The 54,389-nt window shown below is 64.6% G+C and carries 62 protein-coding genes and 1 pseudogene (1 of these 63 running past the window's edge); 23 read left to right on the top strand and 40 right to left on the bottom strand.

Translation table 11 applies throughout. From position 1 onward, the window contains the following. The 5 genes from DSP71_RS19640 to DSP71_RS19620 form a co-directional block, all read left to right on the top strand. Positions 1 to 80 carry the 3' portion of an amidohydrolase gene (locus DSP71_RS19640; protein ID WP_258546563.1) on the top strand. Its footprint begins 1,045 nt before the window's first position, so the window shows 80 of its 1,125 coding nt (coding positions 1,046-1,125); the start codon falls outside the window, past its left edge; it ends in the stop codon at positions 78 to 80. Then, positions 77 to 1,345: a M20 family metallopeptidase gene (locus DSP71_RS19635; RefSeq protein ID WP_082914306.1), complete on the top strand. Its 1,269-nt coding sequence runs from the start codon at positions 77 to 79 to the stop codon at positions 1,343 to 1,345. Before DSP71_RS19640 ends, DSP71_RS19635 begins: the two co-directional genes overlap by 4 nt. 199 nt (positions 1,346 to 1,544) lie before the next feature. Beyond that, positions 1,545 to 2,987 (top strand): APC family permease, encoded by a 1,443-nt coding sequence (locus DSP71_RS19630; protein WP_067117786.1) that lies wholly within the window; start codon positions 1,545 to 1,547, stop codon positions 2,985 to 2,987. Between the two features lie 2 nt (positions 2,988 to 2,989). After that, positions 2,990 to 4,339, top strand: coding sequence for a glutamine synthetase family protein (locus DSP71_RS19625; RefSeq protein WP_231880283.1), 1,350 nt, complete (start codon positions 2,990 to 2,992; stop codon positions 4,337 to 4,339). Further along, on the top strand, positions 4,329 to 5,705 hold the full coding sequence (locus DSP71_RS19620) for an aspartate aminotransferase family protein (protein WP_067117789.1): 1,377 nt from the start codon (positions 4,329 to 4,331) through the stop codon (positions 5,703 to 5,705). The genes DSP71_RS19625 and DSP71_RS19620 overlap by 11 nt, the downstream gene beginning before the upstream one ends. 27 nt (positions 5,706 to 5,732) lie before the next feature. Here the strand turns inward: DSP71_RS19620 and DSP71_RS19615 are convergent, their stop codons facing one another. Then, positions 5,733 to 6,626, bottom strand: a complete 894-nt coding sequence (locus DSP71_RS19615; RefSeq protein ID WP_082914307.1) for a MurR/RpiR family transcriptional regulator — start codon at positions 6,624 to 6,626, stop codon at positions 5,733 to 5,735. Positions 6,627 to 6,652: 26 nt separating this feature from the next. Continuing rightward, positions 6,653 to 7,591, bottom strand: coding sequence for a LysR family transcriptional regulator (locus DSP71_RS19610; protein ID WP_082914308.1), 939 nt, complete (start codon positions 7,589 to 7,591; stop codon positions 6,653 to 6,655). 81 nt (positions 7,592 to 7,672) lie between these two features. On the opposite strand from DSP71_RS19610, the gene DSP71_RS19605 reads away from it, so the two are divergent. Further along, positions 7,673 to 9,199 carry an aminotransferase class I/II-fold pyridoxal phosphate-dependent enzyme gene (locus DSP71_RS19605; protein WP_082914309.1) on the top strand — a complete coding sequence of 509 codons (1,527 nt, stop codon included), beginning with the start codon at positions 7,673 to 7,675 and terminating at the stop codon, positions 9,197 to 9,199. 352 nt (positions 9,200 to 9,551) lie between these two features. Here DSP71_RS19605 and DSP71_RS19600 read toward each other — a convergent pair whose 3' ends face one another. From DSP71_RS19600 to DSP71_RS19570, 6 genes and pseudogenes are all read right to left on the bottom strand, one after another. Continuing rightward, positions 9,552 to 10,913 (bottom strand): M20 family metallopeptidase, encoded by a 1,362-nt coding sequence (locus tag DSP71_RS19600; RefSeq protein WP_067117792.1) that lies wholly within the window; start codon positions 10,911 to 10,913, stop codon positions 9,552 to 9,554. After that, the gene (locus DSP71_RS19595; protein ID WP_067117796.1) at positions 10,906 to 11,955 is read right to left on the bottom strand and encodes a branched-chain amino acid ABC transporter permease; all 1,050 of its coding nucleotides are present in this window, start codon (positions 11,953 to 11,955) and stop codon (positions 10,906 to 10,908) included. Before DSP71_RS19595 ends, DSP71_RS19600 begins: the two co-directional genes overlap by 8 nt. Continuing rightward, positions 11,952 to 12,395 (bottom strand): branched-chain amino acid ABC transporter permease, encoded by a 444-nt coding sequence (locus DSP71_RS19590; protein WP_258546562.1) that lies wholly within the window; start codon positions 12,393 to 12,395, stop codon positions 11,952 to 11,954. The genes DSP71_RS19595 and DSP71_RS19590 overlap by 4 nt, the downstream gene beginning before the upstream one ends. A 769-nt stretch (positions 12,396 to 13,164) precedes the next feature. Beyond that, positions 13,165 to 14,402, bottom strand: a protein-coding gene (locus DSP71_RS19585) for an IS3 family transposase (RefSeq protein ID WP_113681858.1) whose coding sequence is annotated in 2 segments (ribosomal slippage) — positions 13,165 to 14,117 and positions 14,117 to 14,402 — 1,239 coding nt in all. Because the reading frame shifts where the segments join, the coding sequence is not laid out codon by codon here. Between the two features lie 46 nt (positions 14,403 to 14,448). After that, a pseudogene (locus DSP71_RS19580) lies at positions 14,449 to 15,353 on the bottom strand (IS3 family transposase); the annotation flags it as partial. Between the two features lie 198 nt (positions 15,354 to 15,551). Continuing rightward, the gene (locus tag DSP71_RS19570; protein WP_082914313.1) at positions 15,552 to 15,731 is read right to left on the bottom strand and encodes a hypothetical protein; all 180 of its coding nucleotides are present in this window, start codon (positions 15,729 to 15,731) and stop codon (positions 15,552 to 15,554) included. A 120-nt stretch (positions 15,732 to 15,851) separates the two neighbouring features. Between DSP71_RS19570 and DSP71_RS19565 the strand changes: the two genes are divergently transcribed. Beyond that, positions 15,852 to 16,187 (top strand): ATP-dependent DNA ligase, encoded by a 336-nt coding sequence (locus tag DSP71_RS19565; protein ID WP_067117892.1) that lies wholly within the window; start codon positions 15,852 to 15,854, stop codon positions 16,185 to 16,187. 70 nt (positions 16,188 to 16,257) lie between these two features. Continuing rightward, positions 16,258 to 16,518: a hypothetical protein gene (locus tag DSP71_RS19560; protein WP_147251410.1), complete on the top strand. Its 261-nt coding sequence runs from the start codon at positions 16,258 to 16,260 to the stop codon at positions 16,516 to 16,518. Here DSP71_RS19560 and DSP71_RS19555 read toward each other — a convergent pair. Next, positions 16,515 to 16,844: a hypothetical protein gene (locus DSP71_RS19555; RefSeq protein ID WP_067117827.1), complete on the bottom strand. Its 330-nt coding sequence runs from the start codon at positions 16,842 to 16,844 to the stop codon at positions 16,515 to 16,517. The two genes, DSP71_RS19560 and DSP71_RS19555, sit on opposite strands and share 4 nt — an antisense overlap. A gap of 644 nt (positions 16,845 to 17,488) precedes the next feature. Next, positions 17,489 to 18,430, bottom strand: a complete 942-nt coding sequence (locus tag DSP71_RS19545) for a GlxA family transcriptional regulator (RefSeq protein WP_067117830.1) — start codon at positions 18,428 to 18,430, stop codon at positions 17,489 to 17,491. A gap of 107 nt (positions 18,431 to 18,537) precedes the next feature. On the opposite strand from DSP71_RS19545, the gene DSP71_RS19540 reads away from it, so the two are divergent. Both DSP71_RS19540 and DSP71_RS19535 read left to right on the top strand, forming a co-directional pair. Further along, positions 18,538 to 18,849, top strand: coding sequence for a putative quinol monooxygenase (locus tag DSP71_RS19540; RefSeq protein WP_033107114.1), 312 nt, complete (start codon positions 18,538 to 18,540; stop codon positions 18,847 to 18,849). Positions 18,850 to 18,956: 107 nt separating this feature from the next. Continuing rightward, positions 18,957 to 20,213: an ISL3 family transposase gene (locus DSP71_RS19535; protein ID WP_067117833.1), complete on the top strand. Its 1,257-nt coding sequence runs from the start codon at positions 18,957 to 18,959 to the stop codon at positions 20,211 to 20,213. A gap of 59 nt (positions 20,214 to 20,272) precedes the next feature. On the opposite strand, the gene DSP71_RS24355 is transcribed toward DSP71_RS19535, so the two are convergent. Both DSP71_RS24355 and DSP71_RS19525 read right to left on the bottom strand, forming a co-directional pair. Further along, on the bottom strand, positions 20,273 to 20,458 hold the full coding sequence (locus tag DSP71_RS24355; protein ID WP_231880286.1) for a hypothetical protein: 186 nt from the start codon (positions 20,456 to 20,458) through the stop codon (positions 20,273 to 20,275). A 363-nt stretch (positions 20,459 to 20,821) separates the two neighbouring features. Further along, complete coding sequence (locus tag DSP71_RS19525; RefSeq protein WP_067117836.1) at positions 20,822 to 23,482, bottom strand: excinuclease ABC subunit UvrA; 2,661 nt, start codon at positions 23,480 to 23,482, stop codon at positions 20,822 to 20,824. A 215-nt stretch (positions 23,483 to 23,697) separates the two neighbouring features. Between DSP71_RS19525 and DSP71_RS19520 the strand changes: the two genes are divergently transcribed. The 4 genes from DSP71_RS19520 to DSP71_RS19505 all read left to right on the top strand — a co-directional run bounded on the left by DSP71_RS19520 (position 23,698) and on the right by DSP71_RS19505 (position 26,501). Then, a complete protein-coding gene (locus DSP71_RS19520) occupies positions 23,698 to 24,393 on the top strand; it encodes a hypothetical protein (protein ID WP_067117839.1) in 696 nt (231 codons plus the stop codon). Next, on the top strand, positions 24,371 to 24,784 hold the full coding sequence (locus DSP71_RS19515; RefSeq protein ID WP_061015471.1) for a phage holin family protein: 414 nt from the start codon (positions 24,371 to 24,373) through the stop codon (positions 24,782 to 24,784). The genes DSP71_RS19520 and DSP71_RS19515 overlap by 23 nt, the downstream gene beginning before the upstream one ends. After that, complete coding sequence (locus tag DSP71_RS19510; protein ID WP_067117842.1) at positions 24,781 to 25,344, top strand: DUF3618 domain-containing protein; 564 nt, start codon at positions 24,781 to 24,783, stop codon at positions 25,342 to 25,344. The genes DSP71_RS19515 and DSP71_RS19510 overlap by 4 nt, the downstream gene beginning before the upstream one ends. 62 nt (positions 25,345 to 25,406) lie before the next feature. Then, positions 25,407 to 26,501, top strand: a complete 1,095-nt coding sequence (locus tag DSP71_RS19505; protein ID WP_067117845.1) for a YihY/virulence factor BrkB family protein — start codon at positions 25,407 to 25,409, stop codon at positions 26,499 to 26,501. Positions 26,502 to 26,534: 33 nt separating this feature from the next. Here the strand turns inward: DSP71_RS19505 and DSP71_RS19500 are convergent, their stop codons facing one another. The 3 genes from DSP71_RS19500 to DSP71_RS19490 form a co-directional block, all read right to left on the bottom strand. Beyond that, the gene (locus tag DSP71_RS19500; RefSeq protein WP_045264176.1) at positions 26,535 to 27,251 is read right to left on the bottom strand and encodes a TetR/AcrR family transcriptional regulator C-terminal domain-containing protein; all 717 of its coding nucleotides are present in this window, start codon (positions 27,249 to 27,251) and stop codon (positions 26,535 to 26,537) included. 213 nt (positions 27,252 to 27,464) lie between these two features. Beyond that, positions 27,465 to 27,668 carry a hypothetical protein gene (locus tag DSP71_RS19495; RefSeq protein ID WP_046746435.1) on the bottom strand — a complete coding sequence of 68 codons (204 nt, stop codon included), beginning with the start codon at positions 27,666 to 27,668 and terminating at the stop codon, positions 27,465 to 27,467. A 383-nt stretch (positions 27,669 to 28,051) separates the two neighbouring features. After that, on the bottom strand, positions 28,052 to 28,597 hold the full coding sequence (locus DSP71_RS19490; protein ID WP_113681856.1) for a pyridoxamine 5'-phosphate oxidase family protein: 546 nt from the start codon (positions 28,595 to 28,597) through the stop codon (positions 28,052 to 28,054). 338 nt (positions 28,598 to 28,935) lie between these two features. Here DSP71_RS19490 and DSP71_RS19480 point away from each other — a divergent pair, with 338 nt between their 5' ends. Continuing rightward, positions 28,936 to 29,331: a GyrI-like domain-containing protein gene (locus DSP71_RS19480; protein ID WP_309472635.1), complete on the top strand. Its 396-nt coding sequence runs from the start codon at positions 28,936 to 28,938 to the stop codon at positions 29,329 to 29,331. 191 nt (positions 29,332 to 29,522) lie between these two features. On the opposite strand, the gene DSP71_RS19475 is transcribed toward DSP71_RS19480, so the two are convergent. Continuing rightward, on the bottom strand, positions 29,523 to 30,077 hold the full coding sequence (locus DSP71_RS19475) for a TetR family transcriptional regulator (protein ID WP_067117851.1): 555 nt from the start codon (positions 30,075 to 30,077) through the stop codon (positions 29,523 to 29,525). An 83-nt stretch (positions 30,078 to 30,160) separates the two neighbouring features. Between DSP71_RS19475 and DSP71_RS19470 the strand changes: the two genes are divergently transcribed. The 6 genes from DSP71_RS19470 (at position 30,161) to DSP71_RS19445 (ending at position 34,545) form a co-directional block, all read left to right on the top strand. Beyond that, positions 30,161 to 30,919 carry an SDR family NAD(P)-dependent oxidoreductase gene (locus DSP71_RS19470; protein ID WP_067117854.1) on the top strand — a complete coding sequence of 253 codons (759 nt, stop codon included), beginning with the start codon at positions 30,161 to 30,163 and terminating at the stop codon, positions 30,917 to 30,919. Beyond that, complete coding sequence (locus DSP71_RS19465) at positions 30,916 to 31,560, top strand: SDR family oxidoreductase (RefSeq protein WP_067117857.1); 645 nt, start codon at positions 30,916 to 30,918, stop codon at positions 31,558 to 31,560. Before DSP71_RS19470 ends, DSP71_RS19465 begins: the two co-directional genes overlap by 4 nt. A gap of 151 nt (positions 31,561 to 31,711) precedes the next feature. Further along, positions 31,712 to 32,290, top strand: a complete 579-nt coding sequence (locus tag DSP71_RS19460) for a recombinase family protein (RefSeq protein ID WP_067117860.1) — start codon at positions 31,712 to 31,714, stop codon at positions 32,288 to 32,290. 314 nt (positions 32,291 to 32,604) lie between these two features. Next, a complete protein-coding gene (locus tag DSP71_RS19455) occupies positions 32,605 to 33,006 on the top strand; it encodes a hypothetical protein (RefSeq protein ID WP_067117863.1) in 402 nt (133 codons plus the stop codon). 449 nt (positions 33,007 to 33,455) lie between these two features. Then, positions 33,456 to 34,106 (top strand): hypothetical protein, encoded by a 651-nt coding sequence (locus DSP71_RS19450; protein ID WP_147251409.1) that lies wholly within the window; start codon positions 33,456 to 33,458, stop codon positions 34,104 to 34,106. Positions 34,107 to 34,293: 187 nt separating this feature from the next. Then, positions 34,294 to 34,545, top strand: a complete 252-nt coding sequence (locus DSP71_RS19445) for a DUF2188 domain-containing protein (RefSeq protein WP_082914296.1) — start codon at positions 34,294 to 34,296, stop codon at positions 34,543 to 34,545. A gap of 32 nt (positions 34,546 to 34,577) precedes the next feature. Here DSP71_RS19445 and DSP71_RS19440 read toward each other — a convergent pair whose 3' ends face one another. The 5 genes from DSP71_RS19440 to DSP71_RS21740 form a co-directional block, all read right to left on the bottom strand. After that, positions 34,578 to 35,498 (bottom strand): TIR domain-containing protein, encoded by a 921-nt coding sequence (locus DSP71_RS19440; protein WP_181800790.1) that lies wholly within the window; start codon positions 35,496 to 35,498, stop codon positions 34,578 to 34,580. A gap of 247 nt (positions 35,499 to 35,745) precedes the next feature. After that, positions 35,746 to 36,222 (bottom strand): hypothetical protein, encoded by a 477-nt coding sequence (locus DSP71_RS19435; protein ID WP_067117662.1) that lies wholly within the window; start codon positions 36,220 to 36,222, stop codon positions 35,746 to 35,748. A gap of 209 nt (positions 36,223 to 36,431) precedes the next feature. Then, entirely contained in the window at positions 36,432 to 37,013 is a 582-nt protein-coding gene (locus DSP71_RS19430; RefSeq protein WP_181800789.1) for an RES family NAD+ phosphorylase, read from the bottom strand. 55 nt (positions 37,014 to 37,068) lie between these two features. Then, the gene (locus DSP71_RS19425) at positions 37,069 to 37,629 is read right to left on the bottom strand and encodes an antitoxin Xre/MbcA/ParS toxin-binding domain-containing protein (protein ID WP_067117669.1); all 561 of its coding nucleotides are present in this window, start codon (positions 37,627 to 37,629) and stop codon (positions 37,069 to 37,071) included. A 224-nt stretch (positions 37,630 to 37,853) separates the two neighbouring features. After that, positions 37,854 to 38,468 carry a hypothetical protein gene (locus tag DSP71_RS21740; RefSeq protein ID WP_147251408.1) on the bottom strand — a complete coding sequence of 205 codons (615 nt, stop codon included), beginning with the start codon at positions 38,466 to 38,468 and terminating at the stop codon, positions 37,854 to 37,856. Between the two features lie 1,176 nt (positions 38,469 to 39,644). Here DSP71_RS21740 and DSP71_RS19420 point away from each other — a divergent pair. Continuing rightward, complete coding sequence (locus DSP71_RS19420) at positions 39,645 to 39,980, top strand: hypothetical protein (protein ID WP_067117672.1); 336 nt, start codon at positions 39,645 to 39,647, stop codon at positions 39,978 to 39,980. 95 nt (positions 39,981 to 40,075) lie between these two features. Here the strand turns inward: DSP71_RS19420 and DSP71_RS19415 are convergent, their stop codons facing one another. From DSP71_RS19415 to DSP71_RS19405, 3 genes are read right to left on the bottom strand one after another with little or no spacing between them, the layout of a single operon-like run. After that, a complete protein-coding gene (locus DSP71_RS19415; protein ID WP_067117675.1) occupies positions 40,076 to 40,963 on the bottom strand; it encodes a hypothetical protein in 888 nt (295 codons plus the stop codon). An 11-nt stretch (positions 40,964 to 40,974) separates the two neighbouring features. Continuing rightward, complete coding sequence (locus tag DSP71_RS19410; protein ID WP_181800788.1) at positions 40,975 to 42,519, bottom strand: relaxase/mobilization nuclease domain-containing protein; 1,545 nt, start codon at positions 42,517 to 42,519, stop codon at positions 40,975 to 40,977. 26 nt (positions 42,520 to 42,545) lie between these two features. Further along, positions 42,546 to 42,944 carry a MobC family plasmid mobilization relaxosome protein gene (locus DSP71_RS19405; RefSeq protein ID WP_082914299.1) on the bottom strand — a complete coding sequence of 133 codons (399 nt, stop codon included), beginning with the start codon at positions 42,942 to 42,944 and terminating at the stop codon, positions 42,546 to 42,548. A gap of 138 nt (positions 42,945 to 43,082) precedes the next feature. On the opposite strand from DSP71_RS19405, the gene DSP71_RS19400 reads away from it, so the two are divergent. After that, positions 43,083 to 43,367 carry a hypothetical protein gene (locus tag DSP71_RS19400; RefSeq protein WP_067117683.1) on the top strand — a complete coding sequence of 95 codons (285 nt, stop codon included), beginning with the start codon at positions 43,083 to 43,085 and terminating at the stop codon, positions 43,365 to 43,367. Positions 43,368 to 43,536: 169 nt separating this feature from the next. Here the strand turns inward: DSP71_RS19400 and DSP71_RS19395 are convergent, their stop codons facing one another. The 16 genes from DSP71_RS19395 to DSP71_RS19325 all read right to left on the bottom strand — a co-directional run. Next, positions 43,537 to 44,481 carry a zeta toxin family protein gene (locus tag DSP71_RS19395; RefSeq protein ID WP_067117686.1) on the bottom strand — a complete coding sequence of 315 codons (945 nt, stop codon included), beginning with the start codon at positions 44,479 to 44,481 and terminating at the stop codon, positions 43,537 to 43,539. A 62-nt stretch (positions 44,482 to 44,543) separates the two neighbouring features. Further along, positions 44,544 to 45,017, bottom strand: coding sequence for a hypothetical protein (locus DSP71_RS19390; protein WP_067117869.1), 474 nt, complete (start codon positions 45,015 to 45,017; stop codon positions 44,544 to 44,546). 47 nt (positions 45,018 to 45,064) lie between these two features. Beyond that, positions 45,065 to 45,283, bottom strand: coding sequence for a hypothetical protein (locus DSP71_RS19385; protein WP_067117690.1), 219 nt, complete (start codon positions 45,281 to 45,283; stop codon positions 45,065 to 45,067). Positions 45,284 to 45,518: 235 nt separating this feature from the next. Beyond that, positions 45,519 to 45,992, bottom strand: a complete 474-nt coding sequence (locus DSP71_RS19380) for a hypothetical protein (RefSeq protein WP_067117693.1) — start codon at positions 45,990 to 45,992, stop codon at positions 45,519 to 45,521. Between the two features lie 14 nt (positions 45,993 to 46,006). After that, positions 46,007 to 46,594 carry a thermonuclease family protein gene (locus tag DSP71_RS19375; RefSeq protein WP_113681854.1) on the bottom strand — a complete coding sequence of 196 codons (588 nt, stop codon included), beginning with the start codon at positions 46,592 to 46,594 and terminating at the stop codon, positions 46,007 to 46,009. A 72-nt stretch (positions 46,595 to 46,666) separates the two neighbouring features. Next, a complete protein-coding gene (locus DSP71_RS19370) occupies positions 46,667 to 47,269 on the bottom strand; it encodes a hypothetical protein (RefSeq protein WP_113681853.1) in 603 nt (200 codons plus the stop codon). Positions 47,270 to 47,310: 41 nt separating this feature from the next. After that, positions 47,311 to 48,102 (bottom strand): ParA family protein, encoded by a 792-nt coding sequence (locus DSP71_RS19365; protein ID WP_181800787.1) that lies wholly within the window; start codon positions 48,100 to 48,102, stop codon positions 47,311 to 47,313. Next, positions 48,099 to 48,434 (bottom strand): hypothetical protein, encoded by a 336-nt coding sequence (locus tag DSP71_RS22565; RefSeq protein ID WP_171011028.1) that lies wholly within the window; start codon positions 48,432 to 48,434, stop codon positions 48,099 to 48,101. Before DSP71_RS22565 ends, DSP71_RS19365 begins: the two co-directional genes overlap by 4 nt. Before the next feature lie 26 nt (positions 48,435 to 48,460). Further along, entirely contained in the window at positions 48,461 to 48,907 is a 447-nt protein-coding gene (locus tag DSP71_RS19360) for a single-stranded DNA-binding protein (RefSeq protein WP_067117708.1), read from the bottom strand. Positions 48,908 to 49,009: 102 nt separating this feature from the next. Beyond that, positions 49,010 to 49,246 carry a hypothetical protein gene (locus DSP71_RS19355; RefSeq protein ID WP_067117711.1) on the bottom strand — a complete coding sequence of 79 codons (237 nt, stop codon included), beginning with the start codon at positions 49,244 to 49,246 and terminating at the stop codon, positions 49,010 to 49,012. Positions 49,247 to 49,249: 3 nt separating this feature from the next. Next, positions 49,250 to 49,495: a glutaredoxin-like protein NrdH gene (gene nrdH, locus DSP71_RS19350; protein WP_067117713.1), complete on the bottom strand. Its 246-nt coding sequence runs from the start codon at positions 49,493 to 49,495 to the stop codon at positions 49,250 to 49,252. Positions 49,496 to 49,931: 436 nt separating this feature from the next. Next, entirely contained in the window at positions 49,932 to 50,870 is a 939-nt protein-coding gene (locus tag DSP71_RS19345) for a DUF3560 domain-containing protein (protein ID WP_113681851.1), read from the bottom strand. Between the two features lie 88 nt (positions 50,871 to 50,958). After that, on the bottom strand, positions 50,959 to 51,177 hold the full coding sequence (locus tag DSP71_RS19340) for a hypothetical protein (RefSeq protein WP_113681850.1): 219 nt from the start codon (positions 51,175 to 51,177) through the stop codon (positions 50,959 to 50,961). 54 nt (positions 51,178 to 51,231) lie between these two features. After that, positions 51,232 to 52,599 (bottom strand): ParB N-terminal domain-containing protein, encoded by a 1,368-nt coding sequence (locus DSP71_RS19335; protein ID WP_181800786.1) that lies wholly within the window; start codon positions 52,597 to 52,599, stop codon positions 51,232 to 51,234. 76 nt (positions 52,600 to 52,675) lie between these two features. Then, the gene (locus tag DSP71_RS19330; RefSeq protein ID WP_113681848.1) at positions 52,676 to 52,894 is read right to left on the bottom strand and encodes a hypothetical protein; all 219 of its coding nucleotides are present in this window, start codon (positions 52,892 to 52,894) and stop codon (positions 52,676 to 52,678) included. 357 nt (positions 52,895 to 53,251) lie between these two features. Beyond that, positions 53,252 to 54,389: helix-turn-helix domain-containing protein (locus DSP71_RS19325; protein ID WP_147251407.1), on the bottom strand; the 1,138-nt coding region annotated here is incomplete at its 5' end.

The raw sequence follows: 54,389 nt of genomic DNA, 5'->3' as shown, positions 1-54,389 counted from the left end.
GGCCTGTCGAAGAGCAACGCCGGGTCGCTGAACTCATCAGTTCTGGCAATGCACGCCGCGTCTACGGGATCGGCGCATGAGGCCCGATCTGGCGCTCCTCGCCGCGCACTGGCGAGCGGCGTTCGTCGCGGAGCAAGAGGCCGCAGTTGGACTGCGGAAGGATCTGCACGCAGACCCGCGTGCATCCGCCGACGAGGATGATGCTTCGCGGCGTATCGAGGCCGCTCTCCATGGGGTCATCGCTTTCCGGCGGAGTGCGGACACCGGACGTATCGGCCGTATCGGCCCGGAGCGCGGCGCAGCGATTGCCCTCCGCGCTGAACTCGACGCCCTTCCGCTGCGAGAGCAGACCGGCGCGCCCTATGCAGCGACCGGCGAGCTCATGCATGCCTGCGGACATGACGTGCATCAAGCCGCCCTCGTGGCACTGCTTCGCGCCTCCGTCGGTATCGACCTTCCATTCGGGCTGGTCGCTCTTCTGCAGCCGCGGGAGGAGACCTACCCGTCAGGTGCGCTCGACATGGTGCGAGAGAACGTTCTTCTCGATGAGGACATCGCACACGTCATCGGCGCGCACGTGCATCCGGCGGTGCCCGTCGGCGAGATCGCGGTGGGTGGAGGATTCATCAACGCCGCGGCCGACGAAATCGACATCCGGTTGGTGGGACGCGGCGGCCATGGCGCCTACCCGCATGACGGAGCAGACCCCGTTGCAGCTGCCGCACACATTGCGATTGCTTTGCCGGAGCTGGTACGGCGTACCGTCTCGCCTCTGAATGCAGCCGTCATCAGCATCGGCACATTGCACGTGGGCGATGGCGCTGCGAACGTCCTCCCGGAGAATGCCCACATCCGCGCCACTCTGCGCAGCACTGATCCGGCGGATCGGGTTGCTCTCCAGCGTGCAGTCAAGAGCACCGCGGAGAGCATCGCGAGCGGATTCGGGGTGGTCGCGGTCACCACTGTCACCGAAGGCGAGCCGGTGCTGATCAACGACGCCGAGCTTGCCGCTCGCATCGGCGACGCCGTCGTCACCCTCGGAGTCTCGCGCGCGGAACCACTCCGCTCACTCGGTGCCGATGACTTCTCCTACTTCTCCGACGCCGTGCCCTCCGCGATGCTCTTCGTTGGCGTCGAGACCGCAGGAGAGACACCACCGCCGTCCCTTCATCACCCGCGGTTCCTGCCGACGGATCGTGCCGTGCAGGACGTGGGCATGGCGCTCATGGCCGGCTACCTCGCAGCCGCTGAAAACCTCCTCGACGCGCGTCCTTCGGCGATCACAGCTCCTCAGGTCCGCGAGACGCTGACGGATCACCCCTCCATCGAGAGGGAGCATGCATGAACTCGGTGACGCGGACACTCGCACGCGGCACTCGCTAACGCATCCTGTTCCGCCGATTCGACGTCTGCTTCAAGCTGGCCGCAGGTGAAGAGAAATCTTATACGTACTATCTGTTACATCTAGCGCTATTTGTTGTACTCTGTACTATCCAGTTCGTATCCTGGGGCGTCAGAGTCGACGCCATACGAAGGGTTCTGAAATGACTGCAGCATCCACTCGCGTCGGGGACAGCACCCCGGTCGCCCCGCGCAAGACACTCCGCCTGTGGGAAGTCGTGGCAATCTCGGTGGGCTTCATGGGGCCCGTCATGGCGATGTCGTTGAACGGCATCGGAGTCGCCGGACTCGTCGGCTCCGGCGTGCCGTTCACCTTTATCGTCTCGTTCGCTGGGACGATGCTTGTGGCATACGCGTTCATCCGGCTCACCCGATACATCACTCACGCCGGGTCGGTATACGCCCTCGCAGGCTCCACGCTCGGCCCTCGGGCAGGCTTCTTCGGAGGTTTCGCGCTCCTGGGCACCTACATCTTCTTCGCCGTCTGCATCGCTGGCGCGTGCGGGGTTTTCTTCCAAGCGATGATGACCGAGTTCGGGGTAACACTCCCGTCGTGGACCTGGGTTCTCGTGCCCGTCGTCGTCGCCGTGTTCACCCTCATCCTCAACGTGCGTGAGTCCACCGTTACGGCTCGTACGCTCCTGGGCATCGGGTTCGTCGGAATCGCCGCGATGGTCGTGCTCTCGGTGGTCATCATCGTTCGCGTGGCTTCGGGAGACGCGCCCGTATCGACCGGCGTGGACTTCTCCGTGCTGCTTCCCGGCGACGCCCCGATCAGCGCCGTCATGACCGCCGCAGTGTTCGGATTCTTGTCGTGGGCAGGATTCGAGTCGGGCACCTCGCTGGGAGAGGAGACGCAGAACCCTAAGCGGGTCGTTCCGCGCGCTCTCCTGCTCGCGGTCGTCGTCGCCGGCGTCATCTACGTCCTCGTGATGTTCGCGCAGACCATCGGTTTCGGAACCGATGAGGAAGGTGTCGCGGCGTTCGCTGGAGCATCCTCCACTCTCACAACCCTCGCGTCCACTTACGTCGGACAGTGGTGCGCGGTGCTCATCGCGATCTTCGCATTCCTCGTCGCGTTCGCTTCCCTGCTGAGCTCGACCGCGGCAGCCGCCCGTCTCCTCTTTGCTCTCGCACGCGACGGGTTCGGACCGAAGTCGTTCGCCGCTACGAGCGACAAGACCGGAGTCCCCGTCCGGAGCACGATCTTCGTGATCATCCTCACCGTCGTCTTCGCGGTCGGGTTCGGCCTGTTCGGCGCCACATCGGTGGAGGTGTACTACTGGTTCGCGACCATCGCGACCCTCTGCATGGTGGTCGCATACGGAATGACCTCGGTAGGCGTCATCAAGCACACGTTCTCGCGTGGATCGAAGATCCCGAAGTGGGAAGCCATCATCCCGGTCCTCGGCCTCGCCTTCCTCGCCTACGTGTACTTCATCCAGATCGCCGGCCAGGCCGCCCCGTACACATACTTCCCGTGGATTGCGGGCGCGTGGTGCCTGATCGGCTTGATCATCGTGCTCGTCCGCCCATCCCTTGCCGACAGAATCGGATCTCGTCTGAGCGTGGAAGAGCTGGACTGATAATGACCGTCAACAACCCGAACCCGACGACAGGAAAAGACACCATGGGCACCGAGGCAGAAAACGACGAACTGATCTTCATCGCCACCACCGACATCGCGGCGCGCACCAAGGGACGCTCGATGCGGTTGGCGGACTTCGACGAGAACGCCTCGCTCGGTTGGGTGCCCGCAAACCTGGGCATCGGCTCGCTCGGTCACATCGTCGATGACATCCCCTACGGCTCCACCGGTGATCTGCGCCTCAAGCCGGACCTCAGCTCGCTCGCCCGCGTGGATGGAATCCCCGGGCGGCCCCCGCTGAACGTCGTTTTCGCGGATCTGGTAAACACGGACGGGTCACCTTGGGAGAGCTGCCCGCGCACCTTCCTCCGTGACGCTGTCGAGCAGCTGCGGACTGAGTTCGGCATCACAACTCGTTCCTCTTTCGAGCACGAGTTCGTGGACGTCAGCGCCAAGGGAGACCACCACCCGTTCTCGCTGCAGGCATTCCGGCGCGCAGAGCCGCTCGGATCCGAGCTGATGCGCGTACTGCACACCGCCGGACTCGAACCGGAGACCTGGCTTCCCGAGTACGGTCGTCACCAGTACGAGATCACCGTCGCCCCCACCGATCCGGTCGCCGCGGCAGACCGAGCCATCCTCGTCCGCGACATCGTCTACGACGTCTTCGAGGCCCACGGACGCGAAGCCTCCTTCGCCCCTGTCGTCGTACCGGGCGAGACCGGCAACGGTGTGCACGTGCACTTCGGACTCGATGACCTCGACGGCAACACCCTCGTGTATGACCCCACCCGCCCTGGCCGCCTTTCCAAACTTGCCGGCAGCTTCGCCGCCGGCATCGTCAAGTACGGGCCCGCCATGGCCGCCCTGTTCGCCCCGTTGGCGACCAGCTACCTCCGTCTCGCGCCGCACAACTGGTCAACGGCACGGTCGTTCCTGGGGCTTCAGAACCGCGAGGCGCTGTTGCGCATCTGTCCCACCAACGAAATCGACGGCCGCGACCCCAGCAAGCAGCTGCACTTCGAATTCCGTGGCGGTGATATCGGAGCCAACCCCTGGATCCTTCTGGGCATGATTCTGCGGGCAGGAATGCAGGGACTCCGTGACCGACTCGAGACGCCGGAGATCGTCGTTGGAGAGCTCGACCTGGAGGATCGACACGCCCACCTGACCAGGCTTCCCCGGGATCTCGAGAAGGCACTCGATGCGCTGAAGGCGGACGAGGTGGTGTCCGGGTGGTTCTCGCCGGCGTTCCTGGCAACCTTCGAGGCCATTAAGAAGGACGAGTTCGCCTCTGTTCAGGGCCGCTCGCTCACCGAGCAATGCGAGGTGTACGCTCGTGTCTACTGAGCATGCGAACTCCACGACGACGCCAGCGCACGGAGACGGTGTACCTGACCTCCTCGCACGAGACCGCGCCGTCATCGCGGGGGTAGAGAAGCTGCGCTTCTTCCCGCTTGCCGCCGTCTCAGGCTCCGGTCACACACTCGTCGAACCCGACGGCCGCGAACTCATCGACCTCAGCGCAAGCTGGACGGCATCAGGTTTTGGGCATGGCAACATGCGCATCGCTGCTGTCATTGCCGATGCCGCAGCTTCAAGCCCCGGATCCTCGATCCTGTCCGCCACGCATCCGGACGCAGTCTCACTCGCGGAGGAACTACTCGATCTCGTGCCCAGCTCGCTGCCGCCTGAGGAGAGACGCGTCTACCTCGGACATGCGGGCACAGACGCGAACGAAGTGGCGCTACACGGCGCTCGCCACGCGACCGGGCGACCGAACGTGATCGCGTTCGAGAACGGCTACCACGGCGGAATGGGTGACTCACGGGGTGTATCCGGCGTTCACATCGCCTCTGGTGTGCCTGCCGACCCGCACCTGACTCTTCTGCCCTACCCGGATGCGTACAGGCCCCACACCGGCGACGCGTCCACCATCGTCGAAGACATCCTCGCCGCAGCCAGCGAGGAGCTGTCCCGCGGGAAGACTGCGGCAGTGATCGTAGAACCTATCCAGTCCGATGGTGGGGTCATCGTGCCCCCAGCCGGTTTCCTGTCAGGTCTGCGAGAACTGTGCGATGCGCACGGCGCGTATCTCATTGTCGACGAGGTGAAGGTCGGCCTAGGACGCACTGGGCTCCCGCATGCGTTTGCCTATGACGGCGTCGTTCCCGACATCGTCACCCTCGGCAAGGCGCTGGGAGGAGGACTCCCGCTGTCCGCCGCTGTCGGTCCAGCCTCTGTATTGGACGAACCGGTGGCTTCTGCATTGATGACCACTACCGGTAACCCGATCTCGTGCGCTGCCGGCCGTGCCGTTTTGTCGATTGTTCGAGAGGGTTCCGTTACTGCCAATGCGCGGGATCGTGGGTTCCAACTACTGACATTGTTCGAGGAGTACGTCCGCACGTACCGGCCGGGTGCCTGCCACGTGGGCAACGTGCGCGGTCGCGGGCTGTCGGTCGGCGTCGAGATCGTTCACGACCGCCAGTCCGCGGCTGCAGACGACAACCTCACCGCGAAGATCGTCTACCGAGCTTGGCAGCTCGGCGTAGTGGCCTACCCGGTGCGGGGCAACGTCATCGAACTGACCCCGCCGCTGACAATCCCGGCTGACGCACTCTCGGAAGCGGTGCGACTCCTGACCCAGGCAATAGACGACGCCGCGGAGGGCGTCGTGTCCGACGAGCAGATCGCTGACTACCAGGGCTGGTGATATGGCCCACGGTCAGCGACCTCAAGGTCACGCGGACGCGGGGGTGACGGGCTCGGAGATCCAGGTTTCCCGAACAGCTTCAAGGGACTCAAGGCGCTTACGACCCGACTCGCCACGTTCTTCCGTCACCCCCGCGATCACTGTCTCCAGGACCGCCAGCGCGGGGACGAGAGAGTCGAACGGGGATGGTGCGTCCACATTCGCTGGCAACACGGCCTTCGCTACGTCTGCAACCGGCGACATCCAGCGGTCCGTGAACAGCACCAGTTCAGCACCCTGCGACGCGACACTGCGCGCGAATCGCACGACCCCCTGGTCGTACCTGCGGTAGTCGAACACAACCAAGACGTCGCTTCGACGGGTGTCGGCCACGACGGCAAGGCGCTTGAGCTCGTCAGGGCCAATCGACTGCACATCGGGACGCAACAGCATCAGATGGGCCGCGAGATAGTCCGCCAGCATCAGACTGAACCGTCCGCCGATCAGTCGCACGCGTCGGCGCGGGTCCGACAACAGGGACACCGCTCGCTCGTACTCGCTGAGCGGAAGGTCACCCATCGTTGCACTGATGCCGGAGGTGAACACCTCGGTCGCGTGGGCCAGTTCGTCGTCGTCGGAGCGAAGATCCGCTCGCCCGTACTGCTCCAGTGGGGATCCCAGACGTTCCTGTACTTCGTGAACGAGTTTTTTCTGGAAGTCGGGATACCCGGTGAAGCCGAGACGTCCGACGAACCGAATCACGGTGGGGGAGCTTACCGACGCGCGACGCGCGAGTTCGGCGACTGTCTCCAGTCCCGCGATGGGATAGTTCGCGAGCAGCGCTCGTCCAACTTTCCGCTCGCCTGCGCTGAGCGAGTCCAGAGCCCGTCTAACTTGCTCACTGACCAGCAGGCCGCCAGCCTGCAAACCATCAACGGCCATCGTCACTCCCTTGGTTGGAACCCACGTTACACATTGGCATGATCACTACCTTCTGTTGATGCGGTTCCGACTTTCTGCGCCCGAACTGTCGCGGAGATCAGTGCGATGGTCTGCTCCTCGAGCGTCGGCGCCGTCAGCAGGAGAACGTCGCGAGTCAGCGCCGCGCCAAGGAGAGGCACCGTGACCACTCCCTCCTGCGCGTGAAGGTCTTCTGGCAGAGCAAGCTCGGGCACCATGGCTAGGCCTAGTCCTGCGGCAACATATGCGCGAACGACTCGGTAGTCGTCCGTTCGCGGCCCGATTCGAGGATCGAAGCCCGCGGCGTGCGCAGCCGCGGTGAAAGCGAGATCCCCCGGGTCCGTTTCTCTGACGCCGAAGACCCACGGCTCTCCACTGAACTCCAGGAGATGACGTGAGCCCGCATTCGCGAGAGGGTGTCCGCTAGGGGCAATCAGGGTGAATCGCTCTGCAAACAGGGAGGAGCGGCGGACGCCCGGTCCCGCAGGCGCGGGGTCTCCCGGCCGCTCAAACACGATGGCAGCATCCAATGCGAGCTGGTCCATCATCAGGGTCAACTCGTGGAGTTCGCCTTCGACGACTCGGGCGGAATAGCCGGAGGAATCGAGAGCGCGCACCAGCGCTGGCAGCACTCGAGCTGCGGCGGTGGGGAAGATGCCGAGCCTGACCCGTCGCCGGCCGTCAGCTAGCGTTTTCGCCACATCGCCTTCTGCGCGAGATGCGCGGTCGAGGATAGCAATCGCATGCGGAAGCCAGAGTCTGCCTGCTGAGGTGAGCTGCGTGCCAGCACGGGAGCTGTCGATGACCGGCAACCCCGTCGTCAGCCCAAGCGCACGCAGGTGATGAGTCACAGTTGGTTGACTCCACCCCAGGGCGGCCGCCGCCCCCAGCACGGAGCCATGTTCTGCAACTGCCCGAAGGGCGGCGAACTGACGTAGATCGAGCATTCGACTCTCTCAATACCTCGTATTGGAACTCACACGATAGTCACTATTCCATATGGACGACATCCCGATCACGATTGAAGAGTGAACACGGACACTCTCGACCCCCACACCATCCAGGCTGCGTCGCCATCTGACACTCCGACGCCGTACGCCGATGCGCTGCTTCACTATGCAGCTCGAGACACGGTTCGCTTAAATGTCCCGGGGCACTCCGCCGACCCTCACGCGGCTCCGGAGCTTGCCGCCTACTTCGGTGAACACCTCCTCCGGTTGGATGTGCCGCCGCTTCTCGCCGGCCTCGACAAGGGCCAGGACAACCCGTTGGCGCGCGCCCATGAGTTGGCAGCTGGGGCATACGGGGCTCGCCGGACATGGTTCCTCACGAACGGCGCCTCGCAGGCCAATCGGATCGCGGCTCTCGCGCTTGCTGGATTCCGCGATACCAGGCAGCCGGTCATCGCGCAGCGCAGCGCCCACTCGTCGTTCTCCGACGGGATCGTACTTGGTGGCCTGCTGCCGCGGTTCGTGCAGCCTTCCATTGACGGCTGGTTCGGTATCAACCATGGTGTGTCGCCCGCGGCCCTGCGCGAAGCGCTGCACGGACTCCCCGATGAGGAACGGCCGAAGGGCATCTACGTCATCTCGCCGAGCTACTTCGGTGCCGTCGCAGATGTTGCCGCGCTGGCAGACATCGCACATGAGGCGGGAGCGCCGCTCATCGTGGACGCGGCGTGGGGCGGGCACTTCGGATTCCACCCAGACCTCCCCAACAACCCTCTTCATCTCGGGGCGGACCTCGTCGTCTCAAGCACCCACAAGCTCGGCGGCAGCCTCACCCAGTCCGCCATGTTGCACCTCGGACACAGCCGCTTCGCTGACGAGCTCGAACCTCTCATCGACCGCGCATTCGGACTGACGCAGTCCACGAGCGAAAGCTCGCTGCTGCTCGCCTCGCTGGACATCGCCCGTGACGCCATGCAGCGCGGGCATGATCGGATCGGTGCTGCCATCGCCGCGGCCGAAGAGCTACGAGACAAGATCCGTAACGGTGGTCGCTTCGCCATCGTCAGCGACACGTTTGAGCGCTTCCCTGACATCGAAGCGTCCGACCCACTCCGAGTCTCGATTGACGTCGCCCGTGGAGGGGTTCACGGCAACACAGCCCGAGAACTGCTCATGGACCGCGACGGCATCTACTTCGAGATTGCCACTGAGAACTGCATCGTTGCCGTCATCGCTCCGGGCGTGGTTCCTGATGTTGACCGCGTTGTGCGCGCACTTCACGCCCTCCCCAACGACCCCAACGTTCGCACCGAGCACACACTCGATGCCCTCGGTGCGCTTCCGGCGCCCGGTCAACTGACGATGCTTCCACGCGACGCGTTCCTCAGCCCTGCCGAGTTGATCCCCGCGGAAGACGCGGTCGGCCGGGTGTCAGCAATTGCACTGGCCGCCTACCCCCCGGGGATCCCAAACGTTCTTCCCGGCGAAGTGATCACCCACGAGCTAGTGGAGTTCCTCCAGCGGGTTGCGGCGACGCCAGGAGGCTACGTGCGCGGGGCGTCCGATCCCAGCATGACGCTCTTCTCCGTCGTCGATGCTCGCTAACAGCTGTTCGCCTCGGGATGCAGTCGTCCTCCACGGCTCGATGCTACCCGCGGCTCGATAGCGGGCCCCGTCACGCTCGGAGCGAGAACGAGCTCTCTACTAAGTCGGACAAGCTTTGCGAAGGAGGCCTCGGCTGGAGCGGCGCATCACGACATGTGCTCGCAACTCCAGGAGTCCCTAGGGCAGCACGCCCAGGACCCCTCCAGTCCCTCTCAGAGCGAGAACTAGCGCCACGCGAACAACCCATCACGATCTATCCGCAGCCGCACCGCCGAGTGCAGGCGTGGGTGCACTCGGGTGGGCGCAGTCCGACGTGAGTCATGCCGAAGGGGATGGGCGGAGAATGGGTTTCTCAGCTCGTGCCGACCTCCGCCAGACCGCAGAACGCCAAGGCGGTCAGCGCGTACGTCTTGGCGGCGACCACGAGCTGTTCGATCGGCACGTACTCATCTTCGGCGTGCGCGGTGTTGCCGACGCCGGGGCCGTACATGACGCCCTGGAGGCCTCTCGCGTCCATCCAGGTGATGTCGCACAGTCCAAAGAAGCCGCTGAGTTCCGGTAGGCGCGATTCATCGATAGCGCCGAGCGCAGCGCTGTGCGCCGAGGTCAATGCCGGAAGCAGCGGATGATCCGGGCTCAAGGTGTACGGCGCCCACAAGAGCTTCCACTCGAAGATCGGCGTGTGCTCACGCAGCCAGGGGTCCAATGCGCATGCGCTTCGAACGGCATGTTCGATCTCGGCGATGACGTCCTCGTTGGTCCGCGCGGGGTTGTGAGTCACGGAGTACTCGACGGTCAAGGTGTCGGCGAGCGCAAACGGCACCTTGAAGCCGGTGGGATGCGCGTCGAGCACCGCCGGGAGGATGCTGAAGTGGCCCGGAACGTAGTGGGGGTGCCGGTCGTGCTGCGCCCACTGATCTTCGAGGTTCCGGAGGGCTTGGTAGACGACCCAGAACTTGTCAACAGTGTTCACCCCCAAGGTCTCGCCATCGAGGGTGGGGTGCAGCGCACGTCCGCGCAGGCTCGAATGCGCCGCCTTTCCTTCGAACGAGAGCGAGAACCAGAGCCCACCCGCGCTGACGGTTGCGAGCTTGGGTGTCGTTCCGTCATAGCTGGTGGGCTCCACAATCACTGCGGCATCGGCTGTGTACCCGGCGTCCAGGGCAGCGCTCGTGCCGTATTGGTGATCGCCCGTTTCTTCTCCGACCACGGCTTGGAGGACGACATCTCCTTTGAGCTTGACGCCGGCCCTCTTCAGAGCCAATGCCGCGAATGCGGCCGCCACGACCCCGCCCTTGTCGTCGGTGGCACCTCTGCCATGCACGTCGGTGTCCGTGACGAGACCTGAGAACGGATCGCGGCTCCACTTGCTCGCGTTCGCCGGAACGACGTCCACGTGTCCGTTGAACAGGATCGACGGTCCTCCACCGGCGCCGACGATGCGGCCGCAGGCGTTGTCTCGGTCCGCTTCGACCGTCACGATCTCGACATCCGCTCCGGACGAGCGGTAAAGATCGGCGAGCAGAGCACTCACCTCGCTCTCGCGACCGATATGGTCGGTGTAGTTCTGGCCGGGGTACCGAGGGTTGACGCTGGGAATCTGTACGGCCTCGGCAAGGGTCTGCACCAACGCCGGCGTCAGTTCGTCGACGGCGGCAAGAACCGTCGACACCGCCTGGCTACGGGCGCTGTGGTGGCTGTTGGCCTCAGACATTTTTTTCTCCTTCGGTGGCGTTGGCCGTTACAGGGGTGTTCGCAATGGCTGTGTCCCTCGATCGCTGATATCTAACCGGCGCTCCAGGAACGAGTCGGCGCAGTCCGACGGCACCGCGCTCCATCAGTCCAGCGATTCCGCGAGGAAGGAATATCAGCACCAGGATCGTGCCCCCACCAATGATGATCTGACGCCACGATCCGAGGTCGGACAGTTGACGGTCGATGAGCGTCACGACGATCGCTCCGACGACCGGACCCCATATATGTCCGGTGCCACCGAGGAAGATCATGCTCAACCCGAGGGTCACGAATCCGAAACTGAAGAGCGAAGTGTCGGCCACCCGGAAATACGAAACGTACAGAGCGCCCGAAACGCCAGCGATACCGCCGCTGAGCACGAAGGCGAGCATCTGCTGACGGACGCGGCTGATCCCTCGGCTCACCGCGAACTGCTCGTTATCGCGGAGCGCGACGAGGCTCCGACCGAAGCTGCTCCGCAACACCGAGTCGAGGGCGATGAGAAGGAGGGCCACCGCGAATCCTACGAGCCAGAGGTAACCGAGACCTCCGAACTCGTGAAGGGAGAAGGAACCGATCCCGAGCGAGCGCAGACCTGGAAGTCCGCTCGATCCACCAGTGAGGCCGGGGACAGCAAGGATGAGGTAGTAACACAGCTGCACGAACACGAAGGTGATTAGGGCGATATAGATCCCTCGCATCCGCACTACAGGCAGATAGGCGAGTGCGCCGGCGGCCGATCCGACGGCGCCGCCGAGCAACAGCCCCGCCCAGGCGTCCCATCCCCACGAGACGACTGAGATCGCCGCCGCGTACCCGCCCAAACCGAAGAAGCCGACGTGCGCGAAGTTGAAGATGCCGCTGATCCCCAGGGTGAGGTTCCAACTCGCCGCGAGAAGCGCATACAGCAGTGCCGTGATGGCGACGAGCCTGCTCGACGCCGAGGTCACCAGGTATGGCAGGGCGGCCGCCGCCGTCAGGAGCCCGAGGTATGAGCCGTAGCGAATGATCAGCCGATTCATGCGGTTCGTCCTTTGATCAGACCCTCTGGCTTCACCAGCATGACTACTACCAGCACAATGAATACGACCACAGGGCTCCACTGTAAGCCGAAGAAGTACGTCGTACTCGCCTCCAGCACGCCGATCGTGAACGCGCCAATGATGGTCCCGAGAAGTGAAGTGGATCCTCCAAAGACGAGCACGACGAAGGCCGTGAGGAGAGGCGCAAATCCCTTTGCGGGCGTAATCGTCGTCGTCGTTCCGTAAATGAGCGCGGCGGCCGCAGCGAGAACAGCGGCAATGATGAAAACCGCGGCGTAGACACGCTTCGGTTGGATCCCAACGAGGAGCGCCATCTGACGGTTCTGCTCCACCGCGCGGATGCTCGCGCCCCACTCCGTTCGCTTGAGGATCACCATAAGGCCGAGTATCAGCACCATTGCGAGCCCGAATCCGATCACGCTGGTGGCAGCGAGTGGGATGCTGCCGAGACGGAAGACGACGTCCGATACGGGCGCGATCTGCCGTTTCCTCCAATGCCGCGGCGAGGTATCTCGCCGAAACACCGACGCCCTTGTCCGCGACGTGCGCGGGCGTGCCAGCTGCAACCACGGTCACGCCGGCGTCGCCCGCGCCGGGGCCAAGATCGATTACGTGGAGTTGCCATTCCCGGCCAGAGGGCGTACTCAGAGTACGGTCAATGTCAAGTCCGCGGCCGGTTGACGCAGAAGCACCCATCATGGGCAGATTCAGACCCGCCCGCCTGAGTCCGCTACTCGCCGGATGGCAGGAGCGCAACCCCCTAGAGGGCTACGTGAGCCGCTCGTAGGTTGATGGTCCGCGGGGCGCCCGAGTTCTAGGAGGCATCAAACCTTTCGGTCCCCGCGAAGAGCGCGTTCGTTGCGGAATAAGCTCCCCAGGCTGAAACGCAACGGACGCGCTACTACCGCCCCGACACGGTCGCAATATCAGAGGCGGTCGGATTTCGTCAATCGATTTGAGTGATGTCTTACATTTGTGGTCTAGCCACGTACTCTGTATGAGGCGCTCCGACCGATTCCACTCGGTCGTGCGTTGTGCTGGGATGAGTGACAGTGGCGCTGTGAGCGCCCGGATGCTCCTGGGGAGTTAGGCGTCGTCCTTTGACCACAAAGTTCCGGCCCCTCGTTCTGGGGACGAGGGGCCGGAACTCGTGCCAGACAGGCCACTGAATCGGCCTGACTTTCGTTCCTATCGGGAGCCTTGTCCGACAGGTGCCGGATTGGCTGATTCCTGGTCAGCGTAATACGCCTGTTCGACCTCGGCGGGTGTTCGCATGTCGAGCTCGCCGTGGAGGCGGGAGTTGTTCCACCACCACACCCATTCGAGGGTCGCGAGCTCGACCTGCTCGACGGTGCGCCAGGGCCCGCGCTGGCGGATCAGTTCGGTCTTGTAGAGGTTGTTCACGGCCTCGGCCATCGCGTTATCAAAGCTGTCGCCGACGGTCCCGGTTGAGGGGACAGCGCCGAGTTCGACGATCCTCTCGGTGTAGACCATCGCGGTGTAGTTCGACCCGTGGTCCGCGTGATGGATGAGTCCGTCGAGGCGCCCACCGGCGTTCCAGGCGGCCATGTCCAGGGCCTGCATCGGCAGGATCTCGGAGCGCAGCGTCGCCGCAACGTTCCAGCCGACGATGCGGCGGGAGTAGACATCGGTGACGAATGCGACGTAGGCGAACCCGGACCAGGTGGCGACGTAGGTGACGTCGCAGACCCAGAGCCGTCGCGGCGCTGGTGCGGTGAAGCGACGGTTCACGAGATCACTCGGCAGCACTGTGGTCGTGTCGGAGCGGGTCGTGAACACGCGCTTCGACTTGCGGACACGGCGAACCCCGGCGAGGCGCATGAGGCGTTCGGTCTGGTCGCGACCGATGTCCCAGCCTTGCCGTCGCATGAGGGCGTGCATCTTCCGGCGCCCGTAGACGCCGTAGTTCTCCGCATGCAGCCGGGCGATCTCGGGCACGAGCAGATCATCCTGCAGCTGCCGCGCGGACGGCGCGCGGCCCACCGCGGCGCGATAGCCGCGTGAGGTGAAGAATCCTCTCACCGCCGGTCGCAGGACCTGGCAGATGAGCTCGACCCCGAAACGATCCCGGTGTTCGTTGACGAACCGGATCATCTCGTCGAGGGGTGGTCGAGCTCCTTCGCGAAAAAGATGCTTGCAGCCCTGAGGATCTCGTTCGCCTTCCGCAACTCCGAGACCTCCTTCTGCAGCCGCTTGATCTCCGCCGCCGCATCCGTCGTCAACCCGGGCTTCACGCCCGCGTCGACCTCGAAGCGGCGCTGCCAGAGGCGCAGTGTCTCCGGGCTCATCCCGAGCAGCCCGGCGACGTGACGGACCGCGCTCATCATGTTCGGGTGCGACGGTCGCGTCTCCGCGAGCATCCGCAACGCCCGCTCACGCATCTCCGGCGAATACTTCCTGTTCATCGTGTTCCATCCTTGCTTGAAGAACGGAACGAAAGTCAGGCCGATTCATGTAGGACAGGCCGGTGCGGGTGCCGGCCCAGTCGGCCATCGCCTCGCTGATGAACTCCGGCCCGTTGTCCGACCTGAGCACCGCCGGGGCGCCCCGGGCGGCGACGAGGTCCTCGAGGTGGGCGGTGAGTCGGTCGGCGGTAATCGAGCGCTCCACGAGGCCGCCGATGCACTCCCGGGTGTGTTCGTCGACGATCGAGCAGATCTTGATCGGTCGGCCGTGCTCGTCGGCGTCGAACTGAAAGTCCACTGCCCACACCACGTTCGGCGCGTCCGCCGTCGGCGCGTCGACGGTCGAGGACCCGACGCGCTTGCGTCGACGCCGCTGCGGGACCCGGAGCCCTTCGTCACGCCACGGGCGTTGGATCTTCTTGTGGTTCACCACCCACCCCTCGGCGCGGGCGTCGTGATACGCCCGCCGGTACCCGTAGCGGGGATGGTCCTTCGCCCAGGCGCGCAGCCACTCCCTGAACGCCCGATCCGGGTCCGCGACCGTGTCGCCCTTGAGCGGTCGCCGATACGCGGAGCGGCTCAGCCCGACCAGACGGCACGCCATCCGTTCGCTCACCCGCAGCTTGCGCTTGAGGTGATCGACGGCGGCGCGGCGCCTGTCCGGGCTTAGAAGTTTCCCTCAGCCAGCTCCTTGAGCGCGGCCTTCTCCAGCTCCGCTTCCGCGAGCAGACGCTTCAGGGTCGCGTTCTGCTTCTCCAGCTCCTTCAGGCGCTTTGCGTCGTCGGCCTTGAGGCCGCCGTACTGGTTCCGCCACCGGTAGTACGTCTGCTCGGACACCACGAGCTCCCGGCACACCGCCGCGACGTCCTGACCGTCGGCGAGCATCCTGTCGGCCTGCCCGAGCTTACGGACGACCTGCTCCGGGGTGTGACGCTTCCTGCTGTTCGTCATGATCTGACCAGTCTCCCTGCCCGCGACCGCGGACAACAGGACGACTCTCATAACGACTGGACCTACGAAACGGGGTCAGCCCAGTTCGTTTCAGCGCGGTCGACCATACGATCATCTCTTCTCAGATCAGCCGAGCACTGCACTAGCGCTCGGTTTCTAGCGAAAACTACGCGCGGGTAGGCCTAGCGCCTACGGCGTTCAGTTTTCTTTCTCGGCGGATTCATCTTCCTCGGCATTGAAGTGAGAGGGGGAACCGGTGAAACCTGCTGCTACTCCGTCGGGATCGGCCGGAATGGTGTTGTCTTTGCCGAGCCCGCCAGGCTTGACGATGCCGTCCCGATAGTTATCGGACGTCGAGGTGTTGCTCTCTTCAGTCATCAGATCACCATTTCTGCCGCGTGCGTTGGGAGAAAGAAAGCGTACCGGGTCGTCCGATTTGGGCAGACGACGAGGGGCGTGTGCGGGATACTGGTGATGCACCCGGCAGGAAGGTCGATCATGGGTAAGTTCACGTACGAGGGCGGTCAGAAGGTCGAGATCGAGGACCGTGCTCTGACTCATGTGCAGCTCGTCATCACGGCAAAGTTGCGTCGCGGGGAGCCGTTCCCGTTCACCTGGCGGGAAGATGTCAGCATCGGTGGCGGCCGGACGACGGTGTGGATCCACCCGGGCAGCAACCTCGTGTTCAAGTACGGGAGCCGCACACCCCCGGTCAATCGCGCGTGGATAGATGCGTTGGCGTTCACGGCGAACTCGCCGTCCGGCCTCTACATGGTCCCGGAGCCAGCGGAGGGCACCAGGCTGGAACAGGACCTGGAGCCTGCCTCAAAGTAGCCCGCTGGCGCAACCCCTTTCGGTGACGGAGCGGGGTCCTCGTAAGGTGCTCTCTATGCATGAGCGGACGGTGGACCAGACTCACGTCTGCATCGACGGCTCTCGTTTCGTGCTTTCCCCGTCGCAGGACGTGGACGCGTTATGCGAGCAGCTGGAAGCTGCCGTGGCGGGGGCGGGATTGGTCGTGCGGTTCACGACGATGGAGGGCCGTCAGGTGAGAGCGTTGATCACGCCGCGTAGCCGGGTGCTGATCACCGATGAGAGCGTGATGTACGAGTCGGACGACGCGGTGCTGTCGCTGGGCGCGTCCGGGAACTGGGATCTGCTCTAGGCGTTGCTGGCCTCGAGCTCGGTCGTTTCCAGGACCTCGTCGACGAGCATGATCCCGCCGCTGGAGTTCGCGGTGTGCATCAGCTGCTCTGCCCACTTCACGTTGATCTGGGGTGCCTCGGGTTCATCGAACACGAACCGCAGCGGGATCGAGGGGTGAACCCAGATCGTGGAGCGCCCGCCGGGCTCTCCTTCGGGGTGCTTCCAGGACAGAGTGAACGACTCGTTGCGGCGCAGCTTGGTTGCGATGACGATCTTCAGGTGTGCGAGAGCACGGTCCTCGATATGGATCGCATCATCGGATGCCCCGTAGTGAAGAGTCGCCATAAGCTCACCCTAGCGGCAACCGAGACCGGTGCCGTACGCAATCGCGCCGTCGAAAACCAGCGTGTGTCAGGCGGTTCCTGACCAGGGGCACCGTGTTCCGCGCGTCGGGACGGAGGTGGGTGATCGGGCGGCTGCTGAAGACTCTGGGGGAGGGAGAGCAACCGCCCGACCGCGTCGAAGATACCGGTCCCCAGGAAGGTACCCCCACCCATCGATGTCGCAGACGCGAAGCAACAGTCCCACCTTTTCCGGCTCTTCCCAGATGAAGGTGTAGGTCGGCCGGGCGCGTCGGTCCGCAGATAGACGTCGAGGTCTCCCGACGATGGAGGTTCCTACGCCATCCATCCGAAAGACCTCGACGTGCCCGACGCTACCCCGCCGGCCGGCTTCGGCCGCCCTGACCTAACCGCCTTCGCGGCTCATCCCAATCGGCTCTGATCGGGTCTGCTGACCCTCTCGACGAGAACGCAGCGACATCACAGCCACCCAACCCCGACCGTCCGGGAAGCCGGGGCACGTCACATGGGCTGTGCTGCGGGCGTGTCGAGTGGGTAGTCCAGGGGCGACGCAGGAGCGTCGACGCGACGTGCTGAGAGGTGGTTCCAACCGAGCGCTAGGACACAAGCTACAGGCATGGCGATAGGTCAGGAACGGCGTCGCTCCCTGCGCAGGAGGGAGCGCAGAGTCTCGGCGTTTGCGTAGCCGACCCGTAGCGCGATCTCGGCGGAGGTGAGGTCCGTGGTTGCTGAGAGGTGTCGAGCTCGTTCGGTGCGAAGCCGTTGGACGAAGCCGAGCGGAGTGAGGTTGAGCGCCGCACGGACTCGTCGTTCGAGGGTGCGCCGGCTGGTGCCGAGCGACTGCGCGACGAAGGCGACGTTGAACGGTTCGTCCAGGCGGGCGCGCACGAAGCGTTCGAACTCGACGACGATCGGGTCCTCGTGCCGGAGATGTTCGTAGGCGACGAAAGCCGCCTGCGACGGGCGCTCGTCGATGATGAGGAGCTTGGCGACATGTTGGGCCAGGTCGGGGCTGATCGATCGCACGAGTGAGAGCGCGAGGTCGATGTGGGCGAAGGCGGCGCCGGCGGTGACGAGGTTCCCGTCGACCACGACCATGGTGTCGAGATCGAGGGCGACGGTCGGATAGCGCTTCCGGAACTCCGGCCCCAGGAACCAGCTGGTCGTCGCCCGCCGATGATGCATCCGTCCTGTCTCGGCGACGGCGAACACGCCGGTGCACGCCGCGGCGATCCGGGTGGTCGCGTCGTCGAGGCGCCCGAGTGAGGCGATGACCGAACGAGCATCTCGACTCTGGAGGGCGTCGTGGGTCGCGGCGGCCGTGAGGGTTCCAAGCGCAGGGACGACGACCACGTCGAACTCTCCGGACTCCGGCAGCGGGTGGTCCACCGACAGGGTCATCGATGCCGTCGTGGTCACTCGCCGTTTCGGTCCGAGGATGGCGAGTTCGATCGGGTCGATCCGCGGGTCGACATCGCCGCGGGCTCCGTCGGCCACCCGCACGATGTCGATGATCGACGCGATAGCCGAACCGAAGCAGCCGTCGATCACGATCAGTCCGATACGCATGACGTAAACAATAGCAATACTGCCGTATACGCCACTCCCCACCGGCCCTCGCTCGTCATACGCTGAACTCGTCCCACGAAGAACCCCGACGTCAAGGAGAGTCCCTCATGTCCACACCCGCATCACTTCCGTATGCCTTCGTCGCCAAGATCGTCGCGGCCGATGGACAGCACGACGCGGTCGCCGATCTGCTCGCCGGCGCTGTCGCACTCGCCAACGAAGAAGTAGGAACGATTGTCTGGTTCGCGGTCAGGACCCACGCCGACACCTTCTGGATCTTCGATGCATTCCCCGACGAAGCCGCTCGCGACGCCCACGCCAACGGCGCCATCGTCGCAGCCCTGATGGCCAACCAGCACCTCCTCGGCGCAGCACCCGAGATCCTGGCGGCCGACGTCCTCGCGTCCAAGCTCCCGTAGTCCGCCAACGCACGAGACGATCGCGCCCCGCCGAGTCGGTCCGCAGATAGACGTCGAGGTCTCCCGACGATGGAGGTTCCTACGCCATCCATCGGAAAGACCTCGACGTGCCCGACGCTACTCCGCCGCCCGGCTTCGGCCGCCCTGACCTGACCGCCTTCGCTCGACTCGACGGCCTCGGTCTGAGCGTGATCGGGCAACGACTTGAACCGGATCGTGCGGTCCTCGCGTGCCGCGTGGTGGAACCAGATCAGTGGTGCCGACGGTGCGGCAGCGAAGGCGCCGCTCGTGACACCGTGATCCGGCGGTTGGCCCACGAGCCGCTGGGCTGGCGACCGACCGTGCTGGAAGTTGTAGTGCGCCGCTACCGCTGTGCAGACTGCGGACACGTGTGGCGCCAAGACACCAGCGCCGCGGCGGAGCCACGCGCGAAGCTCTCGCGCACCGGGCTGCGGTGGGCGCTGGAAGGGATCGTGGTCGCACACCTCACCGTCGCCCGTGTCGCCGAGGGACTCGGGGTCGCGTGGGACACCGCCAACAACGCGGTCCTGGCCGAAGGCAAGCGGCTGCTGATCAACGACCCCACGCGGTTCGAGGGCGTGAAGGTGATTGGCGTCGATGAGCACGTCTGGCGCCACACCAGGCGTGGCGCCAAGTACGTCACCGTGATCATCGACCTCACCCCGGTCCGCGATGGCGCCGGCCCAGCAAGGCTGCTGGACATGGTCGAGGGCCGGTCGAAGGCGGCGTTCAAGACCTGGCTCGCCGACCACGACGACGCCTTCCGTGACGCGGTCGAGGTGATGGATCCCTTCCACGTCGTGCGCCTGGCCGGTGACGCCCTCGACAGGTGCCGGCGCCGGGTCCAACTCGCGATCCACGGGCACCGTGGGTTCAGGGACGATCCGCTCTACAAGTCGCGGCGCACGCTGCACACCGGCTCGGACCTGCTCACCGACAAGCAGAGCGACAGGCTACGCGCGCTGTTCGTTGATGACGCTCACGTCGAGGTCGAGGCGACCTGGGGTGTCTACCAGCGGATGATCGCCGCCTATCGCCACGAGGACCGGCAACGTGGCCGCGAGCTCATGGAGAAGCTGATCACCGACCTCAGCGCCCGCGTCCCCAAGGTGCTCACCGAGCTCGCCACCCTGGGCCGGACCCTGAAGAAGCGAGCCACCGACGTGCTCGCCTACTTCGAACGACCCGGCACCAGCAACGGGCCGACCGAGGCACTCAACGGACGGCTCGAACACCTGCGCGGCTCCGCACTCGGGTTCCGCAACCTGACCAACTACATCGCCCGAAGCCTGCTCGAGACCGGCGGCTTCAGACCCCAACTCCTACACCCCCGATTGGGATGAGCCCCTTTTCCCAGGTCGCGCAAGACTACCTTCGAGTAGGAGCCGCGCAGGGAGCCAGTTCAGGGGAGCTGGTCGAGGACGAGTTCCCCACGCGCGGCGACGTGCTCCATCATCCGCTCGATCCGTGCGGGGTCGCTAGGCCGCAGCACGGCATCGTCGAAAGCGAAGATGAGGGGGATGCTCGGATGCAGCCAGATCGTCAGACGGCTGGCCGGAACCTCATCGCGGGGGAGCCACGTCATCATGAAGCTCTCCTGGCGGCGCAGCTTCGTCCCGATCACGATCTTCAGATGCGTGAGAGTCTGGTCGTCGACCTGAATCGGGCGGCCGGGAGCTGTTGTATTCGAGTGTTCCCATGACGTGAACCTACTCGGTCCCCGCGCACATACGAACCACCTGAAGCTGCTCGAGCATCGCGCGGGGCGCCAATTACGCACCGACTGATGCGGAAGCGGTTCGACGCTTGCAAGCGCAATCCCGCGGCTGAATACCGGATGCCCCGCCTTGGATCAACCCCTCTTCCGGAGATCCGGGACCGCACTATCTTCGGCGTACCGGGGGTGTCCCCAGCATCGGTCCGATACTCACATCGCACCGCGGCCCGCTCGTCACGATGGGGTCACGTTAGCGGCCGCCTGCAGTGCGGCGGCGAGATAGCTCGCGGAAGCACCGACGCCCTTATCCGCGACCTGGACGGGCGTGCCAGCTGCAACTACCGTCCCGCCGGCGTCGCCCGCGCCGGGGCCAAGATCAATCACGTGATCGGCCACCGCGATAACGCGCATGTCCAGCTCCGCGGCGACGACCGTGTTGCCCGCATCGACCAGCGTCTGCAGATGCGTGACCAGACGATCCGTATCGGCGCAGTGGAGCCCGGACGTCGGCTCGTCCAAGACGTACAGCGTGTCTCCGCGCTGCGCACGCTGCAACTCGGTCGCGAGCTTGACACGCTGCGCTTCACCCCCGGAGAGTTCGGTTGCCGGTTGACCCAGCCGGAGGTAATCGAGTCCGACATCCGACAAAGCTGCCAGCGATCGCGTGATCTCCTCATCGCCCGCGAAGAACAGGTTCGCCTCCTCGACGCTCATGGACAACACGTCAGCGACCGTGTGCCCCCTCCACGTGATCTCGAGCGTTGATGCCTTGTATCGGGTGCCGTGGCAGTCGGGGCATTCGGTGTACACGGAAGGCAGGAAGAGGAGCTCGACCATCACCGATCCCTCGCCCTCGCAGGTCGGGCAGCGCCCGCCGGCGACATTGAAGGAGAATCGGCCAGGCTTGTACCCGCGGGAACGAGCTTCCGGGGTGTCTGCAAATCGACGACGTACGTGATCGAACAGCCCGGTATAGGTGGCGACGTTGGACCGCGGGGTCCGGCCGATGGGCCGCTGGTCGATGACGACCAGCCGCTGTACACCGGTGACGGGCCCGGCGACGCGCCCATCGAGACGTTCCGGCGCATCCGAGAGGAGTGACTCGTCGCTGACCGGCTCGTCATCGGCCCGGACAGCCCGGCCAAGGCGATCGCCAAGCAGCAATGGAAGCGCCTGGCTGACCAGACTTGACTTGCCGGCCCCGGACACGCCCGTAACGGCGGTGAAGACACCCAAGGGGATATCGACCGTGAGGTCGTGCAGGTTGTTCCGCGTCACGTTCTCCAGGCGCAGCCAACTGCGTGCCTCACGGGGTGTGCGAAGAGGGAGACCGCGGCCACCGAAGAGGTATCCGCGTGTCACGGACTCCTCAATATCGGCGAGCCCGTCGGGTGGGCCGCTGTAGAGCACGCGGCCGCCGTGTTCACCGGCGCCGGGGCCGATGTCGACCAGCCAGTCCGCGTGCCGCATCACAGCCACGGAGTGTTCGACGATGAACAGGCTGTTCCCTCGCCCCTTGAGTCCGTCCAGGATCTCGAGGAGCGCCGCCACGTCCTGCGGATGCAGTCCCGCCGATGGTTCGTCGAGGACGTAGACGACCCCGAAAAGATCAGAGCTGAGTTGCGTCGCGAGCCGGAGTCTCTGTAGCTCGCCGCCCGACAGCGTTGGCGTCGTCCGGCTCAATGACAGGTAACCCAGTCCCAGATCGACCAGTGGACGAAGCCGCTGCAACACCCCTGAGGCGAGCTGGACCGCAGCAGCACGCTTCTCTGGCGCTCCGCTTGCGGTGGGTCGCACATCGGGCACGGGGGCAAGCGGAGCCTTGCCCGCAGCGACCTGCCCTTCCTCCGCGGCATGCAGAGAGGCAGCATCGGAAGAGGCGGCCTCGTGGTCCTCCAACCGTGCGACGACTCCGGACAGGATCGTGGCAAGTTCCCGGAGCGGCAGTTGGGAGAATTCGGCGATGTCGAATCCTTCGAACGTGACAGACAGCGCCTCGGGCTTCAACCGCTTGCCATCGCAGACCGGGCAGATCGCAGCGGTGAGGAACTGCGCGACGCGCCGTTTCATCGAGGCGCTCTTGGTGTTCGCGAACGTGTCCAGAATGTACCGGCGAGCTCCGACGAATGTGCCCGAGTAGCTCGGCTCCACGCCTGCTTCGATCGCAGCTTTGGACTCAGAGAGGGTGAGCCGGGAGTGGACCGGAACGAAGGGGGTTTCATCGGTGTACAGGATCCAGTCCCTGTCTTTTTTCGGCAGGTCCCGCCACGGCACATCGACGTCGTAGCCGAGAGCAACCAGCACGTCACGCAGCTGGTGGCCGTGCCACGCGGTCGGCCAGGAGGCGATGGCGCGTTCGCGGATGGTGAGCGAGGGGTCCGGGACCATCTGCTGCTCGTTCACCGCGTATACGCGGCCGATGCCGTGGCATTCTGAGCAGGCTCCTTGGACCGTGTTCGCGGAGAAGTCCTCCGCATATAACATCGGCTGCCCATCCGGGTAGTCCCCGGTTCTCGAGTACAGCATCCGCACCAAGCTCGACAACGTGGTGATGCTGCCCACGGTCGATCGGGCATTCCCTCCACCGCGCTGCTGCTGCAGGGCGACCGCAGGCGGCATCCCCGTGATCGAGTCGACATCGGGCACTCCCGCCTGATCGATCAGGCGGCGGGCGTATGGTGCGACCGATTCCAAATAGCGTCGCTGTGACTCGGCGTACAGCGTCCCGAACGCCAGCGAGGACTTTCCCGAGCCGGACACACCGGTGAAGACGACCGTTGCATCGCGCGGCACCGTGAGGTCGACATCCTGCAGATTGTGTTCTCGGGCGCCGAGAACGCGAACGTCGGGCTGCACGGAGAGCTTCGGCGTCACGAACGCAGCGGATTCAACCATGGTCGAATGTTAGCAACGTACGGAAAGGTCGGACGGCCTGCGGCCTGCGGCCTGCGGAAAGGGTTACACACCAATAACGGCGCGGTGTGCGGCAGTGGTGTGCTCGGCCTGAATACACCGTAAGTCTGTTCGGAGCAAGGGCCCTGACCGAGGCGGGGGAGACGGTCTAGAACGGGTTCCACCGACTGTTCGGTCGGTCCGCGAGAGGAGCACTAATGTCGGACAACTATGAGACGACCAGCCCGAGCGGCTCGGGCGTGAACGCCCCCGGTTCTTCGGGCAAGGTGGATGCTGTCAAGCAGGAAGCCACCGATCTGAAGGACACGGCGGCAACTCAGGCGAAGGATGTTCTTGGCACCACCAAGGATGAGGCTGCGACCGTCGTGGGGGAGGCGAAGACGCAGGCGAAGGATCTGTATGCGCAGACGCAGCGGGAGCTGTCGGAGCAGGCGAACACCCAGCAGCAGCGTCTTGCCGGTGGTCTTCGCTCTGTCAGCGACGAGCTCGGCTCCATGGCCACTAACTCGGAAGGCAGTGGCGTCGCCAGCGATCTGGTCCAGCAGGTGTCGGGGCGTTTGTCTGCTGCCGCAACCTGGCTCGGCGACCGGGACCCTGGTTCTGTGCTCACGGAGGTCAAGCGCTACGCACGTCGCAAGCCCGGCACGTTCATCCTCGCCGCCGCGATCGGCGGCATCGTTGTGGGGCGCCTCACCCGCGCCCTCGCCGCGAATGCTTCCGACGATAAAGACGCCGCTCCCGTGCCGGCACCTCCGCAGGTGCACCCTGACCCGTCCGTGCCCGTCCCCGTGGTGAACGACACGGGCGCTGGCACGCCCGTGTACTCGCAGGCGGCCGCCAGCCGTCCGGACATTCTGGGGGAGGACGGCTATGACCGACCCGACACCGTCTGAAGCGAAAGCCGCATCCACCTCGATCGGAGATCTCCTCGGGGAAGTGTCCCGTGACATTTCGACGCTGATGCGCCAGGAGGTCGCCCTCGCCAAAGCAGAGTTGAAGGACTCGGCCACGAAGTCCGCCAAGGGTGCGGGCCTGATGGGTGCCGCCGGCTACGGCGCACTGATGGCGGTGTTCTTCCTGTCCGTCGCGCTGTGGTGGGCTCTGGGAACGCTGATGGGTGGCGGCTGGTCCGGCGTTGTCGTCGCGGTCCTGTGGGCACTCATTGCCCTGATCCTGTTCCTGGTCGGGCGCAGCCAGATCAAGCAAGTGAAGGGCGTCCCGCAGACCGTGGACACCCTGAAAGAGATCCCCGAAACGCTGAAGAGAAATGAGGAAAACCGATGAGCGATTCACCCGACGAGATCCGCGCCGACATTGAGCGGACCCGCCAAGACCTCGGCATGGACGTGGACGCCCTGGCCGATAAGGTCTCCCCGTCGAAGATCGTGGACCGACAGGTCGACAAGGTTCGCGGTGCGTTCACGTCCGTCCGTGAGCGTGTGATGGGCGCCGCGGATGACGCCGGCTCGTCGCTGTCGGATGCGGGCTCTCACGCCGGAGATCTGAAGGACCGCGCGGTCGCCAAAGCGGAAGGGAACCCGCTGGCGGTCGGACTGATCGCGTTCGGTGCCGGCCTGCTCGCGGCGTCTCTGATCCCCGCGTCATCGAAGGAGAAGGACCTCGCTGCAACCGTGAAGGAGCAGGCGCAGCCGCTGGTTGACGAGGTCACCGATGCTGCGAAAGAAGTCGGCGATCATCTGAAGGAGCCTCTGCAGGCGTCGGTCGAATCCGTGAAGTCGTCGGCGCAGGACTCCGTCGCCACCGTTAAGGACGAAGTCCAGGGCGCGGCCAGCGACGTGAGAGACCAGGCTCAGCACGCTCGCGAGACCATCTCCGACAGCTGAACCCGCACGAATCGGGCGGGCCCGTCAGACGACGGGCCCGCCCCGTCACGAAGGAACCTGCGATGACCAGCACAGCCCCCGCCACCCCGCGCAACGCCCCAGACCCCGAAGCATCAGGCAAGCCCGATTCCCCAGACGATCTGCACAAGAGGTCCTGGAAATACGTACTGCGGAAGACGATTCGCGAGTTTTCTTCGGACCAGTGCACCGACATCGCCGCCTCCCTGACGTATTACGCGGTGCTGTCGCTGTTCCCCGGCCTGATTGCAATCTTCTCGCTACTGGGTGTCGTCGGGCAGGGGAAAGCCGCCAGCGATGCGGTGCTGGGAATCATCGAGCAGGTTGCTCCCGGCGACACGGTCGACACGATCCGCGGGCCGATCGAGCAGATCGCCGAGTCTCCGGGTGCCGGTTTCGCTCTCATCACCGGCATCCTGCTGGCGATCTGGTCAGCATCCGGGTACGTGGGAGCGTTCAGCCGTGCGATGAACCGGATCTACGAGATCGAGGAGGGGCGGCCGTTCTGGAAGCTGAAGCCCGCCCAGCTGCTGGTCACCGTGATCACGATCGTGCTGCTCGTGATCGCCGCGATCATTCTTGTCGTCTCCGGCTCGGTCACCAAGGCGATCGGCGACGCACTCGGCATCGGCGACGTACCCCAGACGGTCTGGTCCATCGCCAAGTGGCCGTTGCTCATATTCATCGTGGTGTTGGTCGTCGCCATCCTCTACTACGCCACCCCGAACGCGAAGCAGCCGAAATTCCGGTGGATCAGCATGGGCGCCCTGCTAGCGATCATTGTGCTCGCACTCGCTACCGCAGCCTTCGGGTTCTACGTCGGAAACTTCTCGAACTACGACCGCACCTATGGATCCCTTGCGGGGATCATCATCTTCTTGCTCTGGCTGTGGATCGCGAACCTCGCGCTGCTGTTCGGCGCGGAGTTCGATGCTGAGCTCGAGCGAGGTCGCCAGCTGCAGGCGGGCATCGCCGCCGAGGAGGACATCCAGCTACCTCCGCGCGACACCCGCAAGAGCGACAAGGCCGCCGAGAAGGAGCGGCAGGACATCGAGAAGGGCCGAGAGATCCGACAGAATGCCGACCCCGACGACACAGCCAAGGACGCGACCACCCCCGGTCCTGCCAGAGAACACTGACGGACGGCCTCGCTCGGGGCGCTCACGCGGCAGCTACTGGGACAGCTCCCCGGCGAAACGGTCGAGGAGTACTTCCAGCGATACTTCGAATTCTTCGTCAGAATGGTCCTCGCTCAGAAGAGCCCGTAGCCGACGGACCTCCGGAGCGTCATCCAAGCCGATGCTCCCGTCACGCTCGGGTATATCCGCGTTTCCTTCGTCGAGCGGTTCTTCCACCGGGCCGGTCTCAGCTCCCCGAACCGCGGATTCCAGCAAGAGTTGACCGAGCAGGAAGCTGCTGAAGGACCGATACGCATCGACCGCTTGCGCGTCCGTAAACCCGTGCCCCAGCAGGGTGCTGAGGAACGTGTTCACGACCTCGACGCTGCGTAGCGGGGGTCGTAGCCAGGGCGCCGCGGGATGCCGGGTCGCCACTAACGGAAATGCCTGAGGATGATCGATCGCGATCTGACGTACCTTATGGGCGACATCCTGCAGGAAGCCCTGCCAGTGCTCCGCCAACTCGTCGTCCAGGTTCGATGTCAATTGTCCGAGGAGCAGAGCGATCACACCCTCGAGCAGATCCTCACGCCCGTGCACGTACCGGTAAAGAGACATCGCTTCCACACCCAGTTCCTGAGCAAGGGAGCGCATAGAGAGGCCCTGTGCCCCGGCGCGATCGATCTGGCCTAGGGCGGTCTCGATGATGAGTTCGCGACTTAGGCGCCCGGCCGCTGACCCTCGGGGCTCCCGGCTAGATCCTCTCGACATGACGCGTCATCCCTCCCAACGGTCAGGAACGCACCGTCCCTGCGGGTGCAGATCGGACCGACCGATATATGCCACGGTAACCCTGCTTACAACGTAAGCAGGGTTACCTGCCCTCGGTGCGGTCCTGTACCCGCCGAGCGATCCCGATCATGAGACGCGCAGAGCTCGCTTCGCGGATCGAAGAGTGTTTGGCCGGACGCGAGAGCCTGCAGGTCAGTTTTCTCCGTTGGCGGCTTCGTCTTCTTCTGGGTTGAAGTGCGAAGGCGAGTCGGACAGGCCTGCGGCTACCCCGTCGGGGTTCGCGGGGATGGTGTTGTCCTCGCCCAGACCCCCGGGCTTGACCGTTCCCTCGGAATCGTTGGTCGGAGCATCGGTATCGGAGTTCTCGAAGCGTGACGCATTGCTGTCGTTGGTCATGGCCCTCTGCTTTCTCTTTTTCCTGTTCGGGAGACGGCTAGAGTACCTCCTGCGAACACCCCGGTCGCACACAGCGGGGAGTGACTTCTGCCCGGGCGTTCGGCGGCGATCAGACCCGCGGGAGCAGGTCATCGCCGTGGTGCCGATCGCGGAGCGATCGACAGCTCTCGCGTCAGGGACGATGTCCACAGAGCATGTGTCGAGCTCGCGCGCCGAATCTGCGAGTTCTCTTTGGAGGTCCCCCGTTCCGCCGTCACAGCCCTCCTCGGGTGCCCGGAAGTGAGGTCTATACCAGCCTCGCCCTCTTCGATGAGGAGTGGATTATCGGGTCTCGGGTCCGGGGTGGAGTGGAGGGGGAGCAGTGGGAAGTGCCCCGCCTTTCGTCACGATGGCATCGGCGGTTCGAAATGCGGGATAGGCGCAGGGCGCTCACCGCGCTTCTCTCGGTGCTGCGCTCGCGCCTTGTCGGTGATCGGTACGGCGTAGGCGGGGGACATGATGGGCGCGAACTTCGGAAACCGGCGGCCTGTGACGATGCTCGGGGTGATCTTCAGCACGAACACCTTCGGCGTAGCGGTCCATGACTGGAAATGCTGCGCGCCGACGCGGTGAAGCTCAGATTCGCTGGTCACCTGCTCGGCAATGCCACGAACCACGACGCTCCAGAAGTCGGCGTCGTCCGCTCCGTCAACCTCGACTGCGACACGACACTGCGAGGTGACAGCCAGGAACTTCGAGTCCACCGCTGACCGGATATACACGCTCTCGTCGACAGCGAAGTGATTCACCGGTCGAATGTCGGGGAATCCATCCACACCGACAAAGCCGATTCGGCAGAGCTGCGAGGTTCGCAGCAGCTCCCAGCACTCGGCCTCGTCGAGCTCCTCTGGTTGAGAGCCGTGTTCACGGCTTTCAGTTTTTGCAGTCATCACGAACCTTCCTGAGGGGGAGCGGCGCCGAGTCGGCGATGCTCTTATCGTGACGGTCCCACCGGCTAAGGTCCACTCAGGATTGCAAGGGGGTCACTGTAGTCCCGTGCTCCGACTGAGGATAAGACTTCGCCTGCAGAAGATTGGAGACAGGAAATGTCTAACGGGGACGTGCAGACCTACGAGCGAGAGGGCGCCTGGCATAACAGGCTCGTAGGGTTTGCCGAGGTCGAGGGCAGTCATCCAATGAAGGCGGACGCGGTCGCGGAAGGTCGCGCTCTTGCTCGAGCGTTGCAGGTCGGCCATCACATCGGCAGTCAAGAGGATGGACCGGCGAACTGAGATCGTGCAGATCTCGCACAGGCAGGAATCAGGTATCGCTGCGTAGCGCCGCGTGGCGGGTCATCGGCGGTGAGTGTGGGTCTCTGACGACGCCCATCGCCCAGTACGAGACGACTGAAGAAGGTCTGCAGGTCATCGCCGGCTACGCCTACAACGGGCCCGTCCGCGATGGCTTCGAAGTTGTCGACCTGCCCGCTGCTGATGCGGCCGTGTGTGGCATCCATCTCGGTTCCATGGATCACATCGCCGAAAGCTGGCAAGCGATCCACGCTGAGATATTTGCTAGAGGGCTTGTTCACGCAGGGCCGTGTCGGGAACTCTATGTCCGGGCGATCTCGGAAAACCAATCCGATTGGGTGACGGAGTTGCAGCAGCCTGTTCGTCGCAGCTGAAGACCGTCTATGTCGAACCTGCATTCCCTCTGGCTGCTCTCATCAGGGCGGGTCATGTTCGCTCGCCGAAAACGATCGTTTGCGGCGGGGCGACTCACACCGCCCTAAATCGGTGTCCAGAAATGTTCGCCGTAAGTGCGTTTCGGCAGGCGTTTTCGGCGAGAGGCGCTGAACCTCGGCTGTTTAGGACATCATGCGCAGTGCAGGATCCCGTACACCGCCGCGACGACGGCGCGACGGTGGGCGGCTATCCGGCGAGGGTCGTCGCTGATGCCGTCCAAGCTCGTGAGGCCGGTCGGCGACAGTTGCCAGGCTTGGGCGACCGCGTAGATGAAGATGAGCACGTCGACTGGAGTCAAAGGTTCGGGGGTAACGGCCCGGACAGCGTCCGCCTTCTCAGCGTAGACGTCCCCAGGCTCCGCCAGCGAGGACGGCCGCTCAAGCCTCGCCCACATGCTCAAGCGAAGGATATCGGGGTGGCGTTGATGATGGTCGAAGACCTCTCCTGCCCATCCAGGCAGGTCATCCGCGTTCGGCGGGACGTCGTGCGCGAGCTTACGAAGCGCAGTCTCGAGTGCGGCGTCGAACAGGCCGCTTTTGCCGCCGAAGTATGCATAGATCATCCGCACGTTGCTCTCCGCGTTCTGGGCGATGCGGTCCACCCGCGATCCCGCGAGGCCGTGTTCTGCGAACTCGCCTACCGCTGCCGCCAGAATTCGCGCGCGTGTCGCCTCGGCATCCCTCATCTGCGTTCCTCTCGACTTGACGGCTCGGTACAACACCTCTAGCTTATAAGTAAGTAGGTATTTACTTAACTAGAGGAGAACCTATGGCCGAGCCAGGTATCGCGATCGTCACAGGCGCCGGGCGGGGTTTGGGGCACGCGACCGCCCTCGCTCTTGCAGAGCGCGGATATCGCGTTGTCGCCGCGGCTCGGTCGGCAGAGGCGGCCGAGAAGGTTGTCCGCCGCATCGAGGATGCCGGGGGAGAGGCGCTGGCTCTGCAGCTGGACGTCGGCGATCCGCGGTCGATCAACGACGCGTGCGAGCGGGTACTTCCCCTGATCGCCGCGCAGTGGCCCGGCTCCGCAATCGACGTCTTGGTCAACAACGCCGGCGTGGGACAGTTCGCGCCATTGGCCGAGGTGACTGTCGCTGATTTTGATCTCACCTTCGCGGTGAATGTCCGAGGTCCGCTCTTGGTGATCCAGTCGTTCGCCCCCCACCTCTCAGACGGTGCCCGCATCGTCAACCTATCGAGTTCCCTAAGCAGACACGTCAGCCCGGCCACCGCCGTCTACGCGGCCTCGAAAGCGGCGATCGAAGCGCTCTCGCGAAGCCTTGCCCTCGAGCTCGGTCGCCGGCGGATCCGGATCAACACCATCGCGCCGGGGCCCACGGCTACGGACTTCAACGGTGGTGCGATGCGCGACAACGCCGAGCTCAGGCACGGACTGGGTCAGCAGACGGCACTTGGACGAGTCGGTGAGCCGTCCGAGATCGCCGATGCCGTGGTGGCTCTGGTCTCGCCGGGCATGCGTTGGGTCACGGGCGAGCGCATCGAAGTGTCCGGCGGAGTCCTCCTGTGAGCACCGTCGCAGTCTTCGGTGCCTCCGGGCAGACCGGGCGACGCATCGTCGAACGCCTCGCCCAGCATGGCAAGAACGTGCTCGCCATCGGCCGTCGCGCAAGCACCGAGAACGCGTATCCCGGTGTGCGTTCCGCTGTTGCAGACCTCACTCGATCGACCGTGAGCGAGCTGGAACATACGCTCGAGGGCGTGGATACGGTGGTGTTCGCCGCGGCTGGTGACCCCATTCGTGTCGATCGCGACGGCGCACTGCGCGTAATAGAGGCTGCGGAAAGCGCGGCTGTGAACCGATTCGTGCTTATCACCGGGATGGGCGTCGGGCGGACCCGCCCGCCCGAATTGTACGGCGGTTTCTGGGACACGTACTTCGGCGCCAAGGAGGCCTCGGAACGAGCTTTGCGTGCGAGCGACCTTCGCTGGACGATTCTGCAGCCAGGAGAGCTCCTCAACTCCCCGGGGACGAATCGAGTGCAACTCGCCCCCACCGGGACACTCCCCATCGGACGGATCACGCGCGACGACGTCGCGGGGGTGGTCGCCGCTGTTCTCGAACGAGACCACGCGGCGGGGAACACATGGGAGCTCGTCGAAGGCCGTTCGACCGCCGCCGGTGCCGTAGACGAGGCGCTACGCGGTTAGATTCCACTGGCTTGACCCTCCACCGAAAACGATCGTTTACGGCGCGGTCGCCGACGTCGACGACGAGGTGCACGACACGCCGACAAGTGATCCGCCGAAACCCCCTGCCGAAACCTAACCGCGCCGAAACATCGGCAGTACCGTTTTCGGCATGGCACACGAAGTCGGATACGCCCGCGTCTCGAAGCGAGAGCAGCACCCCGAGGCGCAGAAGGCGGAGCTGCTCGCCGCCGGCTGCGAACGCGTGTTCGTCGACCACGGCGAATCCAGCCGCGTCACTGACCGTCCGCAGTGGCTCGCATGCCTCGACTACCTCCGACCGGGGGACACCCTCAAGGTCCGCCGCCTCGACCGGCTAGCCGGCAGTGAGCGCATCCTGATCGAAACGCTGCAGGACCTCGAATCACGCCAGGTCAATATCGTCAGCCTCACCGAACCCATGATCGACACGACAACACCGATGGGCCGAGCGCTCTACGGCATCGTCGCCGTGTTCGCGCAGCTCCGCGTCGACACCATCCGCGACAACACGCAGCGCGGCCTCGACTACGCACGCAGCCAGGGCCGCGTCGGCGGCCGCCCGAGCGTGATGACGCCCGAGCGGATCGCGACCGCCGAACGGATGCGAGCCGAGCACCAGAGCTGGGAGAGCATCGGACGCGTACTGGGGGTTGGGGCCTCCAGCGTGCGGCGGGCGTTCTCTAATGCGGCGCCCGACCCGCGGATGTAGAACGCGTTGGCTCACAACGTGACCAGCGTCGCTAACGCGGCGCGAGCTTCCCGGCTTACAACGCTCTAGCCCGAAATTTTGAGTCGGTGAAACGGTTTGGGCGCGGCCCTCGTCGCATCGGTGATCCATGCACGCACTCGAACAGCATGTCGGAGCGGGCTACTACTGTGTCCAGCGAGGTGCTCGCTTGGGTCAAGTGCGCGACTGAAAATCTGCGATTCAGTGGCACCAGGACTATTTTCAAGAACTTCAAAAACATCAGGGTACGAAACCTGGTGTAGGATGGAGGTACAGGGAATGAAAGGAGTACGCAGATGCCGTTTGAAGTGTTCGACAAGCGCATGGCGCCGCTCGCCAAGGCGCCGAGTGTCACCATTCAGAAGCGTGGAATCTTCTCTATCAACAAGGCTGCGCACAAGCTCATCGGTGAACCTGACACTGTGGAGCTGCTCTTCGACAAGGAGCGTGACGTCATTGCGTTGCGCCCGTCAACTGAGTCACACGCGTACACGATCCGTCCGCAGTCCGCACGAGACACCGGCCAGGTCATCGTGTCTGCGACGGCGTTCACTCAGTACTACGACATTGACACGCTGGTCAGCCGACGCTACAAGCCGTTCGAGGAGGACGGGATGCTCCTCATCGACCTCAGGGGGCCAAGCGTCGAGATCAAGGGAAATCGGACCAAACAGGAGGACGATCCCGTCGACAGCTAGAGAGAAGTCTGGCCTGAGATTGCGTTGCAAACTCAGGCCAGTTCCGGCCCTAAGGGCGCGGTGGTGACTTGTTCAGGGTCCACTACAGCGTATCGAAGTTTCGGTGGCACCCGCCACCGTCTCTCCCTTCGGGTCTCATTTCGGGAGACCACTCGGTTTCCTTTTACCGATGGGAGAGGCGTATGCCTTCTATCACGCAGTACTACGGGATCAATGGTTCCGTACCGTTCCACAACGTTGACGTCTTGTGCGACAACCGTCTGTACGTTGATCCTCATGCGGTCCGGCTGCGCCGTTCACCGCAGCCGTTCGCGGACGACGCCATCGAGTGTGCCGACTCGTTCCTCAGCGAGGTAACCAGGTCAGTCATCGTCGGCACCCCCGCCGCACATCAGCGTGGTGAGCGCCTCTTGCAGCGGTTCTTCGAGCCATGGGAGACAAGGATGGGCATGGCCGAAGAAGGCTTCTCTGGCCATGGCGGCGCATCTGTGGTGGGTTCTTGGATCTGGGAAACGCTGAACAACGATGTGGAAGCTCTCGTCCGCGTCGGAGTTCTGCGCCAGATCGAGGACCTGCCCCTTTTCGTCAACGGTGTCGATCGCGACATCACCTCCGACGTCACCACTCGGATCATGTTCGGGCCCCTCGCTCGCTTCACCGAGTCCATGGTCGCGGCCTACCCAGAGTTCTCCACCGGCGCGCACGAGGTCGGCGCCTTCAAGCGACAGGTGTGGAACCCGACGGCGCTGGAATGGGATGAGGAGATCTTCACCCTCCCCGTCGCCGACGGGAAGCCTCTGCTCCTCGTGCCGGATGGATGGGCTCGTCACACGTTGCTCATGTCGGCAGGACGGTACTACGAGACGAGCGTCCTGAGCTTCGCGCAGCTCGAGCAGGCGGTCAGCACCTCCGACGGCAAGCTGATTCTGACTCCGAAGGAACGGCTGAAGAATCAGGCAGGACTTCGCCGCGGTCGCAAGACCAACTTCCTTCTGACGATGCGAGCTTTCGAAAACGAGGAAGACCTGCTCGCCTACTTCAAGAGGTTCGTGGACGGGCGATACGACACCGGCGACTCGGTGGGAAAGAACGCAGCCTAACCACCACGTAACGGGCGGGGGCCGTTGGCCGCCGCCCGTTATGTGTGACATCGCGGACATGCGATCACCAAACGACGGTCCTTGGCGCAGCGCCCGACTCCGATACGAGAGCGAGAGTTTCCTGACGCCTCTAGTGCAGTGTCGACGTGAGATGTACCGTGAGCCTCATCTGAACGGGAGGACTGAGATGGCCAACAATAACGAGGACCGGTACGTCGTCCAGAATAAAGATCGCGGTGGTTGGGACGTGAAGAAGGAGAACGCGGAGCGTTCGTCTGGTCATTTTGAAACCCAGAAGGAAGCGATCGATCGCGCGCGGCAGATCGTCGACAATACGGGTGGCGGGCGCGGAGATATCCGTATTCAGGGCCGGGACGGCAAGTTCCGCGACTCCGACTCAGGGAGCAAGAACGAGTCGCCTCGGAAAGACACGCGCTGACCCTTCATTGATCTCGGTGCGTGAACCGCCGGTCAGCGCGTCGGAAAGATGCCTGCCTCGCGCCAACGATCGTGGTTGTCGTGCACCTCAACGTCGCAGTTGCGAAGCCGGGTGATCAGTTGTCGTCGGCTATCGACGTCATTGGTGAGCCAGACGTAGTTGAGTCCATCAATGTCGCTCAGTGGCCTGACGTCGCCTACTCGCACCAGGATGACCTTCTCTTGGCCAAGGGCCATCGCCCAGCCGGCCTCGAATATCACGTTCTGGCGGGCCTGCCCGGTCTCTCTCGCCTCACGAGGATCATCTCGCACGGGATCGTAGAAGTCGGCCTTCACATACGCGAGGTCGTCCGGCGTCATCAGGACGATCACGGCATCAGCAAGATCGATGCCTGCACGCACAATCTCGAGCGTGTGCGGGGTTCCTCCGCCTGCTCGCGTGGTGGCGTCGTCCCATGAAATGACGCGAAGGTCGAGAGCGGTTAGGAGGCTGCTGAGAGCTCGGTAAGCCTCAGCGTCGCGCCCGCGGACAACGAAAACGTATCGCTTGGAGGCCTTCGGGGGTTGAGGTGGCGGCGCCGAGCTGCCCGGTCGAGCGAAGGTCCGTTCAGGGCGCGGCGTCGCGGCCGTGGGGGTGTGAGTTTTCTGCTGCGCGTCTCGATCGAAGTTCTCGTAGAAGTCGAGGGATTCCGCGCTGCCGCGACGAAACGCGGATGACATGCCGGAAGCGCTCGTGGACACGTACGCAACGAGTGCAGCGAAGTCATCGCCTGCTCCACGATCTGCGAGCTTCTGGACCAGATGATTGGTCTTGCGAAGCTTATTCGGGTTCGTGCTCGGGGAAAGCGGGGCGACCTCGTACCTTGTGTAGAGGCCGTCAATAATCGAATGCGTTGCGTGCTCGTCTAACAACCTGGCCAAGGCCTGTCGTGTGGCTCCGCGAAATGCGGTCATCGCTTCCCCTCTCGTCACATCCCGATCGAGCGTACCCATTCGTCCGCGTGCTACGGGCAACCCTCGATCGATGTTGCCTCAGGAACCGGCTCCACTCTGTTATGACAGTTCCGGCGCATCCCACTGTCACTGGCCATCGACGTCGGATCGGTGGTGGAACGAGCTAAGCGCCCCGCTGCGGACACGTCCCTGGTCCGCTGACACGTCGCAACTGTGAGCGTTCGACTCCTACGGCAGGCCAAGCATCTCAGTGGAGCTGAAGGCCGGAGTACTTGAACGTCTCAGCGTGCCCAAGGGGACTCGACCAGTGCATGCGCCAAGGCGTATCCATTAATAGCAGCACCTCGACGGCGGACTGGCCCCTCATCTCGGTCTCGACGCGGACATCGGCAAATGCACCAGCCGCTACATCCCCGACGGCGCGCACGATCTCATGTGTGCCGTTCGGTGCCCAGAACACTGCGGTCGCCTGGCGGGCGTCAGTGAAGCCAGTGTTCTGGACGCGGAACACGATGTTGTCCGCGTCGTCGAGCGCGTAATCGCACTCCCACATGACCTCACGGAACTCACGTTCGCGAGCGTCGATCCGCGCTTGAAGATCAAGCGCCTTCTCGGCAGTCCTGTTTGCTTCGTCAGCGCGACGGTTTGCTCCGCCTGCGTACAAAGCGGCGACGGCCGCCCCAAGGGCAGCGACCAGAGCGACGACGAACCCAGCGATCTCCATGTCGCTGATCGTAGCTGCTCGCATTCTGGATGGTTTCAAGCCTCAGCGCCCTACCTCTTACTGTCACTCATGTGCCTGGACAGGTGTGACCAGCCCTTGCCGCTGGCAAGCTACCTGCAAGTCAACGGCAGCATGTCGTCGACGTCCAGAGGCATTGTCCGAATCGTCCCCGCCGACATGTGTTGACCTGGACCCTGACCGGCACGCCGTCAGACGATGGTGAGCGATGACGAGTGGGGAGTGTCATGGAGGACCACCCACCGCATCTGAGACCTGATGTAATCCTCGAGATTGGTCGTGTTCAGCACGCTTCCGCGTGTCTGCTGACCAGCTTCTCCAAACATGAAGATGCACTTGCTCGGGCCGGCGAAGCGACTGACGTTGATGATGCCGTCGTGGCCGGCGTCGGCGATCGTTTCTGCCCACGCGCGGGTCTTCTTATAGTTCTTTTTGGGTGCCGCCATGTCCCCGGGAACGACTCCAAAGATGCCGGCCTTCGGGTCGGTAAAGTTGGCGAGTTTGAGTTCCGGCGCTTCCATCTCTGACAAGTGCCAGCCAGCTACCGCCGAGCGTGGCAGGTCGAGGGTTCCGGCCGCGCCCATGAGGGTCTTGCCGAGCGCTTCCCGGACCGCGCACTCGGCTTTCTCAGCGCAGTTGAGCGTGCCGCGGGGCGCTTTCAGGTTGAAACGGCCCGGACCGCTTGAGAAGAACCACGGGCTGTGAGGCGCCCCGGACTTTCGGTCGCTCCCATGTACCCGATGAACGCGCAGGCCCTTCTTCCGTTTCAGCACGGGGAAACCCACGTACTCGGAAGAAGGGCCAGGCGCTCCTACAGTGCTTTTCGACCTATCCGTCCCCATGTGAGACATCATGCCAAACAGCCGCGTCATCCTTCGCCATTCTCAGAATGGCCTTTGCGTCGCGCGTGTCGGCACCGCGGAGGACGTCAATCGCAGTGCGGCCGTCGAAGGCGTCGAGCGGAGCCGTGAGCCAATACAGGACCGTCCACTCATCCGCAGCGGCGGGGAGCAGTACCTGGAGAATCTTCGGTAGTCCCGGCACTATCGACCCGGCACCATCGAACTGCAGCTCTGGGTAGATCTTCTTCCCATCCGCAGTCTCGACGCGCAGAAGGCGGTTGTTGTCGGTCCGGCTCTTGAGGGCCTGCCGGGAGATCCCCTTCAGTGCTTGACGAGCGGTCTCGCTCGTGAAGAAACGGCCAAACCGGTCGCTGATTGGGGGGCGCTGGCTCTGCACGATGGTGGCAACAGAGGCGACCGCGGCGGCACGCAACTCCTCATCGTTCGTGGGGAGTGTCAGTTCGCCGTTCTCAAGATTCTCTCTCAGAGCATCGACGAAGTGATCAACGAGCGCGTTGGTTTCTGGGCGATTGATGACAGCAGACATTTCAGTGCTCTCTCTCGGAGCCGCTCTCTTGGTGACTCCTTTACAGGATGCGCTATTCGCAACGTCGCGTCAAGTCGCGTCAAGGTTTTCTCCTAGGTTTCACAGAGAAGGCGTCACGGTCGATGTGCTTCTTGAGCGGGGCTCCGCTGGGGATCGTCTTGTGAGACGCCCGTCAGTCAGGGCGGCATGCGTCGCATCACGCCGACCGGGTCTCGCCAAAAAGGTCAGCGTGCGTCTGACGGCGGAGTCTTGCGGAACAGGCGACGCCAGCGCCGGCGTGATTGCCCCTCTACCTTGACTGCGTATCTTGATCCCGCGTTGGTCACGATTCGATTGCTGAGGTCCCACGGGGGTGGAGGTGTCTTGCCCGTGCGCCCGTCGATGTCGAAAGCCATCTTGGAGAAGGTGCTCCATGGTGTGGGTCCGAGTTCTCCCTGACGCCAGTGACGAATGCGCTCGGACAGCTGCGACAGCCGAGCGCGCTGCGCTAGTGGCTGCAGGTCAGTCAAGGAGTAGAAAGCATCCGCCACGGAGGCCAACGTCTTCGTGTCCGGATCACGAGCAACTAGGCGAGCAGCCTCAAGTAGCACGCCGATCTCATATGGTCCCGGCGCGAGCGGGGGAGAGCCCCCTCCTCGCCTCTCGTACTCGTCGAGAACTCGTTGGTGCGAATCGAGGGCTTCGACGCGCGCCGGGATTGCACGCATGATCGCCACCAGGGCATCGTCGAGACGTCCGTTGTAGTTTCGTCGGCCCTCCGCACGGAAAAACCATGCTGTGGTTCCCACCGCGAAGAGCGCACCGACAATCGCACCGACAAGCGTGTCCAATAGCTCCATAGTGGCGGCAGTCTACGTGGACTCACAGCAGCGGACAGCTCGTCCGCTTGCGGTGCGGTCGGGAGCCCTCGAGGATCGACGCCATCGTAATCAATCTCTTTGACCCGCCCCAGCGCCGGGCGCGACAGTCAAGCTCATCTCGAGCAAAACTTTCGGGCCCGGGATGAGGTGGTCTGATTGGATCAGCCCTCGATGTGCGGCTCTGCGGGCTTCGAGTGCTCGATCACCTGCTGAGTGATCACCTTCACTTCGCCGTCGCTGCGTCCATCGTCGTCGCTAGGGGTGCTCTGTGCCATTCTTGACTCCATCAACTTGGAAAACTGCGGTATCCGCGGGTGCCGGATGAGTTACCCCATATATAGTCCCGATGCCGGACGTTGTCCACGCTAGGACAAGAAGAGCGAAGCCAGACGTCAGCCAGATGTGTCTTTGGTTCAGTTGCTTGCGGGACAGCTCATGAGCTGATATTCGGCTTGCAAGCAGGGAGCGCCGCAGCCAGATCGTCTTCAAGGTCGCATACTCGACAATCGCGCCAGGCAGATCAGGCTGCTCCCCGAAACGCGAACGCATGCTCCTCAGTCCGCAGAGGGCCGAAAGCAAGTACAGGATCAGATTTCCTCCGCTGATCCACGGGTCGCCAGAAGCTGTGACGAGTTCTGTCCCTCCAAGGACTCCACTCGCTCCGATGAGTATTGCAGCGCGAGTGTTCGAGTTCGACACGCGCGTGCTCATCGCGCTCTCCTGTCGCTCGAGCTGGGCTTCGAGGAGGTCTAACTGGCTTGGAAGGAGCTGGCTGATCTGCGAGACAAACGGACTTGATGCGGGAGCCGTTCTTCGCCAGGGCCAGTCCACCAGATCAATCTAGCGCGGTGAGCACGTTCATCGCCTCTTATGAATGCTGGTGGGCCTGACGTAGCGAGCGTCACGCACTGTCCAGACCTGGGGTCAATTCTGACTAGCTCGATCATTCGAGCGTGGCAATCGCAGGGCTTCGACGCGAAGCATCACGGATCACTCCCGACCGCCGGTTCGCAGTAGATCACTTGTGAGAGAAGTCCGGCCACCCGAACTGACATAATTGCGATTATCGGCTATTTCCCGAGCGTCGAGATTAGAACATACGAACTACCATAGCAAGGTACTCCGTGGACCGCTGTGGGAGGTGATCGTGCGCCGATGGGCACGAACAAGCGCTACCCGCACATGTCAATGCAACGGCTCGAAGAGAGCCAGCTGCGCGCGGCGCGCAAGCGCGGTCCGCTGCACTCCCTGACGCATGAACAACTGCGGCTCGACCGAAGTCCCGTGACCATCGTCCCGGAGCGGGAGAAGCTCTGGGGACTCGCCTGGCTGCGCTTCGGGGACACGGACGTGCAGTGCACCGTCCTGGTGCGGCGATGGACGGCGGATGCCGTCGGGGTCGAACTCTCACTCGACGATGAGGTTCTACGGTGCTGGATCTGGCAAGGGGCGTGCCAGCGCATCAGCGAGCGGACAGAGGCCTGGACGTAGCCCGTTGTGATCGACTCATGGCGCGGTGGCGAGCGTCCCGGCACAGAATGGAGGGCGTGATCACCATGGTGATCACGCCCTCCATCGACCGTCGGTCAGCGAGTGAGTTCGGTGCCGGCTTTCACCTGGCGGGAGCGGTTCACGCGCGCCTTGGGCGCGCCCTTCTTCCGCCCCTCGTTCAGAGCCTGGTTCGCGGAGCGCGGGTAACCGCTGGCCGACTCAGCCCGGGCCTTGCCTGCCTGCGTCTTCGCCTCCTTCACCGCGGCGACGTCGGCGGTGAAGTCCTGGTGCTGTTCGGCCTCGAACAGGTCGGCCTGACGCTCCTCCTGGGCTCCATCAGCGCGGAGAGTGTCGGCGCGCTCTTCGTGCTCCTCGGCCGCGTCCAGGTGCTCTTGAGTCTCCTCAGCGGAGGCGCCGGTGGAGATCTCTTCCTCGGTAGCCTTCGTGCGCTCTTCCTCCGCGAGGGCGTCTTCACGGTGCGCTGCACGCCAGTCATCGATCGCGTTCGTGAGCGCGTTGTGCTGGTCGAGTGGGCTCGTGGGGTGCTTGGCCACGATCTCGTCCGTGTGGACGCCGTAGAGGTCGCGGATCCGCTCGCGCATGATGTCGCGGGCGTCGGCCGCGCGTGGGTCTCCGTCGAGCTGCTGGAGGAGGGAGAACTGCGTCGCCACACGGTTTCCGTCCGCTCCTGCCCACCATCCGTCGCGGCGCACCTGGTCGCGTGCAACGGTGATCGCCACATCGACCTGACGGTCCCCCGCGGCCTGCGCCCGCTCGAGGTGACGGGCCTGGTCGCGTTCCGCTCGTTCTGCCTCGACACGGGCGCGCTCTGCGAGACGTGCAGCGCCTTCGTCGAGCTCGCGGGACTGGCGCGCCTTCTCGGCGCTCTTCGCTGCGATGCGCTCGCCTACCTGGCCGAGCGACATGAGACCGGCACGAATGGCTTGGTCGCCGGCCTGGAAAATCTCTTCCTGTTCGTTCATGGTGTCCCCCTCTATCTACCGAGATCCGGGCCGCTGGTGCGACCTGGGTTCATTGGTCGTTGTTGCGTCGTGGGTCGTGCTCCGATCGTAGATCCAGGCACCCCCGTAACGCTCTGTCCGGTCGTCCGCTGCATGCGTTCCTGTACGGCCTTCAACGCGGCCTCCGCGCTCGAGCGGAGGGCCGCTGCGTTGTCTGCCGCGCCGCGCTCGTGCTGCACAGTTGCGATGCGCTTCGCAACGCGATTCATCTGTCGCATGACAGCGATCCACCCCGCCTTACTGTCGGTGCCGGCGCCGCGCGCCATCAACCGCATCTGGTAGCCGGCATCGAGCGCACGACGCATCGGCACGGCAGATCCGCGCTGCCCCTGAGCGACGCGGGCGAACTCGTCAGAGGCGGCCGCGAGCGGTCCCGGCGTGCCACGCTCGAGCGCCATAGACGCGTGCGCGTAGACGCCCGATAGATCCGCGGCCGCCGCCTCAGCGCTGAACACCGGGGCACTCTCCCCCGGCCGCACTGCCTCGGTGTCGTGACCTGCCACACGCGCCAGGGCGATCTCCGAGACGGGCGCAGCCTTCACCTTCTCGGGGGCGTCAAAACCGCGCACCCGGGCGGCGCGGCCCGCACCCTTCCAGGCATCCACCGCGGCAAGCTCGCTCGCGTTCGTGTGCTCCCACCCGGAGCGCAGCTGGGGCAGACCGAGCGAACGATCCAGCTTGGACGGTGCGTACCAGACGGGCTTCTCGTCGGCCTTCGTGGGGATCATCGCCGCGGTGTATCCGACGACGCGATCCGTGCCGCCCTTCTCGTATCGAGGGCGCACGATCACGCGGGCATTGCGTGCGGCGGCGATGAATTCTTTCTCGGAGTCCGAGTTCGCTGCGACCGTGCGCAGGCGTCGGCGCAGCTCGTCGCGCTGCGTGTACGCCTCGCCTTCGCGCGCGGCTCGTGCGGTCTCTGCCGGCTTGTTCGCGCTGAGGGTTCGGGCGTTCTGCTGTCGGCTCTCCAGGACGTCGAGTCCGTACTTGACTTCAAGCTCACCGGCGATCTTCTGTGCGCGCACGTAGTCGCGATGCGTGTCCGCCTTGGTGCCGTCCTCGCGGACCAAGTTGACCGCAATGTGCACGTGGTCGTTACCCGCTGTGGACAGGCCATGACGGATTGCAACCCAGCGGCAAGACCGCTCGCCCTCCTCGTCCACAAAACCCATCTCGCGGACAAAATCGGTCGCGATCGCGGACCACTGATCGTCACTCAGCTCGCCCTCTTCGGCCTTCACGCTGAGCGAGCAGTGCCACACGTGAGCGTCGCGCCGCTCCCCCGTCGCGAAACGCTCACCGGTCTCCTCGTCGACGTCGCACACCGGCACAGTGACCTCGGTGCCGAACAGCTTCGACGGCAAGTCGAGCGCGTTCGCGACGTCCAAGCCCGCGTCCGCCGAAAGCTCGCCCTGACCGGCCAACTCCATGATCACATCGTGCCCCGCGACGACGTGCGGCGCCGTGTGCTCGTTCGCCCGACCCGGACCACGGAGGTACATGATCAAACCCGGCATGCTCCCGCCCCGGGTGATGTTCGGCATCATCGCGAACTCACCAACTGCGGCAGCAACTCGTCGATCTTCGCCGACACCTCACGCACCGCGCTCAACGCATGATGCAGCTCATCCCCCGGCCGCTCCCCCGCGTTCGTCGCACGCGCGATCTGGTTCACATTGTTCGCCAACGACGCGAGAAGACGACGGGCATGGAAGAACTCGGCCGCAAGCCGACGACGATCCGTCGACGTCTCGCCATGCTCCGCAAGAGCAGCCTCAACCATGAGGCGCGGAATGGTGACATCCGCCTCCAACGCACGCTGCAACAGCAGCGCCTCCTCCTCCGCGGTCACGCCCACCTTGTGGACGTGCTGGCGGCCTCCCGGCGCGTTCTCACGCCGCCGCCGCCCGCGAACACGCGACGGAACAGGAGCGTCAGCCATGACTCTCCTCCCCTGCCCAGTGCAACGACCCAACCCCGTTGGGAACAGCCCGGCACAATGCCGGCAAGCGACTTAGGGTACCTAAGTCTCTAGCTTGCTCCCGTTCCATGCGTTCATCATACCTGCTAGAGTTGTGCTATGACAGCCGAACACGTGATTGAATCCGCCGAGCGCAAAGCGCGCGAGCTTCTGGATCAGCGCATCGAATCGGTGCGTGCCGTCGTCCGTGCGCAGCACGACACCGCGGCGCTGCGAGAACAGCTTGCCGAGTCCGAAAGGGAGAGCGCTCGCCTGTACCGTGCCGCGCTCAGTGACGGCTGGTCGGAGGCCGAGTTGAAGAAGCTCGGGATCACGGAGACCGGGCCGAAGACGTCACGACGTCGCAGCGCAGCCGCGTCCTCAGACAGCGAGCAGAACGGCTAATCAGCCTGGCTCACGATCCGCATTCCCCCTCACCCGATGCCGGATCATCGCAGCAGAAAGGACCCTGTCAAGGGCGCTTCGCGTCGCTACGCGATGAGGCACGGCCTCCCCCTTGACAGGGTCCTTTCTGCTGTATGGCGGCTTGATATCGGGTAAGGGAGAAGAGCGCTTAGGACAGCTCCGGTCCCCCGCGCCCTAGGTCTTTCTGCGATCCGGGTTTCCGAACGGCCGCCGTCGGCGCACGCTTCATGTACGCGGCATCGACCATCGGCCCGCCCGGGTGCAGGCGTGCCAGATTCAACTCTCGCGCTGGCTGCGCCCGACGCCCTTCCGCGATTGCAGAACGGTGCTCGTCCATCGATGTGAAATGACGCTCGAATCGCTGAACCGCCGGATTCTCCGCGAGCAGAGCTGCAGCATCCTGCGAGCGGGCACGACCGTGCGCCGTGTCGAAGAGAGGACGCGCATACGCGCTCGGCACCCAACGGCCACCGAGTGGATCCTGCCCCGCCTCGGCCGCGGTGATGGCCTCAGACCACCGCTGCACGATGCGCTCCTCCGAGACCTCGAACGGCACCTCCACGTCGACAACATGGACGCTGTAGCCGGCACGCTCCAGCTGTGTGCCGAGTTCGACCGCGGACGCCTCACTGCCCAACACGGTGTCGACGATGATATTCGTCCCTCGGGTCATCATCCGCGCCCGCTGCGCGGACGCAAGCTCCGACGACTCTTCGTGAACGAGCGCCGCCAACTCCATCGGGTAGAGCCGCTCCCCCGCCACCTCCAGGTCGCGGACGGCCGCCGGCTTGATCCATGACTCGTACGATCCATCCGCGATCGACTGGCGCAGCAGCGCGGCCTTGAAGTCGTCGGCATCGATGTTCACGTACGACGACTTCGACGCTCCGAGCACCCGATCCGCAACGCTCCCCTTGCCGGCACCGGGCGGCCCCGCGAGCACCAGAGCCTTGCTCTCGCCCCGCGCGTCCGGATAGCGCGCCGCTGCGTCTGCGAGCAGCTGCCCAAACAGTCGCCCACGCTGCGGTGTCAACTCACCGTCGACCCACCATGTGGGGTTGTTGATCGTCGCCGTCGGCGCATCCTTCGACACAGGCCCACCCGGACGGGAGAGCTGCCGAATCAGATCGATATGACGCTCAGCTTCCGCCGGACTCACTCGGCCGCCGCTCGCGGGTGACGACGCTCGAAGACCTCTTCGTAGATCTCGTCATCGATCAGTCCGGCATAGCTCGCCTGCTCGACCTCAGCCCACGACCCCTCAGGGTGAACAATCACATCGTCAAGCTCGAGCTCGGGATTCGTCTTCCCTCTCGGGGCATACGGCCACCGCGTGAGCTCGTCAACCAGGTGATCCCGCTCGAGGAAGCCGGCCGCATATCGCTGACAGATCTCATACGGCGATGCACCCGAGAAACCCTCTCGCGGCAGCGCCGTCTTCGTCGCCGTCTTCAACGCATTCGTCACCGACGGCTGCGCAATCCCCAGCCACCCCGCGATCCGCACCTGCGTGTACCCACGCTCCCCCAGAATCCGCAACGAACGCCGATAGTCCAGGTCGTCAATTTCCTTCCTCAGCCGAGCCCGAACAGCAGCCCGCGCCTCAGCAGGGATCTCCATGACAGTCATGATCACCACCTCCTATAGCCCAGTCTATAGGAGGATCATAGAAGCGGCTATAGCGACTGATCGCGACGGGCGGTTCCGAAGTCCGGGTCTCGATCTGCTCGCCACAGACCGTTCCATGCCCTGGTCACCAGCTCCCGAGTGCGGGAGGCGCGATCGTCGTCCGATCCGCGAAGCTCGGGCGGCGGCTCGAAGTAGGGCTCTTTCAGCTGCTTGGCGACCAGCGATTTCGAGATCTTGAGCATCCGTGCGACCTCTCGAACGCTCATCCCCTGCTCAGTCAACACAGCGATCGCTTGCGCTCGTACAACGTGGTGTGCGCGATACGCGTCCCACTTGAACTCCACGGCACGCTCTAGCGCAGCGGCCGCATCCTCCGTGGAAACAGGCTCGCCGTGCCAAGTGGGACGCGGCGCCGGCGTCAACGAATCAAGGAACTTTCGCTTCGACTGTCCACTCATGTGGACAGTCGATCGCAGAGTGTCCATTCGTGTGGACACTTGCTCAGAGAATCAGCTGCATCTCACTCGGGTGCACGTGCGCGACGTCGTGGCCTCGACGGAGGACGCATGGCCACTCACCGCGGCCGCCGTGATTGCATCGCAGCTCGTCGAGCGCTTCATCCGCGTCCTCCCAGTCCTCCCGTAGGTCAGTTGCGCGGTTTGCTTCATCGCGGAATCGGGCGAGGGCTTGCGCGTAGTTGTCGGGTGCTGCGTCGGACTCGTCGAAGTCCTCCCGGTGCTCCCCCGCATGCCCCTGGGAGTACGTGCACTTCGCGTCGATCACGTACTCATCTTCTTCACCATCGGGCCCAGTGACCGCGTAGGCGAACGGCGCTCGGCATTCGAGCGCTTCGAGCGCGGCCTGCGCGTCGTCGACGCGGGCGGACGCCGCCCGGTATGCGCTCAACGCCTCGTCGAAGCGCGTCGCCGCCGTCGTGAAGTTGCGGGGATCCACAGGCGTGTTCTCTGCGTTCATGGTCGTTCCCTTCCTCACCGGTCCACTGAGGGGCAGGCGCCCCACAGCCCAACGCGTTCGTCTCTGGCGGCCGCTTCCGCGGCCAGGTGGTCAGATTGTCCCGCATAGGACTTGTCGTAGGTGTACTCGTAGCCGGTGCCAGCTGCGATCGCGAGCACCGCGGCGCTCTGCCCGTCGACGTCGACGTGGCGGAGTAGCCGGCCGTACGCGTCTACGTCGGCCTGCGTGCTGTCGCTCTGCAGCTCAACCTTGCGGCCGTACAGCAGCTCGTCTAGGAAGTTGCGCGCCTCGATCGCGTAGCAGTCCCCCGCTGCGCCGTCGCGTCCGATCTCAGGCGTATCGATGCCGATGATTCTGACGCGAGACTCCCCCGCGCTTGTCTTGACGTCGATAGTGTCGCCGTCGACGACGGCGACAACCTCGGCCGCCTCGGCGGCCGCCACTACTGTCTGCGTCTCTGCAGGGCGTTCCTGCGGCGTACAACCGGCCGTCGACACGAGGGCCACGGCGAGCCCAGCGGTGGTGATCATCAACGCACGCGTGCGCCGTGGCGGGCGCCGCGTGACCACCGGCCGATTTCCGAGTTTGTTCTCGTCCGTCACGATGTGCTCCTTGTCGATGTGGGGTGGTAAGTCCCGGTGGTCTGCCGTGTCTGGTTGGTCTATCGTGTGCGGTTAGCGAACGAGCCGGTTCGGCAGGCGCTCTGGCGGGGTCGGCAGCGTTCCTCCGTTACCCGCTCGGGCAGCGTCGACGGCGATGCCGATGGCTTCGGCGGCCCATGCGCTGTCGGATGGCCAGCGGCCGGCCTGTTGATCGGCAGTGATAGCCGCGCGCATCCGCTTCATGGTGACGGTGGGGATGTTGAAGGACCGTGTGGAGCCGGTGCGCTCCTCGGAGCGCCCTCGAAGGCCGCCCCGAGTGGCACGCTGCTTCGGAGTCCGCGCCGCGTGTGTGTCGAGCGCTGCGGCGATCCAGCGGGCGAATGTGTCCGCCTCTCCCCCGTTGGTCCAGTCGGCGAGATATGCCGCTCGAGCGCCATTGAACTCGTCGGGCGTGAGGTAGATGCCCAGTCGGTCCGTGTCGCCGGGAGCCGCCTGCGGTCGCTTCTTCGGCGCCGCTGTCGGCCGACGCTCGGGCGTCGCTCTCGCCGGCGTGACCTCGTTGACCGGCTCTGCGGGCGGCTCTGCCGGCGCTTCCTCGGCGGGCGCGTCGACGGGTTCATAGAATTCGTGCGCGAGCGCGGCCGCGTTGCGGTCGCGGAGGCTTCGACGTGCCATGGCTGTCTCCTTGGTCTGGTTGGTCAGTGCTGTTTTGTTTGTCAGGCGGTGACGGGCACGGGTGGTGCGGTCTTTCGCGCAGGAACGGGAGTCCCGATGATCGGTGCGAGCGCCTGGGCGTAGTCCTCAGCGATCGCAGAGCCCGGCGCGTAAACGCTGACGGGCTTGCCGTCGGTGTAGGCGTCTTTAGCGGCTACTGCCTCGCGGACGGGGCTGGTGACGCGGCCGGGGAACTGCTCGGTAAGCACTTCTACGACCTCTCGATCGATCAGCCGCCCGTGGCGGTACTTGGTGGGCACAATCCAGTGGATGCGCTGCCCGACGTGCAGCCGGGGTGCGACGCGCTGCGCCACGAATTCATTGAGCTTGCCGAGCTGGTCATACGCTTCGGTCGCGCATTCGACGGGTGCGATCACGACGTCTGCAGCCGCAAGGGCAGAGAGGGTGAGGAGGCCCAATGCCGGCGGGGTGTCGATCACGACGTCATCCCAGTGGTCGGCGAGCTCCGGCATGTCGCGCAGCGAGGTGATGATCTCGGGCCGCTGGTCCAGAGAGGCGAGATCCTGACTACCGACGAGAATGCTCACACCCGGCACGCTCGGCGACGGGACGGCCGCCTCGAGCGCGGATGCTTCCCCGACCAGCACGTCAGCTGCGACCGCCGACAACTCCGTGTCTTCAGTCACGCCGAGGCGCTTGGTGAGGTTGCCCTGCTGGTCGAGGTCGATTGCCAGCACACGCCGCCCCATGGCCACGAGCGCCGCCGCGAGGTCTGCGGATGTCGTGGTCTTGCCCGATCCTCCCTTGAGGATCGCGAGCGTGTAGACGGTCACTTGGAGTCTCCCTGAGGGTCGAGCTGGTCGATGCCGCGCTGCACGGTCTCGATCAGCGCCGTGTTGACGGACACCTTCTTGCGGTCGGCGTAGTCCATGATCCGATCGCGGGTGTCTTCGTGGCCTGCCCACTGGATGAGGTTCGCGCGGGGTGCGGAGCGTTCGGGACGGGCGTCTTCTTCCGCCTTAGCGTCGCGCAGCTCCTTGATCAGTTCCCGCAGCCTGTAGATACCAACGATGATCACGGTCACCAGCCCGCAGAGCACGAGCCAGCCGACGACGATCAGCACCCAGGCCCAGATGCCCCAAGCCAGGAATCCTTGAACAATCATGTTTTCTCCTTCGTCTCAGGCGGGGTTCAGAACGGGGTGTCGCTGTTGGGGATGTCGGCGACTTCCCATGAGCCGGCCTGGTCGCTCTGATTGCCCTGCTCCCCCGCTGCGGTCTTGCGCTCGGCCTTCTTCGCGGTGACCGTGTGGTACTTGAGGCTGAATCCCACCTCAACGGCGGTGACCTGCTGCGCGGTGCGCTCCTGCTCGGTGCCCTTATCGGTCCACCGGTTGGTTTCGATGCGTCCCTCGATCGTCAGTCGATCTCCCTTGTGGGACGAGGCCGCGACGTTCTCGGCCTGCTCACCCCAGGCTTCGACGCGGAACGCGTTGGGCTCGGCGTCTTCGAATCCTCCGTCGGGCGTTCGGCGCTGTCGGTTCTCGATGATGGTGAAGTGGACCACGGGGCGGCCGTTCTGCGTGTAGCGCAGCTCGGGATCCGCGGTGAGGTTGCCGGCGAAGGTGATGGTCGACATGGGTTCTGCTCCTTGTGGTTGGTGGTGTTGGTCCGCCGTGTTGTTACTGTCAGTCTAGCCTAGTTGGTCAATGTGGTCTAGTTCATATCACGTGTTTTCTGGTCACTCTGGTGCGTCATCAGTCGGCACGTCGAGCTGAGCCCGCTTGCGTGCAAACTCCGCGAGCTGCTCGGGGGAGTAGTTGGCCTTCATGTACCAGTGATTCGCCTGCCACTGCCAAAGGTCAACGTCCCGCTGCAGCTGCGCGTTCTCGCTGGTGAGCCGGATGATCTCTTGCCGCATCCAGTTGAAGGACTCCCACGACACCGGGCCGCGCTCGTCTCTCTGCTCCTCGTCCATCGCTCAGCCCATGTGAGCGGCGACGCGCTCGATGTGATCAGGACGGAAACCGCTCCAGTGATCCTCGTCGTCGACGACCACGACGGGCGCCTGTGCGTAGCCGAGTTCCTTGACGTACTCGAGCGCAGCGTCGTCCTCGCTGAGGTCCACGACGCGATAGGGAATGTTCTTGGCGTCGAGCGCCCTATACGTGGCGTTGCACTGGACGCAGTTCGGCTTACTGTACACCCGCAGCTCGTTTTCGATCATGTCCCTTGTCCCTTCTCGATCAATTCGCTGGCTCGTTCCTGATAAGCGGAGCAGTGCCGCAGCAGCAGGGCCGGAACACAACCGCTAGGCGGTGGGGGGAGAGAATTTCGTCGCGATGTGAGGGAGCGTAGCGACCGCGTGGCGAAAATCTTGGAGGAGCCGGCCCCGCAGGGGCTTGTGTGGAGGACCGCGGCGGCAATGATGGAGCGGCAGGAACGATGCCCGAAGCTCTTAGAGCCTGGTGGCCCGTCAGGGCCACTCCTGGCCGCGTAGCGGCCCCGGCGGGGGAGTGTGAGGGGGTTGCTCCCCTCGCGCCCCGATAGGGGCACGGCGGGCCTGTGCGGCTGTAGAATTACGGTGTGCTTCCGGTGTGGTAACCGGTCGCCGTGTTGATGTCAGGCCCGGCTTCCCCATTGGGGAACCGGGCCTGACTGCGTCAGGCGGCGGGCTGGTGGTCCTGGATCTCGGCGTATGGTGCGCGGTCGGTCCAGCTGTAGGGCGTCTCGACGCTGACCGTCTTGGCGTTGACGCGGGCGACCTTGGCCCAGTGGCCGCGGATCTTCACGGCGTCACCTTTGGCGATCGTGTCGCGGCTGTAGCCGGTGGCCTTGCCGGTGGCGATCTGGTCGGCGCGTACCTGCTCCCAGTAGGCGAGCTGGTCGCGCAGCTCGTCGAGCTTGGGCGCGTAGTGCTCTGCCCTCTTGGCCTTCTGCTCGTCGGTCGCGGGGCGGTAGCCCTTCTCCGGGTCGTACACATCAGCGATGATCTGGCGCTCGTAGCGGCGGATATCTGCGCCGATCTTCTCGATGCGGTTCGCCACGGTCACCGGGTTGTAGCGGGCGTCGGTCGCTGCGGCCGCTGCGTCGGCGCGGCGGGCGGCTTCCTCGGCGTCGTTGTGGGCGTCGATGCTGCGCCGCATGCTGTTGTGCGCCTTGTCGATCGCGTTGCGGTGGCGGCGCTCAGAGTGGTGGCCCACCTTGATCGGCTCGCCGCCCTCGGGCAGGCTTCCCACGTCGCGCATGTGCTTCTCCCATGCGGCGTCAGAGTTCGCGGCCTTCCGCTCGGCCTTGGCGTCGAGTGCTGCAGCGCGGTCGGCCTGGCGGGCGATCTTCGCGGCCTCGACTTCGGCGGTGCTCCGGGTCGTGCGGTCGATCTCCAGTGGTGCCAGCTCGAACCCTGCGGCCTCTAGCGCGGCGGCGGTGCGGGTGATGATGTGATCCTGGGGGAGCCGGTCGCGGCTGTTCGGGACGAACCATGCGCCGATGCTCCGACCCCAGCGCCAGCGGTTGGCCTTGAGGATTGCGGCGGTTCCGTCGCCCTTGGCGGTTCCCTCGATGATGGTTCCGGCTTCATGCGTGTGGGTGATCGTCAGCATGGCGTGTGCTCCTTGTTCATGTGGGGTGGTAAGTCCCGTTGGTCTGCCGTGTTGTTACTATCAGTATAGTCTAGTTGGTCAATACTGTCTAGTCTGTGTCTGAGTGATCTTCGATGTCTTCGAGCTCGACGCGCTCGAATCGGTGGGCGATCTTGTCGGCGACGCGCTGCGCTCGTGCGCGGTTGCGGTAAGTGCCGGTGCGGGTCTCGTCGAATGTGACGCCGTAGCGGGTGCGCAGATCGATCCCGGTTTCGCTGTGGAGATATCCGGTTTCGCCCTTGTAGGTGACGAGAATGCGGGTGCTCATGGGTGCCTCCTGGTTAGGGTGGGGCGGGCCTGTGACCCACCCCACCGAGTCTCACTACGGGGTGTCGGTGCTCTCGACCATGGCGGCGATCTGCTCGACGGGGGAGAGGGTGTAGCCCCAGCCTGCGAGGGTCTGCAGGTAGTGTGCCGTCTCCGGTCGCGGACTCCGCCAGGTGGTGCGCCCGGTGCTGGCCTCGATGCCGCCGAGGACGATTGCCAGGGTGACGTGGCCCGCCTTGGTCGGGTGCGCGGCGAGGAAGTCCGCGAACCGGTCGCCGTAATAGCCCGATACCGGCTCGACGCCGAGAAGGTCGGCCGCGAGGGCGTTCCCGCTCAGTTCCCCGGCGACCAGGTAGCGCGCTTCGGTGAGGCTTCGGGCGATGACTTGTGCGGAGTCCTTGGGGAGCGTCTTGCGCCCGAGGAACTGGGCGAGCCATTCCCGGCGCACGCTCTCGGCGGCATCCCAGTCCTTGTTGTTGGCGATCAGCTGCTTGCGCTCTGCCTTCTCCTCGTCGGTCATCGGTCCGGCCTTGCGGCCCATGCCGTCGTCGACGACGGTGTAACCGAGGGTTTCCGGCTCGTCGACGTAGTAATTCACCTGGTGGTTTCCGTCGCGCTGTCCGCACACGTAGACGGCCACGCCGTCTTTCCCCTGGATCTCGTCGACGCTCACCCGCTCGCCCTCGCTCGTGCGGAGGTCACCGAGGCGGTAGGGGGTGCGGGCGTCCCATGCGGGGGCTTCGGAGAGGATGCGGTGTCCCTTGGCGGCTTCGACCTGTTCGCCTGCTTCCCGGGCCTGAGCGGCGGCGCGCTCGTCGCGGGCGCGCTGGACGGCGTGGGGGAAGTATCCCGGCTCCTCGTTTGCGATCCGGGTCAGCGTTGCGACGACGTCGGGGGCGTCTTCGAACTCGATCAGTGTTGCGGCCTGGTCCAGGGTCATTCCGGTTTCCGCGATCAGGCGGGTTCCGGTTTCGCTGGCCGCGACCGTCAGGCCCGTCTTGATCTTGTCTCGCTTCGTGCCGGTGCGCTTGGCGATCGCGGTGACGGAGAGTCCTTCGAGTTCCAGGGCCTTGTATGCCTGGATGCGGTCGCCGTCGGTGAGTGCCTGGCGCTGATCGTTCTCCACCAGCTGTTCCACGATGCGCTGCGCGTCGTCGGCGGCGTCGGCCTCGACGATGTAGACGGGCACGCTCGGTAGGCCGACCTGCTGAGCGGCGAGGGTGCGGCGCTGGCCGTAGCGGACGTGCACGCCGTTCTCATCGCGGGTTGCGACGATGGGGACAAGAACGCCGTTCGCGCTCACGCTGTCAAGGAATTCCTTGTCCAGGCTTGCCTCTGCCGCCGTGCGGACGTTGGTCGCCACGTCGATGGTCTGCGGGTCGATAAGTTCGAGGACTCCGGCGGATGCTGTTGCAGTGGTCATACTGTGCTCCTTGTTCATGTGGGGTGGTAAGTCCCGTTGGTCTGCCGTGTTGTTACTATCAGTATAGTCTAGTTGGTCAATGCTGTCTAGGGTGTTCTTCGTCTCCTTCGTCGTGTCCTTCGCTGTGGCACTGCACCCAGTAGTCGGCGGATGCGGGGTAGCCGTGCGCTTCGAGCAGCGTGGCTAGAGCGTCGACTTCGCCACAGTTCAGGCTCATGGCCGTCTCTCGGGCCAGGTCGGCGTTTGCGAAGGTGTCGCAGAATGTGGTGGATGCGTCGAGCCGGGTAGCGCTCATGGTGACCTTCTTTCTGGACTGGTGTCCGATATTCGGGTGCAGGGGCCCTCGGCCCTTGCCCTAGCGGAGCGAGAGGGCCTCGGCCCGTCTTCTCTTCCTCCCCCACGTTTTTTCGCCGTGGAGGCACTCCGTGCCGACTAGGGAGGGCTGTTCTGAGCGCGAGAGACCGTGGAATACCGGACTGAGCGCAGCGAGGGAGGATATGCCGCGAAAGCTCTCGCGCTCGGGGCTGACCGACCGCACAATGCCACAGGCTCTATGGCGAAAATGTGGCGCCACCGGCGCCAGACAGCGGCCGCGTGCGTCCGGCCTCCACGAGGGCGTAGCCCTCGCCTCGAGCTGGGAGAGCCGTTCGGGTCATCCGGTGAGCTGCGCCTCGAGGAACGTGGCCAGGTCGCGCGCGTTGAGCCGGGCCGCTTCGAGTCGACGTGCGGTCTTGTGGTCGTACCGCTGGTTCGGTCCGCGTGGGTATCCCACGCGTTCGTGGACAGACTGACCGGGCAGCTGCAGAGCGCTCGGGTGAGCGCGTCGGCCTCGACGCCTCTTGCGATGCGCCTGGTGCTCCTCATGCATGATCAGCCGCCACTTCGCCCACACGATCCGCTCGACGTCGTACCGCCTCGCGCGATCGGCCAGGTACCCGTCGACGAAGAGGCGGACAGCGATCGGCTGCGGGTCGACGTCGTCGGCCGCCGTCCAGGAGCCGTCGACGAGGCGGACGAGTCCGTGGCTGTGCAGACGGTGCAGCAGACGGCGGACGGAGGCAGCGGTGAATCCGGTGCGGAGGGTGAGATCTGCCACAGTCCAGGAACCTCCGGGCAGCAGTTGGAGGTGGAGGTAGCCGGCGGCACGTCCGAGAGAGCCGGGAGCTGCGTAGATGTCCTGGTTGAGTGCGGTAGTTCTCAGGGTCAGCTCACGGAGGAGGGCGGTGCGGGCGGGGGGCATACGCCCTTGTGACAAATCGGGTTCGTGAGGATCTGTGGAGAACTTTTCGGAGAGGGTGTACCGGGCCCCGTGCTCGCCTTCGGCCTGGGCGGTGCGCCGGATCCAGCCGGCGTCCTGCAGCGCGCGGAGGGCGTTGTGGGCTGTCTGGCGGCACCAGCCGGTCTCCAGTGCCAGGCGGCGGATGTCGGCCTCGATATCGAGTGAGACGGCTTGTGCCATGTACAGGCAGAGGGCGTCGAGAATGGCGCGGTGCGCCGCGGAGCCTCGTGCGGCCCTGTGGGCCGTGGAGCCGCGGTCGGCTCCCCACATACCGGGGAGCGCGTCAGCGCGCTCCTGGACGCGTGTGAGGGCTGCGACGACGTGATTTTCTCGCTGGGGGAAGGTGGGGTCGTCGCCCTGACCGTTAGAGGGGTTCGCGGCGGCGTAGTAGACGGCCATTCGCCAGGCCCCATCGATGACGTGTCGCTGTCCCGCCTCGGTGCGCGGCACGCGGGTGCCGGCGTGGCGGCGCGTGCGTGCGTGCTCGAGGGCGGGGGCGGTGCGTGCGAGC

The organism is Microbacterium sp. H6 (assembly GCF_003314775.1).
Lineage (GTDB): Bacteria > Actinomycetota > Actinomycetes > Actinomycetales > Microbacteriaceae > Microbacterium > Microbacterium oxydans.
This window is presented reverse-complemented; position numbering and strand designations above follow the sequence as displayed.

Coding starts and splice junctions, on each gene's coding strand:
- DSP71_RS19635 (WP_082914306.1), top strand. CDS start 77: ATGAGGCCCGATCTGGCGCTCCTCGCCGCGCACTGGCGAGCGGCGTTC.
- DSP71_RS19630 (WP_067117786.1), top strand. CDS start 1,545: ATGACTGCAGCATCCACTCGCGTCGGGGACAGCACCCCGGTCGCCCCG.
- DSP71_RS19625 (WP_231880283.1), top strand. CDS start 2,990: ATGACCGTCAACAACCCGAACCCGACGACAGGAAAAGACACCATGGGC.
- DSP71_RS19615 (WP_082914307.1), bottom strand. CDS start 6,626: ATGGCCGTTGATGGTTTGCAGGCTGGCGGCCTGCTGGTCAGTGAGCAA.
- DSP71_RS19610 (WP_082914308.1), bottom strand. CDS start 7,591: ATGCTCGATCTACGTCAGTTCGCCGCCCTTCGGGCAGTTGCAGAACAT.
- DSP71_RS19600 (WP_067117792.1), bottom strand. CDS start 10,913: ATGTCTGAGGCCAACAGCCACCACAGCGCCCGTAGCCAGGCGGTGTCG.
- DSP71_RS19595 (WP_067117796.1), bottom strand. CDS start 11,955: ATGAATCGGCTGATCATTCGCTACGGCTCATACCTCGGGCTCCTGACG.
- DSP71_RS19570 (WP_082914313.1), bottom strand. CDS start 15,731: ATGACTGAAGAGAGCAACACCTCGACGTCCGATAACTATCGGGACGGC.
- DSP71_RS19565 (WP_067117892.1), top strand. CDS start 15,852: ATGGGTAAGTTCACGTACGAGGGCGGTCAGAAGGTCGAGATCGAGGAC.
- DSP71_RS19555 (WP_067117827.1), bottom strand. CDS start 16,844: ATGGCGACTCTTCACTACGGGGCATCCGATGATGCGATCCATATCGAG.
- DSP71_RS19545 (WP_067117830.1), bottom strand. CDS start 18,430: ATGCGTATCGGACTGATCGTGATCGACGGCTGCTTCGGTTCGGCTATC.
- DSP71_RS19540 (WP_033107114.1), top strand. CDS start 18,538: ATGTCCACACCCGCATCACTTCCGTATGCCTTCGTCGCCAAGATCGTC.
- DSP71_RS24355 (WP_231880286.1), bottom strand. CDS start 20,458: ATGATGACGTGGCTCCCCCGCGATGAGGTTCCGGCCAGCCGTCTGACG.
- DSP71_RS19525 (WP_067117836.1), bottom strand. CDS start 23,482: ATGGTTGAATCCGCTGCGTTCGTGACGCCGAAGCTCTCCGTGCAGCCC.
- DSP71_RS19520 (WP_067117839.1), top strand. CDS start 23,698: ATGTCGGACAACTATGAGACGACCAGCCCGAGCGGCTCGGGCGTGAAC.
- DSP71_RS19515 (WP_061015471.1), top strand. CDS start 24,371: ATGACCGACCCGACACCGTCTGAAGCGAAAGCCGCATCCACCTCGATC.
- DSP71_RS19510 (WP_067117842.1), top strand. CDS start 24,781: ATGAGCGATTCACCCGACGAGATCCGCGCCGACATTGAGCGGACCCGC.
- DSP71_RS19505 (WP_067117845.1), top strand. CDS start 25,407: ATGACCAGCACAGCCCCCGCCACCCCGCGCAACGCCCCAGACCCCGAA.
- DSP71_RS19500 (WP_045264176.1), bottom strand. CDS start 27,251: ATGTCGAGAGGATCTAGCCGGGAGCCCCGAGGGTCAGCGGCCGGGCGC.
- DSP71_RS19495 (WP_046746435.1), bottom strand. CDS start 27,668: ATGACCAACGACAGCAATGCGTCACGCTTCGAGAACTCCGATACCGAT.
- DSP71_RS19490 (WP_113681856.1), bottom strand. CDS start 28,597: ATGACTGCAAAAACTGAAAGCCGTGAACACGGCTCTCAACCAGAGGAG.
- DSP71_RS19475 (WP_067117851.1), bottom strand. CDS start 30,077: ATGAGGGATGCCGAGGCGACACGCGCGCGAATTCTGGCGGCAGCGGTA.
- DSP71_RS19470 (WP_067117854.1), top strand. CDS start 30,161: ATGGCCGAGCCAGGTATCGCGATCGTCACAGGCGCCGGGCGGGGTTTG.
- DSP71_RS19460 (WP_067117860.1), top strand. CDS start 31,712: ATGGCACACGAAGTCGGATACGCCCGCGTCTCGAAGCGAGAGCAGCAC.
- DSP71_RS19455 (WP_067117863.1), top strand. CDS start 32,605: ATGCCGTTTGAAGTGTTCGACAAGCGCATGGCGCCGCTCGCCAAGGCG.
- DSP71_RS19450 (WP_147251409.1), top strand. CDS start 33,456: ATGGCCGAAGAAGGCTTCTCTGGCCATGGCGGCGCATCTGTGGTGGGT.
- DSP71_RS19445 (WP_082914296.1), top strand. CDS start 34,294: ATGGCCAACAATAACGAGGACCGGTACGTCGTCCAGAATAAAGATCGC.
- DSP71_RS19440 (WP_181800790.1), bottom strand. CDS start 35,498: ATGACCGCATTTCGCGGAGCCACACGACAGGCCTTGGCCAGGTTGTTA.
- DSP71_RS19435 (WP_067117662.1), bottom strand. CDS start 36,222: ATGGAGATCGCTGGGTTCGTCGTCGCTCTGGTCGCTGCCCTTGGGGCG.
- DSP71_RS19425 (WP_067117669.1), bottom strand. CDS start 37,629: ATGTCTGCTGTCATCAATCGCCCAGAAACCAACGCGCTCGTTGATCAC.
- DSP71_RS21740 (WP_147251408.1), bottom strand. CDS start 38,468: ATGGAGCTATTGGACACGCTTGTCGGTGCGATTGTCGGTGCGCTCTTC.
- DSP71_RS19420 (WP_067117672.1), top strand. CDS start 39,645: ATGGGCACGAACAAGCGCTACCCGCACATGTCAATGCAACGGCTCGAA.
- DSP71_RS19415 (WP_067117675.1), bottom strand. CDS start 40,963: ATGAACGAACAGGAAGAGATTTTCCAGGCCGGCGACCAAGCCATTCGT.
- DSP71_RS19410 (WP_181800788.1), bottom strand. CDS start 42,519: ATGCCGGGTTTGATCATGTACCTCCGTGGTCCGGGTCGGGCGAACGAG.
- DSP71_RS19405 (WP_082914299.1), bottom strand. CDS start 42,944: ATGGCTGACGCTCCTGTTCCGTCGCGTGTTCGCGGGCGGCGGCGGCGT.
- DSP71_RS19400 (WP_067117683.1), top strand. CDS start 43,083: ATGACAGCCGAACACGTGATTGAATCCGCCGAGCGCAAAGCGCGCGAG.
- DSP71_RS19390 (WP_067117869.1), bottom strand. CDS start 45,017: ATGACTGTCATGGAGATCCCTGCTGAGGCGCGGGCTGCTGTTCGGGCT.
- DSP71_RS19385 (WP_067117690.1), bottom strand. CDS start 45,283: ATGAGCGTTCGAGAGGTCGCACGGATGCTCAAGATCTCGAAATCGCTG.
- DSP71_RS19380 (WP_067117693.1), bottom strand. CDS start 45,992: ATGAACGCAGAGAACACGCCTGTGGATCCCCGCAACTTCACGACGGCG.
- DSP71_RS19370 (WP_113681853.1), bottom strand. CDS start 47,269: ATGGCACGTCGAAGCCTCCGCGACCGCAACGCGGCCGCGCTCGCGCAC.
- DSP71_RS22565 (WP_171011028.1), bottom strand. CDS start 48,434: ATGATTGTTCAAGGATTCCTGGCTTGGGGCATCTGGGCCTGGGTGCTG.
- DSP71_RS19360 (WP_067117708.1), bottom strand. CDS start 48,907: ATGTCGACCATCACCTTCGCCGGCAACCTCACCGCGGATCCCGAGCTG.
- DSP71_RS19355 (WP_067117711.1), bottom strand. CDS start 49,246: ATGGACGAGGAGCAGAGAGACGAGCGCGGCCCGGTGTCGTGGGAGTCC.
- nrdH (WP_067117713.1), bottom strand. CDS start 49,495: ATGATCGAAAACGAGCTGCGGGTGTACAGTAAGCCGAACTGCGTCCAG.
- DSP71_RS19345 (WP_113681851.1), bottom strand. CDS start 50,870: ATGCTGACGATCACCCACACGCATGAAGCCGGAACCATCATCGAGGGA.
- DSP71_RS19340 (WP_113681850.1), bottom strand. CDS start 51,177: ATGAGCACCCGCATTCTCGTCACCTACAAGGGCGAAACCGGATATCTC.
- DSP71_RS19335 (WP_181800786.1), bottom strand. CDS start 52,599: ATGACCACTGCAACAGCATCCGCCGGAGTCCTCGAACTTATCGACCCG.
- DSP71_RS19330 (WP_113681848.1), bottom strand. CDS start 52,894: ATGAGCGCTACCCGGCTCGACGCATCCACCACATTCTGCGACACCTTC.